This is a genomic window from Paenibacillus sp. FSL R7-269 (genome assembly GCF_000517865.1).
Classification (GTDB): Bacteria; Bacillota; Bacilli; order Paenibacillales; family Paenibacillaceae; genus Paenibacillus_AQ.
This window is the reverse complement of record NZ_ASPS01000110.1, coordinates 1-57,671: the sequence shown is the minus strand read 5'-3', so window position 1 is coordinate 57,671 and position 57,671 is coordinate 1. Positions and strand designations below refer to the sequence as shown.

Sequence of the window (57,671 nt, the reverse complement as noted above, 5' to 3'; positions counted from 1 at the left end):
AGGGATCGGATATTTCAGCTCCGTTGAGGAAAGCGTAGAGGAAGAAACGCGTAAGATGTTCGAGGTTAACTTCTGGGGACTTATGCATGTTACCAATGCTGTTCTTCCTCATATGAGATCGCAAAAGAGCGGTCACATTATAAACTTCTCATCCATTGGCGGTCTGACTTCATTCCCGACCCTTGGCTATTACCATGCTACAAAATACGCTGTGGAGGGCATATCCGAGAGTCTTGCCCAAGAATTGCAGCCTTTTAACATTCATGTGACTTTGATAGAGCCAAGCAGCTTCCGCACCGATTGGGGCGGCCGCTCTTCTGTCAAAACAGAGACAAGCATCCCTGAGCTGAAGGAATCTGCCGTCGGACAAATGCTGCAAGGGATCGCGCTCGGTGCCGGTCAAGAAGCTGGAGATCCTGCAAAGGCTGCTGAAGCAGTGATTAAAGTTGTGGAATCAGCGGAACCCCCTCTTCGTTTGTTGCTTGGACAACAAGCCTATCAAGCAGCAACCTATAAATTTAACAATATGCTTGCCAGCATAGAACAATGGAAAGAAATAACGATAAACGCAGATTATAAACAATAAATGTATAGGTTGGCAGCTACTTTATTATTTAATAAAGTAGCTGCGAAGACCCTTGATCCAGTGTCCGTTGGCCACATCCACCAGCAGCTGAATTCGCTTGAACGTTAAGAACCCGGGACTGAGCAGCGCCATGGTCCGGATCGGATTATCGCTGGCCGATGCCATCAGCATTTTGAAATGCACGTTGGTATAGTCCGGTTTCCCGTCTGCCGTAGTTGATTTGGCAATGACCCGTTCAATCGTCTTATAGAATTGCTTGAAGATAAAACTATGGTCCTTCATCTCAAAGACAGAGCATTCCACCGTAAACTTGCCTTTACCCGGCATGATAAACGGCTTGAAATCCCCATACACAGATTTGAAATCATTCACGGAAGGAATTCCTTCCAGCGTATAGTACCATTCATTCACTGCGCTTTTCTTCGGGGTAATCCCTTCAAGATGCACGGACGATTCCAGTCTGATATCGGCTGAGGAACTGCCGAGCAGTATTTTGTACTCTCCTTGTTCAATTTGCCAATCCCGGGAGTCGGGGTCATAAAAGGCAAAGCTGCGCTTATCCAATCGGAGAGTCACGCTCTGCCGTTCGCCGCTGGCGAGAAATACCTTGGCAAATCCTTTTAATTCTTTGAGTGGCCCGTAAGCTCCTTGTGTTTGCCTGGATACATACAACTGAACAACTTCCGCGCCGTCTGCTTGGCCATTATTCGTTACCTCAAGCCGAACCACAAATTCATTGTCCTTCAGACGTTCTACCTGGAGCTGGTCATAAACAAATGTGGTATAGCTTAGGCCAAAGCCGAAGGGAAAAGCCACATTCTTGTTAGCCTTGTTAAAATAGCGGTAACCGGCAAACATGCTTTCCCGGTACGGAACCTGTTTAGGATCTACACCATAATAGGAAGCATTCACCACATCGCTTAGCCGGAGCGGAAAGGTCTCTGTCAATTTCCCCGAAGGGTTGACCGTCCCATACAGAAGGTCTGCCGCAGCAAGCCCACCCGCCTGTCCGGACAACTGCATATGGAGGCAGGCTTTTACCTTTTCCATCCATGGTGTTTCTACTGCCGAGCCTCCAACCATGATGGCAATCAGATTAGGGGTTGTCTCCGCCAATCTGCCCAGCAGCCTGATCTGATTATTAGGAATGGACAGCGTGGTGCGGTCGAAGCCTTCGCTCTCATAAATCTCAGTCAGGCCAATGACCACGATGACCGCCGTATCCTGCTCCACTCCCGCAACAGCCGCCTTTAGCAGTTCCTCATTCTCGACATCTTCCAGCTCATACCCTGCATAGTAGCGTAAGTCTGCATCATATTGCTCCAAGCCGTCCAGAAGGCTATGGATCTGAGTGGGATTAACCAATGAGGAGCCTGTACCCTGATACCGCGGCTGTTCGGCCAGTTTCCCGATGACAGTCAGTCGCTGCCCCTTGCTTAGCGGCAGGAAGTTATTCTCATTCTTCAGCAGGACACCGCCGCCTTGTGCGGCTTTACGGGCAAGCTCATGATGCTGATCGTACATTTGCTGTGCATCTCTCTGCTTCTCCGCGCGCTTAGTAGTACGCTCTATTAGCTGCAAGAGACGCAACACGGACTGATCAATTTCGGCTTCGCTCAATTCGCCGGAGAGCACGGCCTGATGGACAAGCTCATCGAAGGCTCCCTTGCTTCCCGGCATTTCCAAATCCAGGCCTGCTTTGAAACCTTCAATTCTGTTATTCATCGCACCCCAGTCGGTGATTACCGCACCTGTGAAGCCCCATTCCTCCCGTAATAGATCTGTCAGCAATTCCCGGTGATCACTGGCGTAGGTGCCATTAAGTTTATTGTAGGAACACATCACTGTAGCAGGCTGTGCTTCCTTAACCGCAATCTCAAAGGCCGGCAAATAAAATTCGCGGAGGGCCCGTTCATCAATCAAGGAATCGCTGCTCATTCGTTTGGCTTCCTGGCTATTGCCCGCGAAATGCTTGACAGACACCCCGGTCCCGGTGCTCTGGACACCCTGGATCCAGCTTGCGGCAAGCTTGCCCGACAGGTAGGGATCTTCACTGAAATACTCGAAATTCCGTCCGCTCAGCGGGCTGCGCTTCATATTCACACCCGGACCCAGAATTACATGTACATCCTCCTGAATAGCCTCCTGGCCGAGCGCTTCGCCGATCTCCGCAAGCAACGCTTCATCCCAAGTTGCGCCAAGCAGACTCGCCGTGGGGAAGCAGGTCGTTTGGACACTGGCGTTAAGTCCCAGATGGTCTGCTTCTCCCTCCTGTTTGCGGATGCCATGCGGGCCGTCACTCAGGAACAGTGCTGGGATCTCATATTGCGGAAATGCCTTGGTCATCCAGAAGGAGGCTCCTGAACACAAAGCTATTTTTTCTTCCAGACTCATTAATTGGATTATCGTATGGTGATTCATATAGCTCCTGCTTTCTTGTTAATGTAATGGTTGTGATGAATGGCGATCACGAATTTGTTGCTGCTTATGACCCAGGTTCTTCTCCACACTCAGGAATGCCAGCAGACCAATTAGTATCACACTGGTTATGGTCTCCAGACCTACGAAGGAGAAGGTGATTACCTGCTGAACAGCATCGTTTTGAGTGGAAATCAGGTCTCCTGCAGCATTGTAGTAAGGTGCGGCGTAGCCGGCCTTCGACAGCAGCCCGTTAAACATTCCGGTGCAGAGGCCCACCATCGTAACGGAAATTGTCGTGTAAATCGACATCGCAGTCCCGTCGCAGCGGAAGCCGTTCTTCCACTCCATATGGTCGAGTGTGTCAGCGAAAAGCGCCATGAAGATATATGCACTGGGCAATAGCCCCATGTTCTTGATGAACTGGCCGGTCAGTACCACGGGCATGCTGGCCGGGAATAGCCAACATAGTCCGCTGCCGATAGTGACCAGCATGAAGCCGATTGCGGTGATGTTCCGCTTGCCGAATTTTTTGGCAAGCGGCCAGACAATCACAATGCCAATCCCCAGCGGGATGCCACCGATCAGGGAAATCAGGGTCTGGGTTATACCGTCGTTATAGCTCCCAAGCACATAATTGCAATAATAGATTAGACTCAGGTTTTTTAGACAGACTGCAAAGGTATAAATTAGGAAGTACAGCAGAATAACCAGCATGTAGCGGTCAGATACAACCGCTTTCAATTGGGTGCTGAACGGAAGATTACCCCCGCCTTCCTGCTCTTCCCTTTCTGCGCTCTCGGCGGTGACTCTTTCCCTAGTGAAGAAATACTCCAGTAAGGTTAGCGGCAGCACCAGGATCGAGACGATGCACATCACGAGGATCCAGCGGCTCTTGTCCACCCCGATAACTGGCAGGATGAGCATCGGGAAGATCAGGGCCACAATGATTCCGCTCATCATGATCACCGAAATCTGGCTGAACACGGACAGCTTACCCCGCTGTGCGCTATCTCTTGTCGACAGCGGGACCATCAGATTGTGGCCCACATTATAGGAGGTGAAGGCAATCGAGTAATACAGGTTATACGAGATAATAATCCAGATCACCTGAATCTTCGTATCTGCTTGAGGCACCAGGAACAGCAGCATTCCGGCAATCATCATCAGCGGAGCGGACAGAAGGAGCCATGGCCGGGCCTTGCCCTGTTTCGTTCGGGTCCGGTCAATGACATAGCCCATAACAATGTTGGCCACTGCGTCCAGAATCTTCGACAGCATCGGGAACAAGACCAGGAAGGCGCCGCCGGCAACGGAGGTTAAGCCTAGAACATCGGTATAATACACATTAAGATAAGAGGCCAGTACCGCATTTAGCAGGAGTGCTCCGGTAGGACCGATTAAATAACCGAACCAACGCTCCTTGGCTGTGGTTTCAGACTGGGTAATCCGTGAGTTCAGCCACCGGGACTGGAAGAACGCTTTCATATGATTCATTATGCTACTCCATTCTTTCTGTGATTTATCCTCAGTTTAGAGTAGTCGTATACCAATGTATTGTAGAAACGTGACCTTAATTTCGTTTTTCTGAACATGCTTAAAAAAGTCCCGCATTCCATTATGAACGCAGGACTTTGTGCTTGGACTTTGGGGGAACTGACTTTATCTAGCTGTTCGAGCTCATTCTTGATGATGCATAGCATTCCGATACTTGAGAGGAGTCAGCCCGGTTTCACTTTTGAACAAATTCTGAAAATAGCTCTGAGAAGAGAAGCAAAGATAGCTGCTGATCTCACTGAGCGGCTTGCCCGAAAAGGCCAGCAGACACTTGGATTCCTCGATTTTCTCACGGTTGATATAGTCGTTCAGGCTGACCCCCAGGTCGCGCTTAAAGATCCGGGAGAGATAGGAGACGCTGACACCTAGCTCGCGTGCCAGCTCCCGAACCAGAATGGCTGTGTTCATTCTTTTGCGAATCAGACGGATACAGCTCTCTGTTAATGAAGAGACATCTGCCGGATACTTATTCTCCTCCACTCTTTTGGCACAATCCAGCACCATCTGCTGCCTAAGAAGAGACAGCAGATCTAAGCGCGTCAGGCTTTCTGCCTGCTGAATGTACAGATCGCTGAGATGGTAGGCCATCTCCACATCCAGTCCGCCCTCGATAGCCGCCCGGGTTACAAGTGTTGCCGTGGAAATGAAAATATTCTTCTCCTGACGCAGCGCATCCTTCGACATTGTTCCTGCCCTAGCACGTACAGTATTTTCGAATAAGTCATTCAGCTTATCTGTAGAACCGCTTCGGACATAATATATGATCTGGCGCTCCAGATTGTAGGTGTCATGGACCGGAGGCTCTCCGTCAGCCTCATACAGCATCTCTGATAAATTAGAGTGAATGTCCGGTTCGAAGCGCTGGAACTTGTTGCCGGAGAGCAGCAGCGATTCGGCAGCGAGCCTTTTCTGGTTCAGTGCGAAATGAAGGAAGCAGAGCGCGCTCAAGAAATTCTCAAAGGTAATCACCGGGATACAGTTGATAAATGCAGTAAATTCTTCTGAATACTGCCGTGCAATCGCAGAGTTGATCATCGTTCGGGATAAGTGGCCCGCCGAGGGCTTCATGTGGAATCCGGGGCCAACGACGAACACCCCTCCTCCGTTCTCCTCCGATATTACACCGTAGAACATAATTTCGTCCGTCACACGGTAGTAAACTGCTTGCTGATTTGGCAGGAGCTGCTGCTGCATCGGTACGGCAGGATCAATGAACGAAGGAACATCAGGCAGCATCCGTATAAGCGAATTACCAGTGTAGTAGCGAATCGGCAGACCGGTAAGATTATAGAAGGAATCCATTACAAAATGCACATTCTTCGAGAGCATGCCTTCCCCTCGTGTATGGTCACAGTTCCAGACTTTTAAGACAGTCATTCACCACTTTCTGGGAATAATAATATTGAAGCTTGCCGTATATGAATCCATATCTGTACGTCTCCACCGACATAATCAGAAAAATATACAATTTGTATAATTCAATTCGTCTTAAATCTTCGGAATCAAGCACTTTATTATCGTTTAGTCTGCCGGTATAGCTCTTCCAGAACCCCTGTTCCTCTCTAACATCTTTGAACAAAAGAAATGCGGGCGGAAAATCAGCGTACGGGTCCCCCCAAAAGGAGCGCTCAAAATCAATTATGGCTTCGATCTCATAGTCATTGCCGTTCGGAACCAGCATAATATTCCCCGGCCAAAGATCGAAGCTGATAAGACTAGGCGAAGTAACAGCTTCGAGCAAATGCTCCTGCTTACTAACTACCCTCTCAATGCGTTCATAAGGCAGTTTTACCTTCAGCCTCTCTCCGTCCGCAAGGATAGATTTCAGCATGTGACGATAGGCTTCCTTCCAGGAGGAGAACTGACATTCCGGTTTGTCCGTGAAATAGCCGAAGTAATTCCCTCTAATCTGGTGCAGCTGCGCAAAATAATCGCCTAACCTGCTTTTTATGTTCTCCTTCTGAGTCTGGCTGAGCCTTTTTCTAAGACTGTGCATACTTTGACCCTTTAGCGCACTCATAAAGAAGTAATCGCTGGGGATTAAGCTTCTGCTGAAATCAGAGCAAATTACACGTGGAGCCGGTATGGACGTTTCAGCGGATATTTTATGATATACTTCAACTTCCGTCTGCATGAGATGGTGTTCATAAGAGAGCAGCTCGGATTCAGGCGGCGACGATACCTTTAGAACAAGCGGTTCCAGTCCACCTGTTCTTTCGATAAGATAAGCTGCGTTAAACATCCCGCCTTTTAACTCCTGAATAGAACGCAGCTGACCTCCATCTTTGAAATTCACTTCAACCAGTTTAGCGATTTGCGTTTCAGACAATCTGAATTTTGTTGTACTCTTCATAGTCCCTCCACTTTCCCGCTGGTTGGCGTCTGTTCGACTCCCCGGTGAAGTTAGATAGCTTCACAGTTGAACGTATAATATCCGCTTTCAAGCTTGTAGTGCTCTCCATTCGGCATACTAAGGGTACATAGAGCCGATACCGGAACTTCAATATGGATAGTAAACTTGTTATCCTGTATGCTCCATTCAGAAGATACCCGTCCATAAGGGGTCTTAATACTGCCTTTGGCTGATGTAATTCCGCCTCCGAGGACGGGGGCAACCTTGAAGGTCCTATACCCTCCGCTGGTTGGCTCCATTCCAACCATTCGTCTGTATAACCAATCTCCCACTGCTCCATTAGCATAATGATTGAAGGAGACCATCCCTCCGCCGGATTCTTCATCCTTTTTGTTTCCGCTCAGATCACCTATATTTACTGTTCCATCCGGGCGTAGTGCATCCCAGCGTTCCCAGATGGTTGTTCCTCCAGCTTTCACTTCATACAGCCAGGACGGGCAGCCTTCCTGAAGCAGCAGCTCATATGCTTTATCGGGGTACCCATTATCCGATAGAGCGAATAATAGATAAGGGGTTCCTGTAAAACCAGTGGTTAGCTTATTGCCTGCCTCCCGCACAAGCCGGACAAGATTGTCCGCCATAACAGCCGTCTCTGTGCCTTCTGTCATATTGAAATGAAGCGGAAGCACGTAGGCGGTCTGAAACTCTTTCTTTAGGTTGCCCCGGCTATCCGTAAAGACTTGGCGGTAAGCTTCATTAATCCTGGATCTTAGCTTCCGGTAATATGCTGCATCCTCTTCATAGCCAAGCAAGTCGGCGATCTGTGCGGCTAATCCGCAGGAGTTGGAGAAATAAGCTGTCCCCACCCACTTGCCCTTCTTAAGCCACTGCCTGGCCGTCTCGTCTGGTGCACACCAGTCTCCAAAGTGGAACGGAAAACGCCAGACGTGACGGCTGCTAGGTGTGAAGGAAAGAAATTCGGACCACCACTTCGCTGCTTTTAAAAATTTCTTAATCGTTGGATATTGCCGCTCCAAAAGCCGTTTGTCGCCACGGGCAAGGTATTCTGCCCAAGGTACAAGAATGCAGCTGTCGCCCCAAGCAGATGTAGCCATCCTTGGCCAATGGTCCCCTGCGCGGGGAATAACCATAGGAAGACCTCCACCTGGTGCTTGCTCCGCCCGCATATCTGCCAGCCATTTGTCCAGGAACCGGCTTAGATCAAAATTGTAGCAGGCAGTCCTGGCAAAAACGGCAAGATCACCGGTCCATCCCTGACGCTCATCACGCTGCGGGCAGTCTGTAGGAATATCAACAAAGTTAGATTTGCCGCCCCAGCGAATATTGCTGTGTAATTGATTAATTAGTTCATTGGAGCATTCAAATTCACCTATCTCTTCAAAATCGGAATGAAGCACCAGCGCAGATAATTGCAAGTCTTCCGCACTGATTCCCCGGACACCAACATAACGGAATCCCATATAGGTTAGACGTGGAGAGTAGGTTTGCGGACCCTCTTTACAGATATAGGTCGCTGTCGCTTTTGCAGTACGCAGCGATTTAACGAACAGCTCCCCCTCAACAAGTACCTCTGCATGACGAAAGATTATCTCCTGATTCTTTTTGCCAGACAGCTTGGCAGAGATGACTCCGGCAAAATTCTGACCGAAATCATAGATCACTTCACCGCCGGGTGAATGAGTACATGAAATCGGTTTCATCTCTTCCTGAGCACGGACCGGATCTCCGTACTGTGCCAATAATAGCGGACTATTACGTGGAGCTGTCAAGGTTGCCTGTTTCCAAGCGATTTGTCCCAAATCCACAGTAGCATCATAAGTCTCCCCGTCATACCATTCGGCCATCCGGTAATTACCCTCTTCGGAGACTTGCCAGGATTCATCAGTTACCACGATCTCATACGATCCGTCCGTATATTCGAGATGCAATTCGCACAGAAAGGCTTGCCGGTCTGCACTGATCTTGTTCTTACGGACGTAATTGAAGGAGCCGGCTGCCCAGCCCCCGGCTACGACAGCGATTAACATATTCTCAGATCCGAGTAAGCCGCTAACGTCATACGTCTGATATTGTATTTGATGATCATAAGAGGTGAAGCCTGGAGCAAAATAGTCCGTCCCCACCTTGTCGCCATTCAACATCAGTTCGTAGACGCCGAGTGCCGTAGCATTAATCCAGGCACGGCGAACGGATTGCTTCGTTGTGAACGCACGCTTGAATGTCATTGGAACAGGTGACACTTTTTTGGGGAAATCATAACCTCCATCTGTAATCCACTTTCCCTGCCAAAGCATTCCCAAGCGTCCAGTTTCAAAAGAGGTTTCGGCAACAGCAATTTGTCTGCTTGAACCTGTTGCAGTGACATGGACATTATAGGTTGAGAAGGGTTCTAGTTCTCCGCTGTATAAATTATTGATTTGATCTGTGGTTTCATATTCCCAGTCCCCAATAGTTATCACTGCACTTAATAAGCTTTCGCTTTTCACATCGGAATCGAGCGCAAATGAAATATTAGGACTTCTGTCGGTAATACAGCCTTGTTCCATATTTTCTATCTTTAAATTTGTTATTCTAAGCACAATTGTGTTCCTCCCTGCGGTTTTCCTCCTTATTGTAATTCAGAAACAATTTTTGTATATTCCCGTCCATCCTCTTTGCCTTGAATAGGGTTCCACACTTGGGCGAAGAACGGTTCGCGTTTGGCACGTTCTTTGTAATTCCAGGTTTCGCGCTCACATTGCGGGCAGAAATGTCCTCCCTCCAAAATCAGCTTGGGGCTGGCATTAAAGGTATGGCCGAATGCACATTTGAAATCAAGCTTATCCGTCCAGTTCCCCGTCTCCATCTCTGCAGACAGGCATTCGCCACCGCGGAAGGCTGCCGCCCCTTTCATATCCTCAATATTTAACTCTGAGGCTGGCTTATTCTCATCGTAACCGTGGTCAAGCTTGATTACTTTATTCCAATCGGAGAATTTCTTCATTTCGGACAGCTTCTCCGGAATCGCCTCCCAGTTTGCCTTGCTTCCCCAATAAGCATCGATTTTCTCAAGATCATTATCCTCTATAAAACGTAGCGTTCCGCGTTCTTTCACAGCCTGCTTTTTCATTGTACGTTTAATCATAGCCCCCATGAATTTCTGCCCTCCCGGGAGCTTCGTGATGACCTTCGCTACGGGGACGAGTGCGCCAAGATTATCGAGGTAGCTCTGATAGAAGTATTCCATCGTATCCCGGCGGAAGTGGAAATAATCCTCCAGCTTGTCGGAATCCAAATAGTATTGTCCATGGAAATTCCGGGTGGCATACCATTTCGGATTGATGACATGATCCAGATTGGTAATGCCAAGCTTGCCGTACAGCACCTGGTACATCTCGAGTGTGCTCACTCTGCAGCTTTCGCCACCGCCAATGTTGTAAATATGCTGCCAGAATGCCTGATCAAGCTCACCGTCAATATCCTGGATGCACAGGTTACGCATTAATCGTCCTGAATCCCGGTCCGACACATACTCAAGCACATTCTCCAGACAGTTATGGAACATAATCGGGTCCTGAATCTTGCTCATCGCAGGTCCCATAATACCGGTCTGGCGGAGACTCACCCAATAGCTGAGCCCGGATTCAATCACCATACGCTCGGCAGCAATTTTAGAAACAGCATAATAATCGTACACACTTGGCTTCAGAGGATCGCCCACACGGCCCCAATGGATCGGCGGCATACGGTCACCTGTCTCAGCAATTGTACCAATGTTTACAAAGCGTGTTATCCCTGCCCGGCCGCTTTTCTTAATGGCGTCAACAATGTTTTGGGCTGAACCATAGTTAATCTGCATGGCCCGTTCGGGAAACTCATCAGCCGCAGGAGAAACAAAAGCAGCGATATGAAGAATAATGTCGGCATCCTTCACACATTCTTCCACCAGGCTGCGATCCAACAAATTACCATAGACTATTTTCACACTGTTCAGCCCTTCATATTGCTGAAGCTTCTCACGGCTGTTCGGATTGTCTAAATCGAAGAGCAGCAGCTCGCATTTCGCCAGATCGTTCATAAGCAGCTTTAAGGTCTCTCCACCCATATTGCCTGCTGCGCCTGTAATCATGATCCGTTTTTTCTTCATTATTGTTCACCTGCATCATTAGTTTATTGACAAGTCATTCGTCTACCTTCATACTACAGACACGGTGTCTATTTAACAACCATCAGTTGTTTTATGCTTTGATGTAATTTAGACATTTGAGATCACAGTGTCTATTTTTATAGAAATTTTATGGCTTGGAGATGATTTGACCATGAATCAACGGGAACGGTTAACCAAACTATTGTTGAAGCAGAGCTTGATCCGCTTGCTCAAAGAGAAGAATATAAGCCAAATCAGCGTTAAGGAATTGTGCACCTCAGCAGGCATCAACCGCTCCACGTTCTACTTACATTATGCCAATGCTTACGACCTGCTTGAACAAGTTGAACAGGAGATTATTAATAACACAAGTGCCTATCTGGATAAAATTGAAGCTGGAGACAGCGGTACTACCTATATCCTGGCATTTCTGGAGTACATTAAAAAGGATGAGGAGCTATTCACTGTCATGCTCCTCACCTCCAATGAAAACGTGTTATTTCCCAAACGCCTGCTGAATGAAATTCTCAAGAATATTGATAGCCAGCTTCAACTCAACGTACCTGAACGGTTGAAACGGTATACTTATTCCTACCTGGTCAATGGAAGCCTGGCGATCATTCAAGAATGGATACAAGAAGGATTTATCCTCTCCAGTCATGAACTGGCTGAGCTCATCTTCACTTTGGCTGACCAATCCTTAATGGCGATTATACCGGCAGAAGAGAACTGAGTTTCTTATTGATTGCTCTAAGCAGCATTACGCTCCAGCTCTTTCATTACTGATTCACCTTCAATGTCAAGGTTGGGCAAGATCCGGTCCAGCCATTTCGGCAGATACCATGCGGATTTACCCATTAGGGTCATAACAGCCGGAACGATGAGCAGTCTTACTACAAAGGCATCGAAGAGAATACCAAAGGCAAGTGCGAAGCCCATAGACTTGATAATCGGATCTTCGGCCAGCATGAAGCCGGTAAATACGGAGATCATAATCAGACCCGCTGCTGTTACTACACCGCCACTGTGCCCCATTCCCGCCAGCACGGCTTGTTTGGCATCCCCTGTATGTTTGAATTCTTCACGCATCCGGCTAACGAGGAAAACCTCATAATCCATCGCAAGGCCGAAAAGAATGCCTACAACGATGATGGGAAGAAAGTTTAGAACCGGACCTGCACCATAGAAGCCAAAGACGCTGCCCAGATGACCATCCTGAACGACAAAGACTACAAATCCAAAGGTTGCTGCAAGAGATAGAATAAAACCCAGCACCGCCTTCACTGGCACCAGCAGCGAACGGAATACGACCATCAGCAGTAGAAACGCCAGTCCGACGATGATGAGACAGAATTTAGGCAGCGCATCACTCAGATTCTGCGAAATCTCAAGATTAACGGCTGTGCCGCCTGTGACCATAAATTCCACATGGTTCTTCTCTAGAATATCAGGAGCCTGATCTCTGATTGCATCTATAAGCTTAGTCGTTTCCATATCATGCGGCCCCGTCGCCGGGATAATATTGATCAGTGCAACTTCTCCGGACGGTCCGGGAATAGCCGGTGATACCGTGCCTATATTGGAAATAGTCTCCAGTTCCTTTACCCCGCTTGATACATTGGTCATGAAATCTCCTTCACCTTCGGCAACGGCCAGAACAATGAGCGGACTGTGATAGCCTTCGCCGTACCCTTCCGAGAGCAGGTCATAAGCCCGGCGCTCCGTTTTTTCCGTTGATTTCAGCCCGTCGTCGGAACTCCCCAACTGCAGATGTGAGAACGGTAAGGCAATTACACCCAGCAAGATCATTCCTAGAATAACTATCGTCCAAGGCTTACTTGTTACAAAATGCCCCAGACGGTTACTTTTTGCGTTCATCCGTTTACGAGGCTTCAGCCACTTGTTTCCGCTTGAAGCAGTGACCTTGCTCCCCACCGCGCTGAGCACAGCAGGAACCAGGATGATCGAGGTCAGCATGGCTAACAATACACAGAATGCACCAGCCAGCCCCATAGCTGTCAGAAACGGAATGTTCACGACGGCCAGACCGGCCAGTCCGATGATCACCGTTATAGCTGCGAAGACTACGGAGCTGCCTGCTGTAGCATTTGCGATCGCTATTGATTCCCGGTTGCTATAGCCCGCGGCCAATTGTTGACGGAACCTGGAGACAATAAAGAGCGCGTAGTCTATGCCCACCGCCAGCCCAAGCATAGCGGCGAGCGCCATGGAGGTTGAGGGAATATCCAGCATATTAGAGCCGATTATTACACCGAGCAAGCCAATCCCGAGGCCTACCACTGCAGTTGCAATTGGCAATACTCCGAGCAGGAAGGAACTGAAGGTGATAGACAGAACCAGAAAAGCGATGAGTACACCGATGACTTCTGACGGACCCATGATTTTCATCTGGACGTAAGCAGACCCCGTCAGTTCAGCTTGCCAGTCTAAGAAGTGCATGTTTTCAGCTACAGCTGTGATATGTTCTCTGGAAGCTTCTGTGACTTCACCAGCAGGTGTTTTGTAGGTGATGTCCATGTAGGCTATCGTCTTGTCCGCATTTAGCGACCGGTTATCATAAGGTCCGGCTACGGACTTCACTTGCGGATCTTCCATAATCTCTTTTTGTGTTTTCTGAATGACGGTCTGAGAGGCTTCTGAGGACAAGCTTTGACCTTGTGGTGCTTTCATGACGAGCCGGGTTTGTCCCCCATCTTCCTGTGGTCCGGCGAATTCTTTGTTTAACAGATCAATCGCTGCTTGGGATTTCAGCCCTGGAATAGATGTGTTGTTACTGAACGCTGGCCCCAAGCTTAGCGCAAGTATTGCAAATGCCACTAAAACTGCAAATCCTCCATACATAACAGCTTTCGCATTGCTTGCTGACCAATGACCTAAACGGTATAAATATTTTGCCATTTCGTGTCCTCCCGACATCCTATTGTTGTGTATTCTCTATGTATTTAGTGTATAGGAAAAGCTTAAAGGGCGAATCGTACCAAGGGGAAGGTGTGGACATGTACTTTTGGGAAGTAACAAACAGCAAAAAAAGACACTATCCCGGCATATCCCAGGGTGGGAATAGCTAGATAATGTCGAGTGACTAGATATGAAGAATGCCCTGTTCTATGGCAGTAGCTACGGCCTGGGCACGTGATTCTACTCCAAGCTTACTGTAGATATTGGTCAAATGCGACTTAATTGTCCGCTCCGTAACGCCCATATCAAAGGCAATTTCTTTACTCTTAAACCCCCGGGCCACAAGCTGCAAAATGAGCAGCTCCTTATCCGTAAGGTTAACGGGTTCTGTATCCCTTGCCCCGGCAATTTTTGACCGTTCCTTTGCCGCGAATACTTTAGTTAGGATATCAGCCTGTAACAGGGTACTTCCCCGGATTGCCGATTCAATGGTCCGGAATAATTCGTCCCGGCTTGTATCTTTGAGCAAATACCCTTTGGCCCCCAGGGCCAGCGCATTGATCATTAATCCATCCTCATTGTAGGTTGTCAAGATAATGACAGGAATCTCAGAATGTCTCGCTTTTAAGGCTTGTAGCGTCTCCTCCCCGCTCATTACCGGCATATTCAGGTCGAGAAGAACTACATCGGGTGACAGTTCATCGATTAAACGGAGAGCGGCCTGTCCATTTTCTGCCTCTCCTGCAATCTCAAAACGGTCATCTGTCTCCAAAATCATTTTTAATCCTTCTCGGACCACCATGTGATCATCTACAATAAGTATTTTATATGAGTTCATTTCCCTTCCCCTTCATGGATTGGAACTTCAATTTGGATGTGTGTCCCGGTTGGACGACTCTTAATGTCCAAGTTCCCTCCGATTAACCGTACGCGTTCTTGCATGCCCAATATGCCATAGTGTCCCGTTTTTTGTCCGATTAGGTTGGTGTCAAACCCAGCACCATTATCTCTGACCTCCAGGTGGAGGATACCTGGCCTTTCACTTACATTTACCCATACGCTATCCGCTTTAGCGTGCTTGGTTATATTCATCAAGCATTCACTGATGATCTGTAAGCTATGCTCTTTTATCGTTCCCGGCAAAAGAGAGACAATCTCAATTTGACTGTGAATATGGATGCCTGTCGCCAGGGTAAATCTGCGTATTTCATTGCCGACCGACTCCTCAAATTCAATGTTAGCCGCCGACTTCACTCTGAGGTTGTCTATCGCCAGCCGGGCTTCCGCCAATATTCTCCTGGCCTGTCCCATGGATATCTGAAGGAATTCCTGGGATCTGGAGGTATTTCCATTAGTAAGGTGAGCATTAACCGCTTCAAGCTGCATAATAATTCCCGCTACCCCCTGTGCCAGGGTATCATGCAGATCACGCGCAAGACGTTGACGTTCATTGGCGAGTGTCAATTCTTCCACTTTTTTATGAGCCTTTTCAAGATCTCTCAGAAACGTTTGTGTGCGGATTCGGGCATGGACCTGTTGGAAAAATAATGAAGCATAGGCAACTACTAGAATCAGCATTAATGAAAATAACGGCATCATAAGATAAAGGTCATATTGATTGCCCAAATATAACATGGTGTAAAAGAAGATAACCAAACAGTATAGTGCAACAAGTGTAATTTTTCGTTTTTGATAGTAGATCCCAATGCTTTGACCAATAAGAACAGGAAGCAGGCCAATAAGAACAGCCGGAGAACTATATGGCATTAATAAAGCGCATGTTAAAATCAGCAGTCCTTGAACTAAAAAGAAGATCCATACTTTAGTTTTGGGGATTTTGTACAAATTCCAATGAAGATAAAGATGGACTATATAGCATAAGGTGAAAATAAGAGTATTTACCCAGTTCAACCCGTATACCACTTGAAGTATCACTGAAGCTGCGTAGACTAATGAAACCCAGAGTAAAACAGGAAACCGGGCAACGATGATTTCATCATTTATTTCGTTTTGAAGGTTTTTATCATTCTTAAACATATTCAGGATATTCATACCCTTCCGCTTTCAATTATTGAAGTCATTGTATTCATCCTCCCCTGCTACATACGATTGTACTACAGTCATACAGTTGTTGAATCGTACAAAAGGGAGGTTTACCCTGTACGAAAGGGAACTTTGAGAATGTATACAAACAAAAAACCGCGTTACCACGGTTTTTTGAGATAGGTTCAGTTATTACAATTAGAATGTTACAGGGAATGCCTTGACTCCTCTTATAATCATGCCAGGTCTCCATTCCAGCTGCTCTTCTTCAACTTCCAGCCGGATATCCGGCATTCTTCGGAGCAGTGCACTAACGGCAATTTCTCCTTCGAGCCGGGCGAGAGGAGCACCGAGACAATAGTGAACCCCTTTACCAAAAGCGATATGGTCATTGACTTTCCTGGTAATATCAAAGGTATCCGGCTCTTGAAATTTAAGGCTATCACGATTCGCTGAGAGTAAGGACACGAACAGCATATCTCCTTGGCGAATTTGTTTGCCATCTAGCTCTAAATCTTCGGTTGCCCAGCGGATATTACTTACCTCAGCCGGCCCGTTGAAGCGTAACATTTCCTCAATAGCGGATTGAATGAACTCGGGCTGAGCAAGAAGCATTTGTTTCTGTTCAGGATGCTCCAACAGTGCCAGCACGCCATTTCCAATCAAGTTAACGGTTGTCTCATGACCAGCAATAATCAGCACAAATACAAGCGCGTACAATTCTTGCTCTGTTAGGGCTTCCCCTTCTTCCTCAACGCTGATTAAAGAACTGATAAGATCATTTTGTAAATGCTTGCGCCGCTCGGCAAAAAGTTCCTGTAAATAATCCACGAAGGCCTTCATGACCTCATCGCTAGCCTGGTCAAGCTCCGGATTATTGAATCCTTCCATAATAACATCGGACCATCCTCTGAATCTATCCTGGTCCTCCAGAGGCACACCCAGCATTTCACAGATGACTATAATGGGGAGCGGGAAGGCATACTCTTCGATTAGATCCATTTTCCGGGTGCCTTTTCCAGCAATAGTATCCAACAACTTCTCGCTAATCTCCTCGATCCGCCCGCGAAGTCCTTCAATCATCCGGGGTGTAAAAGCTTTTTGAATTAAACGCCGCAATCTGCGATGATCCTCAGGGCCAACGCTAATCAAATTTCTAGAAATAACTTCCTGGTGCGAAGGCAAAGAAGCTTCTTCATTACCGGCATTCGGGGGATTCGTCACAAAACGTGAGTCCTGCAAAACCTTAACCGCATCCTCATACCTGGAGACTAACCAGGCAAATTGCCCGCCCGGCAGCAGAAAACGATGTACCGGCTCCTCTTCGCGCAGCCGTTCATAAGCTGCAAAGGGCTGCTGGATAAAAGCCTTGTCCATAAAATCAACTTCGGGTCTGGTTGGGTTGGCATTCTCATTCATGGTCAATCGAGGCACCTCCAAAATGATAGTATTGGTATCATTACAATAATAAGAAAATCGTTCGCGGCGAAGGAAACTGCTATGACAAGTTGAGCCGTATCTTTGACGCATTCATTTTTTTCGGTATTACCGGACACCAGCAGAGTTCAAAACTGATAGAAGCTTTTGAATGTTACGTGGCCTTATCAAAAGAGCCGTTGGAGGATATCGCTCTTTATCAAGCTCAATATAACCGGTTAGTCGCCTTGTTTAGCGAATTGGCTGACCTTGGAGTTAAGGAAGCGGAGCAGCTTAATATTCTGAAAAAGATATTTTTAAGTCAGATTAAAGCATAAGAAGGACAACGTCCTCTTTGGTTAACAGAACCAATTCAGTTTATTGTTGACTACGGCGTTCTTCCAGTTCCTTTACAATCTGAGGATACTTCGCATCCAGGTCATACTTGCGCAGGCAGAGATACGTAAGCACGAGTATTGCCACAGGAAGATATACAGTAAGAACAAGAATACTGGTTATTGCGGAATCCGGCTGTGTGGTTAATGTTCCATCATAATCCCCCATGGCCAGAATCCACCCAATCATCGCTGCGGCTAGGCCCATACCAATTTTAACTCCAAAGCTGTTTGCACTATTGACCATCCCCACCAGACGCTTACCTGTCTTCCATTCACCGTACTCTACAGTATTATTGACGAGCACCCCGCCCACAGCCATCATGGGGATGGTTGCCAGAGTTGTTATTCCACCGAGCACTAATGCAGCGACAAAGCTATATGGCATGAAACAGCGGATACCCAAGGCAGCGATTCCGACGATCAGCCCGATACGTGCAGTGCTGGAAAGGCCAAACTTTTTAATCATTGGTCCCACAAGAGCGAAGCCGAGAAATACCGGAATCAAACCAACAGCACCCATGATTCCGATCAGATCCTCATTACCTAAAATATATTTGGTATAATAGATCCCCGTTGAGCCGTTAAGCGTATACATCATATTAATAAATAATTGAGCAAACAACATGATGATCCAATATTTGTTCTTAAACAGGAGCTTTATACTTTCCCAGAAGGGTACGTTATCGCTTTCATTCAAATTGACGTTAGCATTGTTCTCTTTGGAGGAAAGGAAGGTCAGGACCAGTGCAATAGCTGATAATAATCCAAGCACGACGGCAACGATGATCCAAGCCTTCTGATCTCCACCCAGCATATTGGTAACCGGAATTAATACAACAGAGACAACGATTCCAATCATGTATCCGAAGATGGTACGGGTAAGGCCCATCTTACCGCGTTCTTCTACGCTTTTCGTACGAATGGCCATTAAGCTTCCGTACGGAATAGCAATTCCCGTGTAGACAATGGCAGAAGCGAATATTACTGTAGCCAATGCATAGATCGTTTTCACCGTGTTAGATGCATCGGCAGGAACTGTAAATAGCAAAATGATAGCGGCCAGTGCCGGGAGAGCCATCCACAGCATCCAAGGCCGTGCTTTCCCGTACTTCGATTTAGTACCATCAACGATACGGCCCATTAGCAGGTCCGTGAATGCATTAACTAACTTGGTGATCAGCATAATTGTGCCTACTGTTGCAGCTGCAATACCCACCTTATCTGTATAAAAGTAAGTAACCATCCCAATAAGTCCGCTTATGGAGTTCAGTGCAATTTGTGCTACACCGTCACCTAAGTAATGATGAGGCCGCATCGTTTTCTGGATACCCTGGGCATCAGTACCTAATGGTTTCGATTTTTTGGTTGGTGTTACAACCTCTGTACTATAAAGATCCGTTGTTTCATTCATTATTTTACCCCCGTTTGCCTTATAATGATAACGCTTTCTATTCCTTATTTTAATCCTCTGTTATAAATAGATATGGTATCGTAATTGTTTTTTTGGAAATATGATTGCTATCTCAACATTTATTTCAAGCGCTTTCATCCCTGCAGTTTCTAGGTTACATTAAAATAAAAAGGGCATTGCAGTTATCCTGCAACGCCCTCTTGTTTCAACGCATAGCCCCCTGCTTTTTCGGTTCATTTAATGTTTTCAAAACCAGTTTAAACAACATTGCTGTTTCCTCAGGGGTATTGGTCAACAATTCGCTTATAGAGAAATCATATGCATATTTAATCATCGGATGATCCAGCATACCGGGTGCGTGTTCTTCAATCATCAGAAGAGCTATCGGCTCTTCGATGACTTCCTTAAGCGTGGAGTCCAAAGTAAACCGCACTATGTCCAGATTGGTCTGTGTAGGATATCTAAAACAGTAATCTCCAGAACCGACTTCAATCGGATCTTCCTGCTCAGGCAATATAATGACCGCAGCAGTATTGGCAGGGATCGTCACATTGACGATAATTTCCCCATTCCGGCAAGACCATGAGCTCTTGATTTCTCCATATACTGAATGATAAATACCTTCTACTGCACTTATTCCTTTTATGAACTGAGGGTGTATCAGGATCTTTTTAAACCCGGGTTCGATCTGATTAATACCAGCCAGCTTCCTGTACATCCATTCCCCAATAGAACCATACGCATAATGATTTAAGGAGTTCATGCCTGATGTATCGAAATCTCCATTCGGGAGAATGGAGTTCCACCGTTCCCAGATAGTTGTAGCTCCCTTCTTAACTGCGTAGAGCCAGGACGGAAAATCTTCTTTCAGGAACAAGGTGCCCGCAAGCTCATGCATTTGATTCTCAGATAATACATGACACAGATATGGAGTGCCCACAAAACCGGTCGTAAGGTGATTCTTATGCTGGGCTATGCTAGACTCCAGGGTCTTGCGGACTCTCTCCCGGTGCTTGTCCTCCACCAGATTGAAATGAAGAGCTAATACGCAAGCCGTTTGAGTCTCACTGACTAATCTGCCGGTTGCGGAAATATACTCTTCCTGGAACGCTGATTTGATTTGGCTATGAAGCGTTTCGTATTTGGTGGCATCCTCAGATCTGTTTAACACGCTGGCAGTCTTGGCCAGCAGCTCTGTGGAATAGGCATAATAAGCGTTAGCCACCAGATACACATCCGTAGCCCCGGTCCGCTCATTACTGATCTCTTCCTTATCAAGTCCGAGCCAGTCTCCGTATTGAAATCCTGTCTGCCACAGCCCATTAATCCCGCAGCGTCCAGAGATGTAATCAACCCAGCCCTTCATGCTGTCGTACTGTTGCTCCAGCAGCCTAAGGTCGCCATACATCTGATACACGGTCCAAGGAACAATAACCGCAGCATCGCCCCATGCAGCAGCTCCTTCCTGATTCCCCAGGATATTTGGGATTACATGCGGAACGCCATATTCTTCAGTCTGCTCAGAAGCAAGATCACGCAGCCATTTCGTGAAGAAGGAGGCTACATTCATATTAAAGGCAGCCGTTCCGGCAAACACCTGAGCATCGCCTGTCCAGCCAAGACGTTCATCTCTTTGCGGGCAGTCCGTAGGAATGTCAAGGAAATTACCGCGCTGGCTCCATTGAATATTACTGAATAATTGGTTAACCATTTCACTCGAGGTGGTCAGACTGCCTGTTTCCTCCAGATGTGAATGCAGTACGCAGGCGGTGAACAGCTCCGGTTGAATGACCTCTAAGCCTTCGACCGCAATGTAACGGAACCCATGAAAAGTAAAATGCGGCCGGAAGACTTGCTCTTTCCCATTACAAATAAAACGGTCAATAGAGATTGCTTGCCGCAAGGTCTCAGGGTACAGGTTCCCTTCTTTATCAAGTACCTCGGCATGCCGGATAGTAATGACCTGGCCCTCACGCCCGGTAATCTGCAGCTCTACGAATCCGGTCAGAATCTGTCCGAAATCAATAACCTGCTCTCCTTTGGGTGTCGTAAAGAGCTTCACTGCGGGCAGCCTTTTGGTAATCCTGACCGGTTCACTTTCCTGGGCGACAAGACGCTCGTTATTATAGGAGAATGGGACCACTTCATATTGAGTATCGTCTACATAACAGGAGTCATAGGTCTCTCCCATGTAGATTTCGCTGGAGCGGATCGGTCCCTTCGTCACCTTCCAGCTCTCATCTGTCACAATTACTTCTTTCGATCCGTCTGTATAGACGATGTGCAGTTCGGCGATAGCGGCCACTCTGTCCCCGTAATGATTCGGAGTACAGGTGAAGCCAAAGATCCCTTTATACCAGCCATTTCCAACTGTGATCTCTATTTTATTTTGCTGCTCCAAGAGTCCGTCTAAGCTATAGGTCTGATATTGCAGCCGCTCCTTGTAATTCGTCCAGCCAGGAGCAAAATAATGATCCCCTACCCGATTTCCATTAATAGAAATTTCATAAACTCCTAATGAGGATGCATAGAGACGGGCTGACTGTATATCCTTTTCTGCAGTGAAGATCTTTTGGAAAACGGGAGGTGCAGTTTCATCATCCGGGAAGGTATGCGTAATCCAATCTGCTGTAAAGTTACTTCCCTTCAGAAGACCTGTTTCGAAATGTCCTGCAATACTGGCTTGATTGCCTTGATTGTCCCATGCAGTGACATGAATCTGATAAAAACTAGAGGCCTGAAGCGGGAGGCCAGCATACTCTACCAGAATTGAAGTGTCCGCCTCCACCTTACCTGAATTCCAAACCTCCTCAGTATCCTTGGTTACAGTGATCTGATAGGCAGTCTGCATGACTCCTTGCGCTGAAGAAACCAAATGCCATGAGAAGCGCGGGCTTGGTGTATCCAAGCCAAGGGGATTGTCCATGTATTCAATGCGAAGATTGTTTAACTCCATCTGTATCCGCCTTTCGATAATTCCAGAAATTTTATGATACCTACTACTCTTATTGTAATGAAATAGCAGTGAATATTATGGTATTATGATTGTAATTTTAGAAGCTTAATACTATGAGGCAGTCATAGGAGGTTTTTATGGAACAAAGCGTTGCAAGCCATTGCAAGCTCATATCCGGGCTATTTGAGCTGTCCGTGTTTTTTATTGGTCCTGCCGGTGACGTTCTTGTTGAATGCTTGGATGATCGGATGTTAAATCCTCTATATGGAAACGATAAACAATTATTCTTTAATGTTTTGGAATTAGAGCCTGCGATTTGTAAAGAGATCCCTGTCATTAGAAAAACGCTCTTTTTTGAAAATTACATATCCATGAGTGTGGTCAGTAACCAGAGCTTTGAAGGAACCATTATTGTCGGCCCCTCTCTGCCCTTCACGCTATTCGACCACAAAATAAACGGGCTAATCAACGATACGAATCTCTTCGCCAACCGGGAGCAGGTGTTTCATTATTATCAGTCTCTTCCTGTCATCACCTACGGGAAGCTGGTGAACATTGCCGTTCTGATCTATCAGATGTTCAGCGGCAAGTTCATTGCAGCCGATCAGATACAAGATCAACTGGAGCTGCAGGTTGAAGAAACCAAGATGCCGGGTGCCATCCGCTTTGCACCAAACGACGAGCTGGCCCCTCATCATAATCCCCTTTATGAAAAGAAATTGTTAACGATCATAAGAGAAGGCCAAACGGAAGCGCTTAAGCGATTCTCGCAGCTTGGCAAGGAGAATACGGGGATACTGTCCAAATCAAGCCACATCCGCTCCAAAAAAAATCTAGGCATTATAGGCATTGCTCTAGCTGCCAGAGCGGCGATAGAGGGAGGGCTTCATTCAGAAATTTCCTTTTCGGTAAGCGATCTGTACATTCAACGCCTGGAGGAATTGCGGACGGAAAAAGAAATTGATCAGTTATGTTTAGTTGCATTTTTTGAGTTGACCGAAAAAGTAGCTCAGGTTAAGGAAGCCCGGTATTCTAAAACCGTTACCACATGCAAAAATTATATTTATGACCAGCGATTCTCCAGGATCACCCATGAATCCATTGCCGGTCACGCCGGCATCAGCCCGAATTATTTGTCGGTTATATTTAAAAAGGAGACGGGTGTACCGGTTAATGAGTATATCCAGCAGATTAAAATTGAAGAAGCCAAAAATATGATTCTGTTCTCGAATACACCTCTGTCCGAAATCGGGTCACTCCTGAGCTTTTCTGATCAGAGCTACTTTACTAAGGTTTTCAAAAAGCATACAGGGCTAACCCCGAAACAGTATCAGCAAACACAATATTTAAGCCAATAAGCCTGGTTCTACCGGGCTTATTGGACTTATACTCGAATTAGCTATTCACAGCGGCAAGAATGCTCTGAAGTGTCTCTTCAGTGAACAGCCCATTACTCATCATGGCCGCGTTATGCAACGAAGTGTTCAGAATTAATTCGTCCATTCCTTCTCCCAAACCACTATCCTTAACATCATGTTGTCCCATTGCTTCCATAATAGCAGCGCCACGGGGATGCTGAAGCAGGTCCGCAAAGGTAGAATGCCTTGTGATGGTTTGGAGCAGAACAGTACTTGATTCCACCACTACCGTGTCTTTTAGTTCGATATTTCTGGAAGAGCTGCCGATGAGAATTTCGAATTCCCCCGTCTCAACAATCCAATCTTGACGCTTGGCATCGTAATACGCAAAGGATCGTTTATCCAGCTCAAATTGAACGGTTGTCTCTTCTCCTGGTTGAAGCGCAACCTTGGCATAGCCTTTTAACTCCTTGCTTGGGCGGGGGAGTGTTGATTCAATATCACTTACATATAACTGAACGACCTCTTTTCCAGCCATACGTCCTATGTTCCTGATTTTAGCTGTAACGGACAAACGGTCTGTGTCCTGAATCGTATGATGACTGAGCTTAAGATCTGTATACTCATATTGCGTATAGCTTAAGCCGAAACCGAAGGGAAATAGCGGTTCAACTTCTCTAGTGTCGTAGTGGCGGTAGCCCACGAATATGCCTTCTCTGTATTCCGCTGTCTCCCCATCCCCCGGGAAGTTTAAGTAGGACGGGTTGTGAATTAGCTTTTTAGGGAAGGTCTCAGCGAGTTTGCCGCTCGGATTGACAAGCCCATAGAGCAGATCAGCTACGGCTCCCCCGGAAGCCTGTCCGCCTAAATACGCCTCCAGCACAGCTTTAACGTTATCCAGCCAAGGCATTTCAAGCGGTCCTCCGTTGCTGAGTACAACTACAACATTGGCTTGTTCCGCAGCGACGGCTTCAATCATCCTCCGATGGTTATCCGGCAACTGAAGATGCTTTCGGTCAAACCCTTCCGATTCATAACGTTCAGGCAGACCGGCAACAATAACGGCAACTTGCGACTGTCTTGCAGCTTCAACCGCCTCCTGAATCAGTTCTTCGTCGATCGTATCGGTATCCAGCGGATAGCCGGCCGCATACCTTATACGGTCATCCGCTCCGGCAATCTTAACCATTTCTTCATATATCGTATCGAGCTTAGTAGGAAGAATGTGGGAGCTGCCCCCGCCCTGATAACGCGCCTTCCGGGCAAAAGCACCGATTACCGCAACTGAATCCTTAATTCCGATAGGAAGGATAGCCTCTTCGTTCTTGAGCAGAACCATACATTCTCCGGCAATTTCACGGGCTTTAAGATGTTGAACCTCAGGATCAACGGTAATATTCTCTTTCCGGCTTTCGACAGCTTTGAAGACAAGTGTTAAAATTCTGTCTACAGTCTGATCAAGCACAGCTTCACTCAGTCTGCCGGATTGGACAGCTTCAATAATCTTCTTGCTGCCGACTCCGTTACTGGATGGCATTTCAAGATCCATACCGGCAGCAACGCCCAGGTCCCGCTCGTTGACGGCTCCCCAGTCCGAGATCACTGCACCCTCAAAGCCCCATTCTTCGCGGAGGATGTCTGTTAATAGACGGGTGTTCTCTGAACAATACTCCCCGTTCACTTTGTTGTACGCAGCCATGACCGTCCAGGGCTGTCCTTGTTTAATGGCATATTCAAAGCTGGCAAGATAGATTTCCCGCAAGGTTCGCTCGTCCACCTGGGCGTCGACTGACATTCTTTTATATTCCTGATTGTTTACGGCAAAATGCTTAATGGAGGTGCCGACGCCCTGGCTCTGTACACCTTGTATATAACTCGCTGCCAGTGTTCCTGATAAATACGGGTCCTCTGATAAATATTCAAAGTTCCGGCCGCATAATGGGGAGCGCTTGATGTTCACTCCTGGTCCAAGAACAATCGATACATCCGCAGCTGACGCTTCCAGTCCAATCATGGAGCCCATTTGCTCTGCGAGCCCGGTATTCCAAGAGGAGGCAAGACCGCTTCCGGTGGGATAGCAGGTGGCAGGAACACTTTGGTTCACGCCAAGGTGATCTGCCTCCCCTTCTTGCTTCCGAAGTCCATGGGGGCCGTCTGTCATCATAATTGAAGGTATTCCAAGACGCTCGATGGGTATGGTATTCCAGAAATCTTGTCCAGAGCAGATTGCTGCTTTTTCTTCCAAGGTCATTTGGCTAATAATTTCTTTGATATTACGCTCCACGTGCTCTCCTCCAATGATAATCAAATATAATGAGATCGCTTACTTTATTAGAATAAGGCAATTTCACCAAACAATATGGTAATTTGGTATCTTTTTTGGGAGCATAGTGTGGTGTTATTGCTTAGATCATTCTCGCCACTTCATGCGCTTCACTGACGGCGTTTAAGGCTCTGCGGGCACGCAAGGCATCACCGATCACATGGACAGGGATATCATGCTCGTTGCAAAAATGCTGGAGCCCCTCATAATTCCGTGACTTCGCCCCGATGGCAACAACAACAGAATCACATGGATACGATGAAACTTCACCGTTGCTCTCAATGACGACTCCATCCTCATTAATTTCAAGGCACTTGGTGTTGGTCATAATCTGGACCCCGGATTCATACAGGCTTTCCATGACACAGATCGAGCGTAGTTCGCCCAAGTCTTTTGCCACTTTATCCAGCATCTCAACTACAGTGATCTTAGAAGCCTTACCATGCAGGTATTCGGCAACCTCAAGACCAACGAGTCCCCCGCCGACAATAACGACTTCCCCGGACACCTCTGCTTCTCCTGACAATACATCATGCGAGTTCGTAACCTTGGTCAACTGGCTTCCGGGAATTCTCAGCTCCATGGGAGCTGCGCCTATAGCCACAATCACTTCGTCCGGCTCAAGTTCTTCCAGGAGCGATGCCGTAACCGGGCTATCGAGTCTGACCTCAATGCCCTCCCTGATTACCTGTTCTCCCCGGGATAGAGCGGCTGCTTTCATCTCTTCTTTTCTTGGCGCTTCCCCAGCCAGGGCAAACTGGCCGCCCAGCGCTCCTGCCGCCTCGCATACAATCGGCTGATGTCCTCTGCGCTTCAGCACCATGGCCGCTTCCAAACCGGCGATTCCGCCACCGGCAACTACAACCTTCTTGGGATGATCTGTCATCATCAGCTTGTATTCCGCTTCTCTGCCCAAAGCCGGGTTCCTTAAGCATGTGATGAACGGCACTTCACTTGAAACAAATCCGTCATAACAGCCCTGATTGCAAGCGACACACTCTACAATATCGTTGCTGTTGCCGGACTCTGCCTTCAGGCAGAATTCAGGGTCAGCAAGCTGGGCACGTCCGATCACCACCATATCTGCTTTGCCGTCCGCGAGGATGTCCTCTGCCTGGTCAGGGGCATTAATACGTCCTACCGCAACAGTCAGCATCCCTGTTTCCCGGCGGATTCTGGCTGCATTATCGACATTGAACCCTCTTGGCAGGTCGATAGGAGGAACCTCATATTTGATTGCCGCAGAAGAGAAATTACCTCTGGAGACGTCAAGCGCATCCACGCCGGCAGCTTGTGCCATTTTACAGAATGCGATAACATCCTCTATACTCAGTCCGCCCTCCAGATAATCATCGTGAGCATCAATACGCATAAACAACGGCATATCTGCCGGAATGTTACCGCGAATCGAAGTAATACATTCAATCAGGAATCTGGCTCTGTTCTCCAGGCTTCCCCCGTATTCATCGGTTCTCCGGTTAAAGAAGGGGCTCAGGAAAGAATGCGGAGTATAGTTATGGCCTGCATGAAATTCAATGGCGTCGAAGCCGGCTTCGACTGCCCGCCGTGCCCCTTCTCCGAAGGACTTAGCCGCAGCCTGTAAAGTCTCAATATCTGCTCCCGGTATGGTGTATTCTGTACCAGGCACAGGCACGGGACTTGGAATAATGATTATTTGCTCACTATCACTAGCAACGGCCAATCCACCCAGCCATAACTGAATTCCTGCCTTGCCGCCTGCATCATGGATGGCCTCTGTAAGCTGCTGTAGACCAGGGATATATTTATCATCAGAGATGGCCAGGAACTTCTTAGGCGCAGCTGGCCCATATACCGAACATACCTCAGTGAAATTTAAACCGCAGCCTCCTTCTGCTCTGGCTACATGGTAATCGATAAGCTGCTGAGTAACAAAGCGTTCCTCACTAGGCATTTTGGTGCCCATGGCCGGAAAGATAATACGGTTCTTCAACTCTAACCCTCTGATTTGAATAGGACTGAACAAAGCAGGATAAGCCATAATACATTCTCCTTCACATTATTTTTCAAGGCGCGAAACTTTGTTATATATTTCACATAATCAGTTCGACCTGATTACTGACACCTCAAATATACCTGAGCGAATGAGTTATGACAATATGTTTAAAACAAAATGTTTGAATTTTCTGCGGCGTTGTTCATACGATCTGCTAATCGGAAAATAACGAATCAATCAACAGGTTAAGGTATTCTATACGCGCTTCTTTGTCAGTCAGGAATAATCCATCTGTTTCCGTAATCCCTTCGTATTCCGTAGGATAATTAATAGATGAAGTGAAAATCAAATACTTGAACCTGAAGTTATCATCATCTTCTGGTATTAGCTTACGTAAACACGCTTTGAGCAGGCTGCCAATCTCCTCTGACAGATCAATAACGCGTCTTGATGTTTTATCATCATCTGAACACTCTAAGGAATGGGTGTAGATTACCCGGTTACCGGGAAAACGCAGCGAATATTCCATAATCTCGTTTGCTGCCAGCAGCAGCTTCTCTTTTGGACTGCAGGCTTCATCTCGTAAGATTGACAATACCGTAAGGATATTTTGAATATAGAATTCCTTAACCAGGTTGAGCATTTCGTCTTTACTTCGGAAATAATAATTGATGGCACTCACATTAACATCCGCTTCTTTGGCAATGGTGCGGATCGCGATATTACAGCTTTTGTTCTTCCCCATCAGATACAGCGCGCGGTCCAGGATACGTTCTTCAATATTTTTCAGCTCTCTCATATGATCCCCTCCATTACTTCTCTCTTAGCCATTATACTTTCACGGCTATCTGGCAGCAATTACGGCTTGTCGTTGAAATACAAAAGAAACCCAGAGTCTTTAAAAGACCTGGGTTTCTCCACGCTGCAGAAATTCATCAATCATCGTCTTGTATTTATCAAGACTGTACACGTTATACATCCGGGAAGTAAGCGCGCGGGTGTTTCCGAAGAAAAAGCGCTCAAACTGTCTTTGCCTGCCGCCGAAGGGGCCGATAGCCAGTTCCCAGCTTAGCCGGAAGAGCGAAATCCGGTCACAGGCTGATGAATCCTGTCCTTTAAGATAGAGACGGATAAAGCCGCCGGCATCAGATCCCAGGTCTGTCTCGGAAGGAAGCATCACCAGATTACTGGAGCTGATGTCCTGGAGCATACCCAGCATCTCCTGATAAAAAGAGGAATACTGCATCGTAGCCGCAATCAGCGGCTTGTGGGCCGGCACATAATAACCCTTGGCATCCGGTTCTGCCATCATTTCGGAAGCCAGGCGAAGAGCTTTTAAATTCTCAAGCATGGTCAAAATCCGGGATATCCGCTCCATCGTTACCGCTTCGAGAGCGATATTCTGTTCATCTGACAATTTAGAGATCAGGCCGAGCAGAAATTCCGTCTTGGCAATGTAGCGTGTAAGCACCTGATGGCCGGCATGGCTGTGAAAATTCCCTTCGCTGAACAGCCGCTCTCCAATCTCTTGATTCCCTAAGTAAAAGATACGGTTGCGTGGGATGAAGACGTGATCGAAGATCACCATGGCGTCCATTTCTTCAAATCTGCTGCTCAGCGGATGATCATATTGAGATGAGCCTGAGTAACTCTCACGGCAAATGAAGGTCATCCCTTCCAGATCATTGGGAACGGCAAAAGCAAAGGCATATGGATTATCCTGTTCCATCATGGAAGGGAGAGGTGAAGGGATCACCAGTATTTCATCACAGGTTGCTGCCTGCGTAGCCATCATAAAAGCACCGTTTACCACAATTCCGTTCTCCTTGCGCTCGACAACTTTAGCTGTAATGGAATCCTCCACCTCGTCCACCACTTCGGACAACCGGCTGGCAAACGGCTGAATGAATGCGTGGGATAAGGTAATGTCCTGGCTGCGGCAGTACTCATAGTACTTTTTAAGATTATCTTCATATTCCGGATTGTATTCTTGTAACAGATGCGCAGCGGTATATAAAGACATCAGCGTCGTGTTCATATAATCGGGTGATCTCCCTAAAAACCCGTGGTGCTTCCCAGCCCACAATTCCATCATGATCCTCCGGCGGACCAGGTCTTCCTTGCTTCTCGGGGCCAGGAAGGAAAGTCCGTAGCGCTCCCCATCCGTCCCGCTTTGAAAGGTCATTTGTTCGATGGTTTTCTGCTGATGCTGCATATCATACATTTCAGCTTGGGTCTTCATTAATCCGTTGAAGGCGGGATGGCTGGATAAAGGCCTTTGGATGGTTTTACCCTGGTACCATATTTTGATCTGCTGGCGGTCGATACGCTCGATATATTCCTTGCCGCTCTTAACTGCCATGGCCCACCACCCCAATCATGAACATTCAACGGTTTAGCCAAATTGACTAATACAGTTTCTGTAAAATATGTGGTGGTGTTAAAAGCAGTACATTGTCCTTGTTCAAACATTTACTTTTCTTCATCTATTTCAACGACTTGAGTAAGTTCTTTAGCGGACAATACTCAGACAGCCGCAGGGTAGCGGAGAGTATTGGTTGTTGCACATTTTGCAGGATTTCTCTATGACTGTTGCTCGCTGCGGTACAATGTTGCATTATTTGCACAAATTCCGGTGTAGAGAGCCAGTTAGCGCTGGATTTGTTGCATTTCGTGCAGGATTTCAGCATAGGCCGCTTGTAGTGGGCGGGATTGTTGCATTTCGTGCATGATTTTTTTAAAAAAGTTAGTGGCTGTTGAGCATGGGGACCCAATTAAAAAGACTCTATCACTTGACGATAGAGTCTTTCTTTAATATTCATTTCAGACAAATCAGTGGCCCATGCCGTGGCTATTGGTTGTCACTTTTGTGGTCTGAAGTGCAGTGATTTCCTCGGCGCTTGCGGCAGTCAAAATGGTTAATGAGCTAATCAGCAATACGGTTGTCAATAACAAAAGCTTCTTTTTCATAATTTTCATCATTGAACTCCCCTTCTAGAATATTTCGCATTATTGCATGATACTCTTGTAGCTGTGAAATATTGGCCTCAGCTCTAACAAGTTCATAAAAAGCAATAGCTTTTCTAAAGCCTGCTCTATCAAATAGTCTACCACTTAATACGATATTTTCCAGAGTTAGGGTTATTGCAATAGCTGACTTCTTCCGTTTAAACCAATAAATAGATAATAGATGAATATATTCTATGTAGTACCTAACATCTACAGCAGGTGAAGTATCATCAGGTTTCTCAACGTCACTCTGCAGTTCTTCCAATGCCCAGTCCACCTGGTAGTTGTATCTTAAAGCGGAGTCCAAGATATTTAGCAACCCAGCGGTCAATTCTTCCCTCGCACCCAGCTTTAAAAATTTCACGTATTCAGGCAATACCTCCTTCTTTCCCTCAAGTAAGTCAAGAACGAAGGCGTTTGCTCTAGCGGTATTTTTATAATATTCAATTTCTTCCAATGACTCTTCGTCAAAAAGCTGAACCCAGCTCAAATCTGAATACTTTTCTATACACTGTCGAGCACTTTTGTAATCGCCAAGTTTTTGAAGAGCAATGCCCTTCGCACAAAGACTAAACCCAAAGTAATAGACTATAGAACGCTTTAACCTCTGGGCCTCAAATCCTTTGGGGGCTGTAGCATGTATTACTGCGATCATTTCAATAAGCATGTCAGATATATCTATCATTGCTGTAAAATTGTCTAAGGTGAATGAAGCTTTTAGCATAGCTATTAAAGAGTCAGCATCCATACCGTCAAGTTCCAACAACTCCTATTTCACTCCTTACAAACCATTTTATAGAAATAATAAGTCTTTTCCATCCTTTGGTCAATTAATTTGTTGGCTCTTAAATTGCCATTCCCTCTTCTCAACCGAAAAAAACCTGCAATTTGCGCAGGTTTCAGAGAGTTCTATTATACAGACTGATGCATGGCGAAGTGTAAGGCCTGTTTTAAGATTGTTTGAAAGATTAAAAAGTGCCCGTTATTGGAGTGAAACCCAGATAAGGATTTTAAATCTTCCATTTTCCATTATGCGATATTATTGCGTGGAAACCTCAAACTTCGTGCCAGCATCTCCGGCGAAAACAATCGTTCCTCCCGCAGGCAGCGTGGTCTGATCCTTGCCGCCGATGACACTGAAGTAGAGGCATGTCCCCTTGTCATCATAAACGGCGAAGGAACCATTCGAGGATACGCTCACCTTAAGCATTTTGCCCTCGTCTTTGTCGCTTATCGTATACCACCTGGCGTATCCGCTAGGCGGAATCGTAACAGTTGACTTCTTAGCATAGTTTAATGGCTTCAAGTTGTCCTCGTTCACTAAGACGAATCCACCATGATTCAAGTACTCAACGCCGTCTTGTGTAAAAAATGTAAGATTTGAGAGATCCCGTCCGTTCGATCCCGGAATTTGCAATTCGGAGACAGCCGTATTCGGGCCGGTTATTCGCTTATCCAATACGTACCCCGGCAATTGGTTAGACAGGTTCAATTGGGTGGGCGGGAACATCAAATAACCGAGCGATGTATACTTCTCATTCAGTAAATAATATTTCTTGCCGTCGCGCTGCATCCATGCGTCCCGGGTCTGCGCCGGAAGATCTCGGGGCTTGAGCTTCTCAGCGTTGTACATGGATATAGCTACCTGCCCAAGACCCGGCACCGAAGCGTATTGTCGAATCCATTCGTAAGTGCGTCCATTCTCCTCCGTCACAAAGCTGATCATCTCTTTTCCATCCGAACTATGGAACATGCCGTCCGCCGAATATTTGAGCATCCGGTTCGGATTAGCCGATGGCTGCTCCGAAGTGATGGACATGACACCGCCTGTGGATATTTTGATGTTCATTGTTGTACCAGTCGCGCCGTAGATTCCCGCATATTGCAACATGGACTCCGGCATATCAGCCTTTACCCGCACACCGTAAGATTTCTCTGGCTTGAATTCCGTAAGGGTCCCGTTCTCCTTCAGCGCCTGAAGCAAGATTTCGCTGGCCAGAAGCTGGTCGTATGTACTGCTTCCGCCGGAAGAGACGACAGCTGCCGCCATGTCCTGTTCGGGAAGCACAACGAGCGATGTGTGATAGAGAACCGTGTCCCCGCCTTTGGTCAGTGCCTTCATTCCGTATTCTCCGAAGGGATAGAGATCGACGCTGTCCCAGCCGAGACCGTATCCGATGGAGTTGTCCGCATCGTCAGGCCAGAGTGGCGTCTTGTACTCGTCTTGCGCTGCGGCCTCAGCCGATTTACCAGACAAGACCTCTTCCTTTTCCCCTGTGAAAACTTGTGAGAAACGAACCAAATCTTCCGCGGTGGAATAAATGCCTCCGGTTCCGATCACGTTGACCGTCTCGTTAGGAAGTTGTCCTGTATAGGTAGGATAATAGAGCCCCGCCATCTTCGCTTCGTCCGGAGAATCGAGCGGCGTCTTCGTATTAACCATACCTAGAGGTTCCGTAATATATCGACGGATATAAGAGGTGAAGTCCATGCCGCTGACGCGCTCGACCACAATCTGGGCAAGTGAAAAGCCGTCATTGCAGTACACTGAATAAGCACCCGGATCAGCCTTTAAGGTCTCACCGGCTAGTTGTTCCAGCAGTGTGTCGTAGGCGTGAGTATCTTTATCATTGAATAAAAAGGCGTTAGTATACGAGGAACCCTGTAAACCGGAGGAATGATTCAGCAACATACGCGGTGTAATCTGATTGTAACGTTCATCCTTCATCGTAAACTCGGGGACATACTGGACGACCGGTGTGTCGAGACCGATATTCCCTTGCTCGACCAGTTGCATAACGGCAACCGTGGTAAACATTTTACTGGTTGAGCCGATTCCGTACATCGTGTCTTTCGTGAGCGGCCTCTGTCCCTCCTCATCATTCTTGCCGGCTTGGCCGGATACGGTGATGCGGCCATGATCGATAAGGGCGTATTGCACGCTGTTCGTGTCGTACGTATTTGTGAGGAGAGTTGCTTTCTCCTGTGCAGCTTTCAGGGTGAGTTCCACAGGTGGCTTGTCGTTGCAGGCGGTTAACAGCAGAAGCAGACACAACAATAGCATAGCTACATTTATCCAACGGTTTCTTAGCATTTGAACTTTCCCTTCACGATAATTCTTCATTTATTGAATAAAGGAAAAACTAGTATAGTTTCGATTATCGGAACAGCTATAATCGCGGCGGCTATGATCTTACTGCGCGGATTGGCCATATTGATCGCCCAGCCGAAACCGTGATTGTTAGGAATCATCAACGCCGGATCTTCAGGATTCACGTAAAAGAGGCCGAGCCACTTCCAGTGTCTTTCCTCCAACGATGGAACATCTCTTAGCTGATCCATACCCTTGATCCGTATGTAAAGTATTACGCCGATTAGTGCCACGAAAAGCAATGTGCAGAGCGCCATGCCGGAGAGAAAAAGCAGATTGCCCCTCCAGCCGTACAACGCTATGGCTTGCGCTACTCCATAGAATACAACCATTAGAAGTGAGGCTCCCCAAGCTAAGAGTGAATGGATTTTCTTGAGCTTCAACTGTTTTTGCAGCGAACCTTCCCGGTCTTGGGGATCCAGCGATGTTCTGGCACGGCTGATCAGTAGATTGCAGCAGACGAACACGGTGATATTCAGCGCTTGCACACTGTTCAGCATGAACACGGTCCACACGGATTTGTTGAAGTGGAAATTTCCGAGAATCAACAATTGCGGAATCGTATCCCATCTTGCAATAGCAAAGAAGATGCATAGCGCCATAACGGCAGCATTTGCCGAATACCACCAAGTGCGTAGCACCGGACTATGCATCCGGCTGAGTTTGAGACTTGCAGTGCGCTTCGTTTCCACGTCAACCTGCCAACCTCTGGCAGTCTTCAAGCGTAGCACGGACATCCGGCTGAGCCAAACTGCGAAGGATGAAGCAAACATTAAAAGCAAGATGGATGTTGTCAAAATCAGGAGACCCCGGGCCGGTTGATGGCGCAGCCATAACAAGCAAGCCCACCCGATGACGACCGCAAAACCACTGGTAAGCAAAGCGTAATTCCGGCGAATGGCACGGATGGATGGGTCATTCAGTACCTCTTCCGGCAGAGCAATGCCGAACAGAAAGGTCCTTAATCCGCGATAGGCCTGTAAGCTGAGCATCATAGTAATCATCAAATAACTGCCGAAAATAATAACCATCGGTTCTTGTGTCAATGTTGTTCCCCTCCGCGAATCCTGATTATATCCTGGTACACCGATCTGCTCTCTTGTGCGAATACCTCTTCCGCCATGCCCCGTACCGCAGCTGCAGCAGCAAGAGACCGCAGCTGCCGCCGGAGCTTCTCCGCGAACACCTCTGTCACACCAGGCATCCCGCCCGGCTGAACAATAACGCCCGTCTTCCTGTTCACTTGAAGCAAGCCCTCCTGCTTGAGCAAATTGTAGGCTTTATTGACGGTATGGAGATTGATCCCGAGGTCCTCGGCCAGGCTCCGAATCGACGGAAGCGAATCGCCGGGCTTCAGCTCGCCAGAGGCGATCCCTTCAACGATTTGGTCAACCAGTTGTGTATAGATGGGGGTTTCCGATTGCAGATCAAGCTCTATGAACACGAATAACCCTCCTTCTTTATATGTTATATTACATATATAACAAATATAATAATACTAATCAAGTTAAAGATGAAGATAATTCCATATTTTCTAGTATGGGTCCCTTTCTGGGTAGAAGGGATTGCGTATACACGCCAAAAAACAGCATCCTCTGTAACTGCAGAATGCTGTTCTTCAAGTGTTATATAATAAACTACAGTTCCTTCGTCATAAATCTGCTATTCGGGTCCGGGATATAATCTGCAAACGGCTCACAATACGTGAAGCCGAAATCTTCATACAGCTTGCGGGCGGGGATGAATGAATCCATGGAGCCAGTCTCGAGGCTGATCCGTTTGTATCCGCGTCTTACGGCTACTTCAATAATATGAGCAAGAATAGTTCTGGCTACACCTTTGCGCAAATGCTTCCTAGCGGTCCGCATGGATTTGAGCTCAGCATGCTCTTTGTTTAGTTCCTTGATCGCCCCGCAGCCCAGAAGCTCTTCATCCTCCCAAGCGCACCAGAAGGTAATTTCCGGCTGCTTCAACCCGTCCAGATTAAGGGCATGTATACTCTCTGGCGGAGAGTCCTCTGCCATTCCTTGCAGATGTTCTGCAATTAATCCAATCACTTGTGCCCTGCTCAAATCATCTACAAGAATCTTCACTGCAACCACTCCTAAGTTAATGTTAAGTATGAATTATACCTGTTATCCTACTGTATATCATATTACACCCATGGCAGGTTTTCTGACAAATCTATTATAATAACTGCAAATGAGGATGATTTAAGTACCACTCTACGCATTCTTTTGGCATACCAATGTTGACGATCCTCATTATCGTGCAAACTAGGTGGACACCAAAAAAGCCGCTACATTTAGCGGCTTTGATTGTAGTTTGTTTTTGACAACCTCAGCTATTGTTCCGCGTTCTGGAAATGACTGTTGATTACTCCTTTAATCCTTCTGACTCCCGCAGCAGAAGATTGTTCTTTTGTAATACGGAACGTTCCTAAGTTTGTGGTATCTTCTACATGAGGTCCTCCGCATACTTCCCGGCTCCACACGTTGCCTTCGTTATCCTGGATGGTATACACCTTAACGATATCCGGGTATTTGTCCCAAAAGTTACCCTCCACATTACTTTTTTTCGCTTCAAGCTTAGGCAGCTCTGAAATAGAGGTAACTGCTTTGGAGGCAATCGCATCATTCACATACTTTTCTACCTCAGCTATTTGCTCCGGTGTAAGTTTGTCATCATGGTTGAAGTCAAACCGTAATCGTTCGGAAGTAATATTACTTCCTTGTTGGTGGACATGATCACCTAGCACTTCCCTTAAACCAGCAAGCAACAAATGAGATACCGTGTGCAGCGCGGTTGTTTCTGCGGAATGTTCAGCCAACCCACCTTTAAATTTACCTGCAGAAGCCGTTCTGCTCATTTCAGCATGTTTCTTTGCCGCCTCTGTATAAGACGCCTTGTCCTCCATGCTATATCCACTTTCAGTTAGGAACTCTTCCGTCAACTCCAAGGGAAATCCATAAGTTTCATAAAAATAAAAAGCATCTGCACCCGATACTTTCCCCTTATTCTTCAGATGTTTCTGTATTTCAAATTCTCCCTGCTGTAACGTTCTATAGAAAAGATTCTCTTCCTTATTTACTATTTCGATGACTTTCCTTTTATTGCGGATTAAATCTTCATAAGCTGTAGCTTCATCTATATAAACTTCAGACAACTGCCCCACAAAGCTTCCTTGTATCCCTATTTTTTTACCTGCACGAATTGCCCTTCTTAATAGCCTTCTTGTTATATATCCTGCATCACTATTAGCTGGCTCCGCACCGTCATTAATGAGAAAAGTAGCTGCTCTCACATGATCCAGTATGATTCTAAAGGACTTTAAGTCGTCCGTATAGGATTTACCGCTTAGCTCCATCAATTTGTTCTTGGGGTTATGGAAGAAAGCCGTATTATAAATATCCTTATCACCATTAAGAGCTGTTGCCACCCTTTCTAACCCGCCTCCATAATCCAGATTAGGCTTCTGCATTTTTACAAATCCTGTGTCTCCTTTGGTATAACACATAAATACGTTGTTCCCAATTTCCAGGAATCTGTCGCTTTCAGAAGCAGGATGGTCCAGTGAATCACCGCCCGGTTCAAGATCATAGAACATTTCACTATCAGGCCCACCCGGTTCACCAACCGGCATATGGAGCGGACTTCCGGCCCGGCTCCACCAGTTTTCTTGTTCATCGTATAAGAATATTTTCCCGCCTCTAGATGCCCCGTATTGCCAGGGATCATCTTCAATGATAGGGTCTATCCCGACGGATCTGAATTTTGCTGACCAGAGCTCAATGGCTTCCGTATCTTTAGGTATATTCAGTTCATCACTTCCTGCGAAAGCACTGATATACAGCCTGCCCGGATCCATTCCTAATTCAATGATCTGCCAATGCCAAATAGCGTCGATTTGCTTCTGTCTATAGTTATGTTCGTTGGCTTTGAACTCCCACCGGCCTATCATTTCGAAAAATGTCAGATGCGACGTATCCCCTACTTCCTCAATATCCACTGTCCTTAAGCACTTCTGAATATTAGCAATCTCATTACCTGTCGGATGCTTTTCTCCCAATAAATAGGGAACCATAGGTTGCATGCCACTTCCTGTAAACAACGTTGAGGGATCATTTTCTGGTAACAAGCTGGCAGAAGGCACTTGGCTAGCCCCAATTCCTTTCATAAAATCTACATACGATTGTCTCAACTCATCTGGTGTCATTCTAATACCTCCATCCAATATTATTTATGCTTAAAACAAAAAAGCCCTAAGCTGACATGTTTCTTGTCAACTTAGGGCGAACGATTATGTCCGTGTTACCACCTAACTTCAGATTGCTCTGCGCTCTATCAGTACGGGATTTCTCCGATACTGTTTCCTGAATAACGGTGGAACTCCGTTGAAGCCTACTAAGATTCCTCTGTTCGGTCCACAGCTCCGAGACTGCTTCACTATTAGATCAATGAAGATTCGCACCAACCATCTTCTCTCTGTGAGATCCTTAATAGTTACTATTTCTCATCATAGCCTTTTCGTTTTAAGTTAAAGCAATGCTAGCACAATCCGCTTGCTTCGTCAATTAATGAGTTACCTGGAGCCGGCGTTTACCATCTGCTTAGCCTGCATACGACTGGCCTGTAACAAAGCATCACTGAGCTTCGCATCACTAACTGCCCGTGCCAGTGCAACGGTACCCACCATACTGCTTACCAATGCATAACCATTAGAGGGATCGATCTCAGCCATATTTATAATAAACGCGATGAAACGTTGCAGCTCTTGTGTGTATGCTTGCCTGATATCTGCCGATAGCTGGGAGATCTCCCCCGATAAAGCAGGTAAGATACAACCGGCTTCCGTCTGATCCCGATGCAGGGGGCTTAAGTAAAAATCAATGACGGCCTCAATCGGCGTCTGATTTTCGTTTTTGTTATGGTCTGCAATTCTCTGCAGCATTTCAATGGTGTCACTAATGGCGAAATGACAGGTCTCCATCACAAGCTGATCTTTATTTTCAAAATGGGAGTAAAATCCTCCGTGCGTCAGTCCAGCACCTTTCATAATATGTGGAAGACTGATATTCCGCACGCCGTGGGTGCGAAATGCTTTGGCTGCGCTGGCAATGATATGGTTCCGAACTTTGAGCTTGTGCCCTTTTGGATAAGGCATCCTGCTCCCTCCCCTTTGTATAAGTCTGTATCTATTGAATGTCTTTTGAAATATTATAGTTATCATATTATTTAATGTCAATTGGTAATGGAGTGTTGACTCTTCTAAAATATGATGACTATAATATATTATGATTAACATATTATAACTTGGAGGTACCCATCATGAACTCATTAGAAGCTGTAGATACCCTGGTTATTGGATCGGGGCCTGGCGGTTATGTGGCTGCATTACGTTCGTCACAACTGGGCATGACAACAGTCCTTGTGGAACGCCACCAGATCGGAGGGGTATGTACGCATGTAGGCTGTATTCCGTCCAAAGCGCTGATTGCTGAAGCGGAGCGTATTCATTTGCGTAGACACTGGTATGCTGTTGACGAAGCTTCTTCTTTTCAGGAGGCTCAGTTGTTTAAGCAAGCTGTGGTGGATAAGCAGTCTGGAGGGGTTCGGTTTTTGCTTAAATCGGCAGGTGTGACTCTTATTGAAGGAGAAGCCAGCTTGATAGATGCGAATACCGTTGAAATTCATCACAATGAACAGATTGAGCGCCGAATGGGCTTTAAGCATCTCATCCTGGCAACCGGTTCCCGTCCGATTGAAATCAGCGCGCTTCCTTTCGGCGGACGGATTCTTTCATCCACGGAGGCGCTATCGCTGGCCGACATTCCTAAGAGCCTCGTTGTAGTTGGCGGCGGTTATATTGGTGTGGAACTGGGGCAGATGTTTGCGAGATTTGGAACCACAGTTACGATACTCGAGGGGGGTGAACAGATTTTACCCGGATTTGAAGCAGAGCTTATTGCACCTGTCGTTCGTCAACTGAAGAAGGACGGGATAACAATCCTAACGGAAGCTAAGGTTACAGGAGCAGCCCCATATACGAGTCACATTGATCTACAATATATGCGTCAGGATCAACACCATGTTGTTCAAGCTGAATATGCATTAATTACGGTTGGCAGGAAACCGAATACAGATGGAACCTTGGGTCTTGAAAAGATTGGTTTGTCCCCTACTCCGCAAGGCTTGATCGAGATTGACAAGCAGTGCAGAACATCCATTCCGAATATCTATTCCATTGGAGATATTGTTCAAGGCCCTGCCTTGGCCCATAAAGCTTCATATGAAGCAAAAATTGCAGCAGAAGCGATTGCGGGTAAACCCTCTGTCATCGACTACAAAGCTCTTCCGCTGGTTGTGTTTTCTCACCCGGAGATTACGAGCGTTGGTCTTAGCGAAACGGATTGTAAACACAAATCCATTCCTGTTATCGTTGGAAAATCTATTTTCTCTATTAACGGCCGTGCGCTGGCTCTGAAGGAAACCGAAGGATTTGTCAAAATTGTTGCTCATGCTGCGTCTGGACTTGTATTAGGTGCACAGATTGTAGGCGCTGAAGCATCTACGCTTATATCGGAGCTTTCCCTTGCGATTGAGATGGGAGCAACCGTAGAAGATATAGCCATGACCATCCACCCGCATCCAACGTTAGGTGAAATTGTCATGGAGGCCGCTGAACAGGCCCAACGGAGGCTATAACAAACGAAACTGATTTCAAAAGAAACTAAACGTTCATTCTCCGGTATGTTGGCGAACAAAACGCAGCCGGACCTTTAGCCGGCTGCGTACAGCATCTTCAGCTTCGTGCCACGCACCATCAATAGAGCTCGCTGCTGGACTGGTCATCGAGCTGACTTCAAACTGGCTTCCTCTCGCGTGATATCATCTTCCCAAGAACGGTAGTAGTCAATTTTACCCCGCAGAATATCCAAAGTCTGCTGAATCGTTTGAACCTGCTCGATTAATTTCCGCTCATGCTCTTCTAGAAGTTTCCTGCGCTTGGGAATGCCATCATTGCCAAGCCGCATCATATCAGCGAACTGTTGCATAAGAGCGATCGGCATTCCTGTAGTCTTAAGTTTTGCGAGTAATATAATCCATTCTGAATCATGCTCCCGATATATCCGATGACCATTCCCGGCACGGGGGATGGGGTCCATCAGACCGATCCTTTCGTAATAACGGAGGGTATGTACGCTTAACCCCGTCATTTCAGCTGCCTGCTGAATGGTCAGTTCTCTACCGGTCATAACGAATACGCTCCTTTCAACATCAGTTCAATTGATCAAGCTGTTCTGAGCTAATATGGAGCTTAAGTGCCCCTAAATTCTCTTCCAATTGCGTTAGACCGCTTGCAGCAACAATTGGAAGAGCTCGCGGGTGATTGTGCAGCATCCAAGCAAGGATAAGCTGATTCGGAGTCGCTCCCAGCTCTCCAGCAACCTTCCTTAGAGTATGCAATCGGATCGTCTGATCCTCTCTCTGATATGCATCGGGTAAGACAGCTTCCTTTTTGTTGTATACGCCTCCAAGGAGGGGGGAATAAGCCAAGAGCGTAAAATCATCGTGTTGACTGCAGTAAGCAAGTAAATCCTCATCCGCACTGACCTGCACTCCGAAATCCGCTTCCGCTCTAGGCTGCAAATACGTATATCGCTGCTGGATGCAGCAATAGGACGCCCATCCTTTTGACTTACTGATTGCCTTGGCTTCAAGGAGCCTGGACAGCCGGTAATTACTGCAGCCTATAGCTCTTACTTTGCCGGCTTTGACCAAGGAATCAAAGGTCTCCAAGGTTTCCTCGAGTTCAGTTTCGTTATCGTCAACATGAGCATAGTACAAATCTACATAATCTGTTCCTAGCCTCAGCAAACTTTCGTCGATTTCCTTTTCAATCGCTTGGCGGCCTAAGCCTTCCATTTTTTCGCTTTTCGGCACTACCGGTTTCGCTCCCACTTTGGTGGCCAAAATGATCTGATGTCTGTTTTTTCTTTCTTTCATCCATTCGCCAAGCAAAGACTCGCTTTCTCCGCCAACACAGCCTTCGTTCCATATCGCATAATTATTGGCTGTATCCAGAAAGTTTCCACCTGCCTCAAAAAAATGATCCAGCAACTGGAATGAGTTTTTTTTGTCGGTTCGCGATCCAAAATTCAGACAGCCTAAAGAATAAGCACTTACCAGCAATCCGGTATTCCCCAACGGAAAATGCTTCACACGATTTCCTCCCTTTAACAAACTGAATGAACTTTCGCTTGCTTGCATCGTACGTGACCAGTATAAGAGTTTAAGTGCACTCTAAGTCAATACTCCAAAACTCCATAACTCCATAATTGTGATTCTGATCATAGTTGATATCCAAAAACCTGAATATACTGAAAACATTATAATTACATTCATAACAAAAATATCCAATTTGAGGATCTGTGAACAAGGATGTAGTTGTAAATTTCACGAAAGGGGTCTTGCCGTCTCCACACTCTCCCTCCGTACATTAAGGTTGTTAGCCGCCCTAGTCTTTGCACCCCAGATCGCAGCTTGAGAAAGTGCACAGGCACAACTTTAAACCAACCAATTTGATCGGAGGAGTACTAATTATGAAAAAGACTGTAGCTTCACTTCTTGCAGGTGTTGTAGCACTTGGGTCCTTTGCCTCGGTGGGCAGTGCCGCTGAAAACAATGAGCGTAATAATCCTGTAGAGCTCTTCTCAGGCTCTTCCCCTATTTCGATTACGGACCAAGTCTGGAAAACCCCTGCAGACTCCGCTTCTGAGGACAAAGTATGGGGATATCTTGAAAGTGTTAAAGGGAACCTGCATCTTTCGGCTAAGGAGGATATTCGGGGGAAATTTAAAATTACAGAGCAAGAAGCAAACAGCAAGACCGGCAGCCAGCATTACCGGTTAAGCCAGTATATCTCAGGGATACCGGTATATGGAGCCGATCAGACCCTGCATATCGACAAAGCCGGCAATGTTACCTCTCTGCTGGGAAGTGTAGTTGAGGATGTATACCAGACCATTCCGCAGCCGCTGATTCAACTCCAAACCATATCCGGAGCAGATGCCATTCTGGCAGCCGGTCAGGATGCCACGCTGGAACATGGACCACTTGGTGAGCCCCAAGTTACTCCTACAGCGGATTTGTACTATTTTATCGTTGATGGAGAACCTCAATTAGTCTATAAAACAGAAGTGAACGTTCTGGAACCCGAGCCTTTGCGGATACGGTACTTCATTTCTGCGGAGAATGGCAGCGTACTGTTCAAATATAACATCTTAGAGAACCTGACGGGTACGGGCACTGGAGTTTTTGGAGATACCAAAACGTTCGAGACACGCCTCTCGGGTTCAACCTACCAGCTCTATGACAGCACCCGCGGCAAGGGCATTGTGACCTATACCGCCAAGAACAAGACCTCTCTTCCGGGGACGCTCTTAACCAGCACTAACAATGTCTGGACAGACAAAGCCGCGGTTGATGCCCACACTTATGCTGAGAGAACCTATGATTATTATCTCCAGCATTTCGGCCGCAACAGCCTGGACAATAAAGGACTGCAGATTCGTTCGACCGTTCATTACTATACTTCTTATAACAACGCATTTTGGAATGGTGCACAGATTGTTTTTGGTGATGGAGATGGGTCTACCTTTACACTGCTGTCCGGTGATTTGGACGTGATAGGCCACGAGTTAACGCATGGTGTGACGGAGAAAACATCCAATCTTGAATACTACGGAGAACCTGGGGCACTCAATGAGTCCTTCTCCGACATCATCGGAAATTCAATTGAAGGTGCGAACTGGCTGATCGGTGATAAAATATATACACCGGGCGTTGCGGGTGACGCGCTCCGCTCACTGGCTAATCCGCCATTGTACGGCCAGCCTGACAAATACAGCGACCGTTATACCGGTACCAGTGACGAAGGCGGTGTGCATACGAATAGCGGCATTAATAACAAAGCTTTCTATCTCGCTGCTCAAGGCGGTACGTTTAACGGTGTAACGGTCACCGGTATTGGCCGTGAGGATGCCGTTCAAATCTATTACAATGCACTTGTATATTACCTTACCACCTCATCCAACTTCTCTGCAGCACGTACAGCAATCATTCAATCGGCTACTGAATTGTTTGGTGCAGGATCGGCTCAAGTAACAGCTGTAACCAAAGCTTACAATGCGGTAGGCGTCTACTAAGAAAAGACTAACAGGCCAATGATCCTCAAGATCATTGGCCTGTGTAATGTAAATCAGCATTATAATGAAGTATTGATTGTTGCATTTACTATTTTCAGGAGACTTTCCTTGATTCCATGTGTAACTTCGTTACCATGGTACGTAATCACCTTTTTAATATCCAGCTCTAGCAGTTTGGCAATCGACTTCAACGCAGTAGGATGATCCAACGTGTAATAATCGTTAAAGGACAGGAGCTTACCATCTTTTGCATTTAATGCATCGCCGGCAATTAGCGTTTGAGTTGGAATATGATATAGCGACATATGATCTGGCGTGTGTCCAGGTGTAAAGACGACTTGAATACCGCCGGCCAGCGGCAGAATGTCTCTATCCTTAAGTGCCGTATGAACGTGCACAGACGGTGCAAAAGTTGTACCTCTGATAAGCGGAATGGCTCCCGTCAAATAGGGTACAGCCTCTTCGTGTGCGAGCACCTTCACCTCTTCCACACTTGCCTGAATGAGTTCCGGCAGACTGCCAATGTGATCGCTGTCTTGATGCGTAATGATGATATGCGTCAGCTGATCTATTCCAAAACCTTCTGCTTCAAGTAACCTACGGATCTTATCCAATTGCCCGGGAATGCCAGTATCCACAAGTACAAGATTCTGTTCATCCCACAACAATGTTGGATACACGATAAAAGATCCCATTTGCATCTCTATCGCTTTAATTCCGGTATTCGGCCGAGACATGGACATTCCTTCATCATCCTTTCCTATAAGTAGGTATATTATATTACTTATAGAAAGCCGCAAGTCAACACTTTTTCCACTCTCTATTCGGGCAGTCCCTGAAAAGAATTCCCGCGAGTCAGGCTCTGACTCTGATCGGCCCAGCGGATCTGAACCGAACGGGAAGTGAAGATGTCGGGCCCGTCCGATACTTGAAAATGCAAATTGAGCTTTTATAATTCAGAATGGAGAGCCTTGCGCAGATACGTTCCCGTTATAGAATGCTTAGCCGCAGCAAGCTGGGCAGGTGTGCCCTCGAATACGATTTGGCCGCCCCGGTGTCCGCCCTCGGGACCCATGTCAATAATCCAGTCTGCACTCTTGATCACATCCAGATTATGTTCGATGACTACCACGGAGTTGCCCCCGTCGACCAGGCGGTTCATGATGTCCAGCAGACCAGAGATATCGGACATATGCAGTCCGGTTGTCGGCTCATCCATAACATATAGGCTGCCCTCCTTGTGAAGCTCTTCAGCCAGTTTGATGCGTTGGCACTCACCGCCCGACAAAGTGCTCAAAGGCTGGCCCAGCGTTACGTACCCAAGTCCCACATCCTCCAGTGTCTGCAGCTTTCGGAGCAGCTCCTTCTTGCTGAAGAAGTCCGAAGCCTCCCGTACCGTCATAGCAAGGATGTCGCTGATGGATTGTCCATTCAGCTTGTATGCCAGGACTTCATCGCTGAAGCGTCTGCCCGCACACACTTCACAAGTCGTCCGTATCGGCTCGAGAAACGCCAGATCTGTGTAAATCATGCCTAGACCCTGACAGTTGGCACAGGCTCCCTTGGAATTGAAGCTGAACAGAGAAGCGCTTACCTTGTTGGCGGCTGCGAACAGCCGGCGGATGTCGTCCATTATTCCCGTGTAGGTAGCCGGATTAGAGCGGATGGATGTGCCCGCAGCCGACTGATCAATGACGATGGCTTCCGGATGTGAGGACAGGAAGGCTCCGTTAATCAGCGTACTTTTACCTGAGCCGGCAACTCCCGTTACCACAGTCAGTACTCCAACAGGGATATCAACGGTCACCTCCTTCAGATTGTGCAGACTGGTGCAGGCTACGCTCATTTGTCCCCTTGGCACTCTGACAGATGTCTTCAGAGGCAGACTTTGCTTCAAGTACCGTCCTGTTAACGTATCCGCACGAAGTAAGCCTGCAAAGTCGCCATTATAGACGATGGTACCGCCACGGGTACCTGCATGAGGTCCTACATCAATAATATAATCGGCGATTTCCATCACTTCGCGGTCATGTTCAACCACAAGTACCGTATTCCCTTTGTCCCTGAGCTGGCGCAGCATACCGTTCAGACGATGAACATCCCGCGGATGCAGCCCGACACTTGGTTCGTCAAAAATATAGATCATATCGGTAAGACTGCTGCTTAGATGACGGACCATCTTAATGCGTTGCGACTCCCCTCCCGATAAGGTTGAGGTCTGCCGGTCCAGACTGAGATACTCCAGGCCAATCGAGACCAGATGATTCAACCGGGTCAGAATTCCCTCTTTCATAGGCCCGGCAACGGGGTCCTGAATGGCTTCGATGATACGAATAAGCCCGCCAATCTCCATAGCCGCACACTCTGCGATGTTGTATCCGTTAATCCGGCAGCCTAAGGCTTCTTGATTAAGCCGGCTTCCCTTACACAGGCTGCATTCACTGTAAGACAAGAACCGGTCAATGGATTCGCGTTTGGCTTCGGACAGCTCGCTGCTGTCACGCTTCAGATACAGGCGTGTGAGCTTGGGCAGCAGGCCTTCGTAATCCGATTCGATCGCTCCGCCCTTGGTGTTGTACATGATATTGCTCTCTTTGCCATGCAGCAGGACATCCTTCTCTTCCTGAGTGTAGTCAACGAGTTGCTTATCATTGTTGAACAGTCCGGAATGGGCATATGAATTCCATAACCAGCCCCCCACTTTGAAAGCGGGGAACAGGATCGCGCCATCATTCAGCGACCTGGACCTGTCAAGCAGCTTCTCTACATCGAACTGCACTACTTGTCCCACTCCAGAGCACTCAGGGCACATACCGGCCGGGTCGTTAAAGGAGAATACATGCGAATTACCAATGAACGGTTGGCCAATTCTGGAGAACAGCAGCCGGAGCATCGCATTGATATCCGTGATCGTTCCAACTGTTGAACGGGAGTTGCCGCCGAGTCTTTTCTGATCGATGACAACGGCCGTAGACAAGTTCTCGATGAGATCGGCGTCTGGCTGACTATACCGGGGCAGCCGGTTGCGGATGTACGTGGAGAACGTCTCATTAAGCTGCCGCTGAGCTTCGACACTGATGGTGTCGAAGACCAGCGAAGATTTGCCCGAACCCGAGACGCCGGTGAAGATCGTGATTTTCCGTTTCGGAATGCGAACATTTACGTTTTTCAGGTTATTCTCTCTTGCGCCTTTAATGACGATATCATTAGCGTGCACCAAGCTCACCGTCCCAATGGTATATAAGCTGAACAAGTCCGGAGGAGCAGCTTCGGGTATGAGCCAATTTCAAATTCAACCGTTCTTTGATATCCGCAAACAGCGGTTTTCCTTCTCCGAGAACCACAGGGTGAACGGATAATCTGAATTCATCCACAAGTCCCAATTGAATAAACGTTGTAATCAGGCTTGCTCCACCATATAACCAGATGTCTTTACCGGATCTCTGCTTTATTTTGTTTACTTCGTCAAGAATATGGTCGTTTATAAAAATAGCTTCATGACCCGTCCCCTGCTGCGACCTGGAAAACACATATTTCTCTTTGCTATGGACTAGTGCCCAAATTTCTTTGTCATCATCCGAATCTTCATCCTTCGGAATGTATTGTCCCCATTGGTCATAGCTTTTTCTTCCATAGAATATGGTATCCACTTGATTCATAAATTGTGTGAACTCCAGCTCAGGGTCCATAGTGCACCAGTCCACTTCCCCATTTTTCCCTTCAATGAAACCATCCAAAGTAACTGCCAAATCTAAAATGATTCTTCTGCTCATGATTTATTGCTCCTTTCGTTGATTTACTATCATTATAAAGCGTTAATATGTCACCTTACGTCATATTTAAAACGCCTGATCTCCTTCTTTTAGATGAACTTTGATGTGATATAATCAGGACAAACATTTGAAAATTTATGACAAAGAGGTGTATTGCTAATGGCATTAACGTCCGCATTCACGAGCCTCAACCTGCCTGTTAAAAATGTAGCCCAGTCGAAAGCGTTCTTCACCGGACTTGGATTTGAGCTCAACCCGCAATATCCGGATAACGAGACTTCGGTAGCCCTCTTGATCGGTGACAACCTGCAGGTCATGCTGATCGATCAAGCCTTCTTTCTTACACTCACGGAGAAGGAAGCCGTCGATACGGGCAAGTATGCACAGTTGACGATTGCTTTGGAATTCGAGAGCCGGGACAAGGTTGATGAAATCGTGAACACCGCACTCTCCTTAGGCGGGAAATTGCACGCGGAACCTGAAGATCATGGATTCATGTATCATTGGGGCTTCGTGGATTTGGACGGCCATCTGTGGGCGATTAACTATATGAACATGGATGCGGAACAGGGCTGAGACTAACGAAGAGTACACTCGTACTATGGCTGCAAAAAAAGACGCCGGGCATCTTCCCCAGCGTCTTTTTTGAAAATATAAGAATGTATATGTTTCACGCTACACATTATCCTTCTATTTCTCGCCGAAACGGTACCGTCCTTTACAAGGACGGCAATGCCGTTTCCACTTGTGATTAGTTTTTTTCAGTATAGGCTTTAAAGTTGTCCATGATCGCCTGCCAGCCTGCTTGCTGGAGCTCAACGGGATTAGCATTTTCCGCATCGAATGTTTGAATAATCTTCGTCTCATTCCCTTGATCCACGAACGTAATCTCCACTCTTCTTCCGTCTTCTACGGAATAGCTGATCATCTCATGCTGATTCACGACATCGTATACGCCGCCAAAATCAAAGCCCATGCTGCCATCCTTCGCTTCCATCCGTGTCAGAAAGGTACCGCCAGGCCGCAGATTGTTCTCGGCTCTCGGTGCATGCCAGTCCTCGGACGCCTGATTCCACTTCGTGATGTGCTCCGGCTCGGTCCAGTAGCGCCATACCTTCTCGATAGGGGCTTGTACCACGGTTTGTACGGTTACTTTCGTTGGTTGATTCTCTTCCATTTAATAGACACCTCTTTCATGATCTTCGTCGCTTGGTTACTTAACATTGTCTCCCATCTGTTTGTGCATTATCCCCTGGAGTATCACTTCAATGGCCCAGAAGAACCTCTCCTTGGAGGCGGTATCCCCCGAGAATAAATCGGTCTTCAGACTGTTGATCAACGGAAAACGCACCGGATCTGCTTCGTTATAATAACTCTGGGCAGTTGCCATCAGCTCGCTTGCTCTCTTAGCCTTCTCCAAAGCAATGGAAGAAACGTACAGGAGCAATAGGTCCGTCCCCCAAGCAGCGGCCGTAGAGGTGATTCCGCCCTTTTGCAGGACGGTAAGTAAATACTCATTCAGACGAAAAGCATTATTCCCGATAGGAATCGTCTGTAGAGACAGCTCCGCTAATCCGGGTTGCTCGATAAGCAGCTCGCCATAAGCATGCAGCGCTTGAAATAACTGCTCCTTCCAATTATCGTCCGTATGCTCCGGCAGGTTCAACTCACCGAGACCAAGGTCAAGCACATAAGAGCTCAATTCCTGCAGATTTTTAACGTAAACATACAGGGAGGAAGGTCCAGTATCCAGTTGCTTGGCTACCTTCCTCATGCTCATGCCGGAGGTCCCTTCCTGCTTCAGCAGCTCATATGCGGTCTTGACAATGATTTCATGACTAAGGGGGTCTTTGGCTGGCCGGTTACGGCGGCTCACAATTTCACGTTTAGGTTTCATCATACTTTTCTTATAACATGCCGGAAGCCAATAGTAAATACACCCGCGGAAGATAACATCAGCCTTGCTGCTCATGCAGGTCTTGATAAGATTGCATGAGTGCTGCAAACTTTGGAGCCGCATTCTCCGAGAAGCTCAGGATGAGATTTTCGTTAGACACATGTGCTTTCTCTGAGGCATACTGGAACATTTTCTCCTCATATTCTTCAATGGCTTCAGGTATCTGCTTGTTCCTTACTATGGCAAGGGCCAGCTCCAGCGCATCCAGCATGGCAAGATTCACGCCTTCTCCGGCGAAAGGAGACATGACATGTGCAGCATCTCCAATCAACGTGACACCAGCGCTGCGTTCCCAGCGAAACCCGACGGGCAGCATGTAGATCCGTCTGGGCACAACTGCATCTTCCGCATACCGGATATAATTCTTGAGCGGTTCACTCCAATCGTGGAACAGCTCAAGCAGCTTTGCCTTTATCTCCTGCGGGTTATCGTTCCGGATTTCGTCTAACCAGTCCCACTCTACCTTGAAGCTCGCATATACTTTGATCCGTCCATTGCCATTCAACTGGCCCAGAATCCCTTTGTGATCATCCAGCGCGAACATTTTGCCACGTGCATTGAATGCTGCCAGATCAGGGTGATCGGCGGCAATCACGTTGAGCTCCAGCATAGTCAGACCTGAATATTCCACATCGGTATCCGTAAGCAGAGGACGAACCCGGGAAAAGGCACCGTCCGCACCAATTACAAGATCAGCCACAGCGGTATGTCCATTCTCAAAATGAAGCTCCGTCTTCCCCTCGCCTAGAGACACAGCCTTCTCCAGTTTATAGCCATACTGTATGGTAGACGGATCTAACTTATTTAAAAGCAAGTCACAAAGCACACCACGGTCAATCTCCGGGCGTCTCTGCCCTTCCGAGCTCTCTTCGTCGGCCACTTCATCCAGGTATATAGTCCCCGTTTTATCCATAAGCCGGAAGTCTTCGCCCTCAAACCGTGCTGCCTGCAGAAAAGCGTCATATAATCCCGCCTCCTTCAAAGCGAGCTGCCCGGATTCTTCATGGATATCTAAGGAGCCTCCGCGTTCGTGGCTTAGATCCTCATGCTCACGTTCGTAAATCGTCGAGGAAATACCATGCTGCTGCAGAATCAGGGCAAGCGTTAGCCCCCCTGGTCCCCCTCCAATAATTGCGATCCGGCGTTGTCCGGTAGAATTAACAGTTGTCATGTGTAGACATCTCCTTTGGGTTGAATGTTTTTTTCTCAAGAACCATGCTTCTTGCCTGCAAAAAACAAAGATAAAACCAATGCACTAACTGCAAAACTTAAAGTAATCCAGAATGTGGAGCCAAAGGCATGACCTAATTGATCGACTGAATGCTGTGCGGGAAGTCCTCTGATTTGGTTGGCCAGAAAAGCCATCGTGATGGTAACGCCGAAGGAGGACATGATCTGCTGGGCTGAAGTGGTTATGGGCGTAACACGGCTTATTAATTCCTTGGGAGCTGATCTGAGGACATGGGTATTGATCTGCATCATTGTTAATCCTTGCCCTAGCCCTGCAAAAGCAAAGCTACAAATGATGTATAACGTATTGGTATGGGCATCTATCTGTGTCAGAGCAAGTAAGGACCCGCAAAGTGACAGAATACCCATGATGGCCACCGGGCGAACACCGAAACGGTCAAACAACCTGCCGCCTAAGTTAATCCCGACCGTAGATAACAGGGCTTGCGGGATCACATATAATCCAGCCTCAAGAGGAGTTAGCCCTCTCACTTGCTGTAGATACAGCGGGAATAACAGAATACTTCCAAATAAAGCGATCTGATTCAGCCAGGCGACAGAGATGCCATGCACAAAGGTAGGCGAACGGAATACTCTTAGCTCCAGCAGCGGGTGCTTTTGCCGCAGCTCATTCCAGATAAAGACGGCCAGTATGACCAGGCCCCAGACCAGAGGAGCTAACGTCCATAAATTGGACCACCCCTTCTCTCCTGCCTGATGAACGGCAAACACAATGGAAGTAAAGGCAACCGGAGCCAAAAGCGCACCGAGCACATCCAGCTTGTTGTTAGCTTTTGCATCCGATGCAGGTAAGTACCTCCAGGCCATGAATAAAGCCAAGATGCCAACCGGCACGTTGATGAAAAAGATCCAGTGCCAATTGATGTACTCGATCAGCCAGCCCGACAATAAGGGGCCTAGAATGGGGGCCAGCAGCATCGGGATACCGAGGATGCCCATGACAGATCCTCTTTTGTCAGGTGGAGCGACCATGAATACAGTGGCAATTCCGATGGGAGCCACCATACCTCCGCCCAAACCTTGAATGATGCGGAAAACGATAAGCTGACTAGGGGTGGTTGCCATTGCACACAGCACAGAAGCGAGAACAAATAACACAATGCTAATCATAAACATCCGTTTGGGCGAGAAACGGTCAGAGAACCAGCCGGCTAACGGAATGACTGCTGATAAAGACAAAGTATACGCCGTGATGACCCACTGAATCGTGCTGAGATTGGTATCGAAGGCATTCACTAATTTCGGTACCGCCACATTCATGATGGTGCTGTCTAAGATCACTAAGAACATCCCTGAAGCGACCGCGAGAAGTATGGGCAATATCTGCTTTAAGGAAAAGGCTGCTTGCACATTGTGGCTACTATTTGTATCTGACATACACGCTCTCCTCCTTTCCTACATAAGCGTATGAATTAGTTAAGCTGATACATTTATAACATAACGAACACCGTTCGTCAAGAACGATGTTCGTTATTGGTTATGCGTTTTTCTTAAAATAAAAGGAGTATCCCATAAGCCATGAAATGGCTGGGACACCCCTTCTATTCATTAATTATTTGATGTATTTTCTTATATAATTGTCTAAAAGAAGCTCCGCTTTATCCAATTGCTTGACTCCTTCTCCAACCTTATTGTAACCTGCTTCGAATTTGGGATAATTAATTTTGGTTGTCTTCAGACTGTCTCGCATTATAGTCATCCCCTCTAACTGGAGTTTTGCCCCTGCTAGATAATGGTTATGTATTTCTTTTAACTCTGCATTATTCACTTTTACGTACTTCAATCCGGATACAAACTTAGTATAGTTGGGCACTACAGTATTGCTTAAAGACAGGAAAAATGTTTTTCTTGTTGAGTCTTTTATTCGTAAGTCAATTAGTTGATTATATGTAGTTATAGCTTTTTCTTCATAGTTTTCTAGCAGTTCTAATTGCTTGCTATACTCTTCTACATCCTTAATCATGATTTCTTCATGAGTAGGTTCCTTTATGACTACTGGATTTGTTGGTTCAGGGGTTGGTGTAGGAGTTGGTTCAGGTATAACTGTATAATCATCGACCACTTGAACATTGAACACATAAGGCTCGAACTTTTCTCCAATATTGACAGTTAAGGTGGCTGTCCCTTTATTTAAGGCATGAAGTTCAGAAACCCATTGCGTTTTCCGTACAACCTTTACAATATTCTCATCTGAGGAAATTGGAGTAAAATCATAGTCCGCCACGTCTCCATCCGTCCAGTCCGTGATGGCAATTTGGAATGACTTCAACTCCCCAATTTTAATTTCAGTAGGTTTGGTCACTTTGACGATATCGGTGATGTTTCGTGCTGCCGCACTTATATTTCCAGCCCCAGATACGACCGATAATATAAGTGCTAACATTAGCGCATAAATCAAATTCTTTTGCTTCATAGATACTTTCTCCCCGCTTGTTTACACATAGTAAAGGCCTCTACCAATCTTGCTAGCATATTTCCATAAATAGGTTGCATGTAGCAAAAACAGAAAAGTTCTTTCCAAGCTTTATTATACAGCTTTCCTCTGCTTTGGAAATCCCATCCTTATGACTTTTTTGTTTTACCCTCCGCCCCGCAGTAGTCATTCAGTTACTGTAGGCGCTGGAACGATAGCAACTGCATTTTATACAATGAAATGCTGTAAAAAAAACTTCGAAATAGATTCTATTGTATTCGATACAATTGAATGTTTAAAAAAGGCCGTACGGAGATTCGGCGGCACATCCGACGATTTAGTTGTACAAATTGCAATTAAGCAAAATTCCTATAACAACCTGAACAATAACAAACAGCCCCCTTCATATTTCTATTCTCAGAATAGTATAAAGAAGGGGGTTCTGCTCCCGAAATCATTTGTAATTATAACAAAATCGTATATTATTCCACGCTATGCTTAATTGAAATGGTCTCGTCTTAAAGGTCTTCCGGCTTTATAAATTTCACCTCTGGATAGCTGGCGTTTGGACCCTTAAGCAATTGTACGTCTTCTCCTTTTAATTCCTTATTAAAGAAATCGAGGACATATTGATTTACGAGGTCTGATCCTCTTTTACCATTGATATCTCCGGTGATTCCAGTCAGTTTGATCAGCTCAGAATAGAACTGAAGATCCGTGAAATTGAAGTGTTGGGTACCCTCAATATAAATCGCAGGCACTCCCTGATTGATCGCATTTTTAATAATGTGCAGCTCTTCTTCAAGCTGTTTCGTGACTTCGTTATCCGGATTGGGACCCTTCTTGAAATCGGTCAACCAGTCTTTAAAAGCTCCGGATCTTATGAACATAAACGGCTTGTTTAGATCCGCTCTATTGTCCACTTCGATCAGTGACCCGTCCATATTGACCCCGGCTTTAATTCTAGGATCTAAATAAGTTGTGTCAAACGCTGTTGCCCCCCCGAAGGAATGCCCCATTACGCCCAGATGATCTAGATCCATTTTTCCTTTAAATTGACTTTCGATTGCACCTGAATTCAGCCTTTCCATTACGTCGATTACAAACTCCACATCTTTAGTCCATATCTTACCGATTCTTTTGCGATCTTCTACGGTAGTCATCTTAGTGGTATAGTCCGTTACACGGCCATCCGGAAAAATAGTAGCAAAGGTGCTATACGTATGGTCGATGGTAACCACGATATATCCGTGACTGGCGAGATTCTCGGCCTGTGATGCATGGAGAACCCGGCTGGTTCCCATACCGTGAGATAGCAGTACCACCGGATAAGGACTTGTAGAAGGCAATAGTTCTACATTTTCATAAGAGTTGGTTTTGCTATACTTCCAGTAATCGAATACAAAGTCCGGAAGGCTTAATGAATTGGAATAGGTCTGGATATACTTTTTGAACATTTCTTTATCTTTTGGAAACAGAGCTTCCCTCTTCTTGTTGCTGCTATTTTCAGTAGGGTACCACATTTGAACCATCAGTTCCCGCTTATCGCTTGGATCTGCAGTTAAGACTTCATCTCTGTTCTGATCCGTAAAATGAAAGGCTTGAGTACCCACCTTCTCCGGTCCATTAAGCTTCGGCAAATGAAAGACTGGCAAGTATACTGACAAGGCGGTAGATATAACAAGCAGAATGACGATGATGGAAGATGAACTATATTTCAACAGCTTCCCTGCTTTTATATTCCCTATATTTCCTATCTTACCTAAATGCCTGAGTATAACGATGAGGATGAGCAGCGCTGTCATGATATATACCACAAGCAACTGCCATCTGTATCCTTCGAACAATAATTGAACTGCCAATATAACGCTGCTTCCGATCCCCAAAACCAGTCCTGTTGTCTTTGCACCTCTTCTGATAAACAATAGATCTGCGAGTAGCGCGAAACAGGCTAGAACTAAAAGCACCTCAAATAATCTCATTTTACTCCCTCTCTTTCTACTACTACTTCTTCTGGTAGAATGTAAGCTTAAGCAATGAAAGTGTACTCTCCGTGACGACAACATGAACTGAATATGAACGGACAAAAGAAATGAAATCCAAAGCTAAAAACCCTCAGGACGCTAGAATCGCGGTCCTGAGGGTTCAACCATTGTAGATTATTTCAGGCTAAATAAGCTGCTTGAGTACCGTGAAACAAGCGGAATTGCAATAATGAAATACACTACAGCTAATAAGGTGACGGCAACAGCTAAGCTCCAGGGTTCCGGGCGCAGCAAGAATGCAGCAAGGAAACCAATCGAACCCAAGCTGTTCAGCAAAGTAAACAAGGGGTTACCCGTAGTCATATCCGGGGTATAAGGCTGGAGGAGGTAATACAGCAGTAAATGATGTACCGAGAAAATCACCGCCTACGCCAGTGTTAACAGCCATACCGGAAGAAGGAATGGATGAAACCTCCCGTCAGCGGTAATCAGTACAAACACTGTCAGAACAGCCGCCAGGTTTGCGCCGATCAGCATATTTCGCCCCAACAGCCACCGCAGGCGCAGGCGGAAATGCTGTGCCGCATCCCTCCGGTAGAAGGAATAGCGCAACAGCGGCAGATCACAGTGACGAAAAAGCACCCGGCATAGCTGATTGCCCATCGTCAATTGAAACTTAGCCAGAATGATAAAAGATACATACCGTTCAAGCTGTGTGACATTCAGATGATCTGCAAAGATCAGCGCGGAGACTGTTAACAGGACACCGATTACGCTAATGATCACTAATCTTTTTTGGAAGGGCGCATTTACAAGTTTGCTATGCCGCTTAACAAAAACAGAGTGCAAGTAGGCGTAACCCCTCTTGTCCGCAACAGGAAGAGGCCCGCTACTATCGCTGGTGTAATCAGCCTGAACCTGTAGACTTTTTTGCTGAATATCCATCAGCATCCGTTCCATGTTTAACAGCGGATCATCGAAGCTTGTCACCGCTCTTACCGCATCCGTATAATTCGTTCTTTGCAGCAGTACATACCCGGCGGTCATGCCGCTGAGCAGCAGCACTGCCAGAAGCAGTGGTTGATCGAGGACAGCGGCACCAAACAGCGGAACATCCATCAATCCTGTGAATGGCAGATAGGCGGCAGCAAGCGTGATCAGCATCACCACGGAGACGATCCCTGTCTTTTTCACCATTATGATCTGAGATTTTCGGAAAAGCCGCAAATGCAGCAGCTCGCATCCAATCCTCCACATCGTCACAGCCCCAACCAGTAAGAGCGCCTGTATCGCCGAAATGCCTAAGCTGCCGGCAGTGATCATCATGGCAATCCATTGGTACACCATAAAAGTCGCATACCGGTTAATCAGAACGGCCCGCATATATCTTGTAGGTGCTATCCGCATCAGCCGGACCGCAGTATATTTCATTTTACTGGCTTCCAGCACCCTCGCACTTGATACTCCTGCCAGTAAGACGCTGATGCAAAAATACATGTGCACGAACAAAGCAAGCCGTTCATCGGCCGCCCAATCGTCTGTCCACAACGCAATCGGCAGTGCCAGCAGTACTCCGAAATAGAGTAAGCTCTCGGCTATACCGCCCAGAAGGATCAGAACAACCGCAATCCGGCCAACCCGCCGCTTGGCGTGCACAGCCCCATACGCCCGCTCCGTGATGAATCTCCCAATCAGCGGCAGCCGCCGGGAATAAAAGATCAGCTTGTTAACCAAGGTTGCCATCTGAAGCTGCCACATAGTAACCATAGTATTAAGCATCTCCGGCATAGGCATCCTCCTTCCCTATCCCGGGTTCGCTGGCGTCCTCTTCACTCAATAACTCGATCACCTGCTGCTCAACATCCGGCTGCTTCAGTAGCTCTACTGATACACGCGTCAGCTTGCCCCTCTGGAGCACAACCAGCTCATCGCATAAATCGGTTGCCAGCTGCAAGATATGGGTTGAGAAAATTAACACCTGAATCCGTGAAATAACCAAAGCCGGAGCACCCCCTCCTCTTGAATTGTAGCGATTCGTGTGACAAGCAAAGAGGAGAGTGGATT

Annotated in this window: 43 protein-coding genes and 1 other annotated feature (1 of these 44 running past the window's edge); of the genes, 7 read left to right on the top strand and 36 right to left on the bottom strand. The window is 46.8% G+C overall.

The features are described 5' to 3' along the window. Positions 1-586, top strand: the 3' portion of a protein-coding gene (locus tag C162_RS31030) for an oxidoreductase (protein ID WP_036701455.1). The gene continues 257 nt to the left of window position 1, outside the view; the window shows 586 of its 843 coding nt (coding positions 258-843); its start codon lies beyond the left edge, outside the window; it ends in the stop codon at positions 584-586. Positions 587-610: 24 nt separating this feature from the next. Here C162_RS31030 and C162_RS31025 read toward each other — a convergent pair whose 3' ends face one another. From C162_RS31025 to C162_RS31000, 6 genes are all read right to left on the bottom strand, one after another. Beyond that, entirely contained in the window at positions 611-2,932 is a 2,322-nt protein-coding gene (locus C162_RS31025) for a glycoside hydrolase family 3 C-terminal domain-containing protein (protein WP_200869258.1), read from the bottom strand. Between the two features lie 93 nt (positions 2,933-3,025). Further along, entirely contained in the window at positions 3,026-4,501 is a 1,476-nt protein-coding gene (locus C162_RS31020; protein WP_063829078.1) for an MFS transporter, read from the bottom strand. 183 nt (positions 4,502-4,684) lie between these two features. Next, positions 4,685-5,938, bottom strand: coding sequence for a helix-turn-helix domain-containing protein (locus tag C162_RS34820; RefSeq protein ID WP_083677625.1), 1,254 nt, complete (start codon positions 5,936-5,938; stop codon positions 4,685-4,687). Continuing rightward, positions 5,910-6,914, bottom strand: coding sequence for a phosphotransferase family protein (locus tag C162_RS31010; RefSeq protein ID WP_036701450.1), 1,005 nt, complete (start codon positions 6,912-6,914; stop codon positions 5,910-5,912). Before C162_RS31010 ends, C162_RS34820 begins: the two co-directional genes overlap by 29 nt. Before the next feature lie 50 nt (positions 6,915-6,964). After that, the gene (locus C162_RS31005) at positions 6,965-9,160 is read right to left on the bottom strand and encodes an alpha-L-rhamnosidase (RefSeq protein ID WP_200869257.1); all 2,196 of its coding nucleotides are present in this window, start codon (positions 9,158-9,160) and stop codon (positions 6,965-6,967) included. Between the two features lie 383 nt (positions 9,161-9,543). Next, positions 9,544-11,061, bottom strand: a complete 1,518-nt coding sequence (locus tag C162_RS31000; RefSeq protein WP_036701445.1) for an NAD-dependent epimerase/dehydratase family protein — start codon at positions 11,059-11,061, stop codon at positions 9,544-9,546. Between the two features lie 127 nt (positions 11,062-11,188). Between C162_RS31000 and C162_RS30995 the strand changes: the two genes are divergently transcribed. Next, positions 11,189-11,794 carry a TetR/AcrR family transcriptional regulator gene (locus C162_RS30995; RefSeq protein WP_143804166.1) on the top strand — a complete coding sequence of 202 codons (606 nt, stop codon included), beginning with the start codon at positions 11,189-11,191 and terminating at the stop codon, positions 11,792-11,794. 17 nt (positions 11,795-11,811) lie between these two features. Here the strand turns inward: C162_RS30995 and C162_RS30990 are convergent, their stop codons facing one another. The 4 genes from C162_RS30990 to C162_RS30975 all read right to left on the bottom strand — a co-directional run bounded on the left by C162_RS30990 (position 11,812) and on the right by C162_RS30975 (position 17,442). Further along, positions 11,812-13,899, bottom strand: a complete 2,088-nt coding sequence (locus C162_RS30990) for an MMPL family transporter (protein ID WP_235218583.1) — start codon at positions 13,897-13,899, stop codon at positions 11,812-11,814. 265 nt (positions 13,900-14,164) lie between these two features. After that, on the bottom strand, positions 14,165-14,818 hold the full coding sequence (locus tag C162_RS30985; RefSeq protein WP_036701441.1) for a response regulator: 654 nt from the start codon (positions 14,816-14,818) through the stop codon (positions 14,165-14,167). After that, entirely contained in the window at positions 14,815-16,032 is a 1,218-nt protein-coding gene (locus C162_RS30980; RefSeq protein ID WP_036701438.1) for a sensor histidine kinase, read from the bottom strand. The genes C162_RS30985 and C162_RS30980 overlap by 4 nt, the downstream gene beginning before the upstream one ends. 189 nt (positions 16,033-16,221) lie before the next feature. Then, positions 16,222-17,442, bottom strand: a complete 1,221-nt coding sequence (locus tag C162_RS30975) for a cytochrome P450 family protein (RefSeq protein ID WP_084649100.1) — start codon at positions 17,440-17,442, stop codon at positions 16,222-16,224. An 89-nt stretch (positions 17,443-17,531) separates the two neighbouring features. Between C162_RS30975 and C162_RS30970 the strand changes: the two genes are divergently transcribed. Next, the gene (locus C162_RS30970) at positions 17,532-17,777 is read left to right on the top strand and encodes a hypothetical protein (protein ID WP_036701435.1); all 246 of its coding nucleotides are present in this window, start codon (positions 17,532-17,534) and stop codon (positions 17,775-17,777) included. Positions 17,778-17,817: 40 nt separating this feature from the next. Here C162_RS30970 and C162_RS30965 read toward each other — a convergent pair whose 3' ends face one another. Continuing rightward, positions 17,818-19,248: an MFS transporter gene (locus C162_RS30965; RefSeq protein ID WP_051494066.1), complete on the bottom strand. Its 1,431-nt coding sequence runs from the start codon at positions 19,246-19,248 to the stop codon at positions 17,818-17,820. A 205-nt stretch (positions 19,249-19,453) separates the two neighbouring features. Further along, positions 19,454-22,204, bottom strand: a complete 2,751-nt coding sequence (locus C162_RS30960) for a glycoside hydrolase family 78 protein (protein WP_036701434.1) — start codon at positions 22,202-22,204, stop codon at positions 19,454-19,456. 137 nt (positions 22,205-22,341) lie between these two features. Between C162_RS30960 and C162_RS30955 the strand changes: the two genes are divergently transcribed. Continuing rightward, the gene (locus C162_RS30955) at positions 22,342-23,562 is read left to right on the top strand and encodes a helix-turn-helix domain-containing protein (RefSeq protein ID WP_036701432.1); all 1,221 of its coding nucleotides are present in this window, start codon (positions 22,342-22,344) and stop codon (positions 23,560-23,562) included. A 37-nt stretch (positions 23,563-23,599) separates the two neighbouring features. Here the strand turns inward: C162_RS30955 and C162_RS30950 are convergent, their stop codons facing one another. The 11 genes from C162_RS30950 to C162_RS30900 form a co-directional block, all read right to left on the bottom strand. Continuing rightward, positions 23,600-25,846, bottom strand: a complete 2,247-nt coding sequence (locus C162_RS30950) for a glycoside hydrolase family 3 C-terminal domain-containing protein (RefSeq protein WP_036701430.1) — start codon at positions 25,844-25,846, stop codon at positions 23,600-23,602. Positions 25,847-25,967: 121 nt separating this feature from the next. Beyond that, positions 25,968-27,905, bottom strand: coding sequence for a bile acid Fe-S flavoenzyme BaiCD (gene baiCD / locus C162_RS30945; RefSeq protein ID WP_036701429.1), 1,938 nt, complete (start codon positions 27,903-27,905; stop codon positions 25,968-25,970). Positions 27,906-28,074: 169 nt separating this feature from the next. After that, on the bottom strand, positions 28,075-28,659 hold the full coding sequence (locus C162_RS30940; RefSeq protein WP_036701428.1) for a TetR/AcrR family transcriptional regulator: 585 nt from the start codon (positions 28,657-28,659) through the stop codon (positions 28,075-28,077). Between the two features lie 99 nt (positions 28,660-28,758). Continuing rightward, positions 28,759-30,222 carry a 4-hydroxyphenylacetate 3-hydroxylase family protein gene (locus C162_RS30935; RefSeq protein ID WP_036701427.1) on the bottom strand — a complete coding sequence of 488 codons (1,464 nt, stop codon included), beginning with the start codon at positions 30,220-30,222 and terminating at the stop codon, positions 28,759-28,761. Positions 30,223-30,786: 564 nt separating this feature from the next. After that, positions 30,787-31,635, bottom strand: coding sequence for a hypothetical protein (locus C162_RS30930; protein ID WP_036701424.1), 849 nt, complete (start codon positions 31,633-31,635; stop codon positions 30,787-30,789). A 273-nt stretch (positions 31,636-31,908) separates the two neighbouring features. Then, positions 31,909-33,963, bottom strand: a complete 2,055-nt coding sequence (locus tag C162_RS30925; protein ID WP_036701423.1) for a serine hydrolase domain-containing protein — start codon at positions 33,961-33,963, stop codon at positions 31,909-31,911. 26 nt (positions 33,964-33,989) lie between these two features. Next, positions 33,990-35,066 (bottom strand): DUF5808 domain-containing protein, encoded by a 1,077-nt coding sequence (locus C162_RS30920; RefSeq protein WP_036701421.1) that lies wholly within the window; start codon positions 35,064-35,066, stop codon positions 33,990-33,992. After that, a complete protein-coding gene (locus C162_RS30915) occupies positions 35,063-35,464 on the bottom strand; it encodes a GntR family transcriptional regulator (protein ID WP_036701419.1) in 402 nt (133 codons plus the stop codon). Before C162_RS30915 ends, C162_RS30920 begins: the two co-directional genes overlap by 4 nt. Before the next feature lie 193 nt (positions 35,465-35,657). Then, positions 35,658-36,113, bottom strand: coding sequence for a GNAT family N-acetyltransferase (locus tag C162_RS30910; RefSeq protein WP_036701417.1), 456 nt, complete (start codon positions 36,111-36,113; stop codon positions 35,658-35,660). Positions 36,114-36,364: 251 nt separating this feature from the next. Further along, the gene (locus tag C162_RS30905) at positions 36,365-38,236 is read right to left on the bottom strand and encodes an alanine--tRNA ligase (protein WP_036701414.1); all 1,872 of its coding nucleotides are present in this window, start codon (positions 38,234-38,236) and stop codon (positions 36,365-36,367) included. 69 nt (positions 38,237-38,305) lie between these two features. Then, positions 38,306-38,549, bottom strand: a binding site (T-box leader). Between the two features lie 53 nt (positions 38,550-38,602). Beyond that, positions 38,603-39,184: a TetR/AcrR family transcriptional regulator gene (locus tag C162_RS30900; protein ID WP_036701411.1), complete on the bottom strand. Its 582-nt coding sequence runs from the start codon at positions 39,182-39,184 to the stop codon at positions 38,603-38,605. Positions 39,185-39,348: 164 nt separating this feature from the next. Between C162_RS30900 and lpdA the strand changes: the two genes are divergently transcribed. After that, positions 39,349-40,725, top strand: a complete 1,377-nt coding sequence (gene lpdA, locus C162_RS30895) for a dihydrolipoyl dehydrogenase (RefSeq protein WP_036701408.1) — start codon at positions 39,349-39,351, stop codon at positions 40,723-40,725. A gap of 143 nt (positions 40,726-40,868) precedes the next feature. Here lpdA and C162_RS30890 read toward each other — a convergent pair whose 3' ends face one another. Together C162_RS30890 and C162_RS30885 are read right to left on the bottom strand one after the other, a co-directional pair. Next, a complete protein-coding gene (locus C162_RS30890) occupies positions 40,869-41,276 on the bottom strand; it encodes a MerR family transcriptional regulator (RefSeq protein ID WP_036701406.1) in 408 nt (135 codons plus the stop codon). Between the two features lie 22 nt (positions 41,277-41,298). Further along, positions 41,299-42,243, bottom strand: a complete 945-nt coding sequence (locus tag C162_RS30885; RefSeq protein ID WP_036701404.1) for an aldo/keto reductase — start codon at positions 42,241-42,243, stop codon at positions 41,299-41,301. 380 nt (positions 42,244-42,623) lie between these two features. Between C162_RS30885 and C162_RS30880 the strand changes: the two genes are divergently transcribed. After that, positions 42,624-44,228: a M4 family metallopeptidase gene (locus tag C162_RS30880; protein ID WP_036701402.1), complete on the top strand. Its 1,605-nt coding sequence runs from the start codon at positions 42,624-42,626 to the stop codon at positions 44,226-44,228. A 59-nt stretch (positions 44,229-44,287) separates the two neighbouring features. On the opposite strand, the gene C162_RS30875 is transcribed toward C162_RS30880, so the two are convergent. The 3 genes from C162_RS30875 to C162_RS30865 form a co-directional block, all read right to left on the bottom strand. Next, positions 44,288-44,971, bottom strand: coding sequence for an MBL fold metallo-hydrolase (locus tag C162_RS30875; protein WP_036701400.1), 684 nt, complete (start codon positions 44,969-44,971; stop codon positions 44,288-44,290). Positions 44,972-45,177: 206 nt separating this feature from the next. Next, a complete protein-coding gene (locus tag C162_RS30870) occupies positions 45,178-47,454 on the bottom strand; it encodes an excinuclease ABC subunit UvrA (RefSeq protein WP_200869259.1) in 2,277 nt (758 codons plus the stop codon). Next, positions 47,435-48,001 carry a dihydrofolate reductase family protein gene (locus C162_RS30865; RefSeq protein ID WP_036701398.1) on the bottom strand — a complete coding sequence of 189 codons (567 nt, stop codon included), beginning with the start codon at positions 47,999-48,001 and terminating at the stop codon, positions 47,435-47,437. Before C162_RS30865 ends, C162_RS30870 begins: the two co-directional genes overlap by 20 nt. 159 nt (positions 48,002-48,160) lie before the next feature. Between C162_RS30865 and C162_RS30860 the strand changes: the two genes are divergently transcribed. Beyond that, positions 48,161-48,577, top strand: a complete 417-nt coding sequence (locus C162_RS30860) for a VOC family protein (protein WP_036701397.1) — start codon at positions 48,161-48,163, stop codon at positions 48,575-48,577. Between the two features lie 175 nt (positions 48,578-48,752). Here C162_RS30860 and C162_RS30855 read toward each other — a convergent pair whose 3' ends face one another. From C162_RS30855 to C162_RS30820, 8 genes are all read right to left on the bottom strand, one after another. Next, positions 48,753-49,178 (bottom strand): SRPBCC family protein, encoded by a 426-nt coding sequence (locus tag C162_RS30855; RefSeq protein ID WP_036701395.1) that lies wholly within the window; start codon positions 49,176-49,178, stop codon positions 48,753-48,755. A 36-nt stretch (positions 49,179-49,214) separates the two neighbouring features. Then, complete coding sequence (locus C162_RS30850) at positions 49,215-49,901, bottom strand: TetR/AcrR family transcriptional regulator (RefSeq protein WP_036701489.1); 687 nt, start codon at positions 49,899-49,901, stop codon at positions 49,215-49,217. 55 nt (positions 49,902-49,956) lie between these two features. After that, entirely contained in the window at positions 49,957-51,129 is a 1,173-nt protein-coding gene (locus C162_RS30845) for an FAD-dependent oxidoreductase (RefSeq protein ID WP_036701394.1), read from the bottom strand. Between the two features lie 35 nt (positions 51,130-51,164). Next, positions 51,165-52,586 carry an MDR family MFS transporter gene (locus tag C162_RS30840; protein ID WP_051494065.1) on the bottom strand — a complete coding sequence of 474 codons (1,422 nt, stop codon included), beginning with the start codon at positions 52,584-52,586 and terminating at the stop codon, positions 51,165-51,167. 175 nt (positions 52,587-52,761) lie between these two features. Then, the gene (locus C162_RS30835) at positions 52,762-53,622 is read right to left on the bottom strand and encodes a hypothetical protein (RefSeq protein ID WP_036701392.1); all 861 of its coding nucleotides are present in this window, start codon (positions 53,620-53,622) and stop codon (positions 52,762-52,764) included. 518 nt (positions 53,623-54,140) lie between these two features. Then, a complete protein-coding gene (locus tag C162_RS30830) occupies positions 54,141-55,604 on the bottom strand; it encodes an alpha/beta hydrolase family protein (RefSeq protein ID WP_036701389.1) in 1,464 nt (487 codons plus the stop codon). Between the two features lie 429 nt (positions 55,605-56,033). Next, positions 56,034-57,395: a hypothetical protein gene (locus C162_RS30825; protein WP_036701387.1), complete on the bottom strand. Its 1,362-nt coding sequence runs from the start codon at positions 57,393-57,395 to the stop codon at positions 56,034-56,036. Then, on the bottom strand, positions 57,379-57,606 hold the full coding sequence (locus C162_RS30820) for a hypothetical protein (RefSeq protein ID WP_036701384.1): 228 nt from the start codon (positions 57,604-57,606) through the stop codon (positions 57,379-57,381). Before C162_RS30820 ends, C162_RS30825 begins: the two co-directional genes overlap by 17 nt. Positions 57,607-57,671: the final 65 nt, after the last annotated feature.

Excerpts from the sequence above, each read along its gene's own strand:
- C162_RS31025 (WP_200869258.1), bottom strand. The coding sequence starts at position 2,932 with ATGACCAAGGCATTTCCGCAATATGAGATCCCAGCACTGTTCCTGAGT.
- C162_RS31020 (WP_063829078.1), bottom strand. The coding sequence starts at position 4,501 with ATGAATCATATGAAAGCGTTCTTCCAGTCCCGGTGGCTGAACTCACGG.
- C162_RS34820 (WP_083677625.1), bottom strand. The coding sequence starts at position 5,938 with ATGACTGTCTTAAAAGTCTGGAACTGTGACCATACACGAGGGGAAGGC.
- C162_RS31010 (WP_036701450.1), bottom strand. The coding sequence starts at position 6,914 with ATGAAGAGTACAACAAAATTCAGATTGTCTGAAACGCAAATCGCTAAA.
- C162_RS31005 (WP_200869257.1), bottom strand. The coding sequence starts at position 9,160 with ATGACATTCAAGCGTGCGTTCACAACGAAGCAATCCGTTCGCCGTGCC.
- C162_RS31000 (WP_036701445.1), bottom strand. The coding sequence starts at position 11,061 with ATGAAGAAAAAACGGATCATGATTACAGGCGCAGCAGGCAATATGGGT.
- C162_RS30985 (WP_036701441.1), bottom strand. The coding sequence starts at position 14,818 with ATGAACTCATATAAAATACTTATTGTAGATGATCACATGGTGGTCCGA.
- C162_RS30980 (WP_036701438.1), bottom strand. The coding sequence starts at position 16,032 with ATGAATATCCTGAATATGTTTAAGAATGATAAAAACCTTCAAAACGAA.
- C162_RS30975 (WP_084649100.1), bottom strand. The coding sequence starts at position 17,442 with ATGAATGAGAATGCCAACCCAACCAGACCCGAAGTTGATTTTATGGAC.
- C162_RS30965 (WP_051494066.1), bottom strand. The coding sequence starts at position 19,248 with ATGAATGAAACAACGGATCTTTATAGTACAGAGGTTGTAACACCAACC.
- C162_RS30960 (WP_036701434.1), bottom strand. The coding sequence starts at position 22,204 with ATGGAGTTAAACAATCTTCGCATTGAATACATGGACAATCCCCTTGGC.
- C162_RS30955 (WP_036701432.1), top strand. The coding sequence starts at position 22,342 with ATGGAACAAAGCGTTGCAAGCCATTGCAAGCTCATATCCGGGCTATTT.
- baiCD (WP_036701429.1), bottom strand. The coding sequence starts at position 27,905 with ATGGCTTATCCTGCTTTGTTCAGTCCTATTCAAATCAGAGGGTTAGAG.
- C162_RS30940 (WP_036701428.1), bottom strand. The coding sequence starts at position 28,659 with ATGAGAGAGCTGAAAAATATTGAAGAACGTATCCTGGACCGCGCGCTG.
- C162_RS30935 (WP_036701427.1), bottom strand. The coding sequence starts at position 30,222 with ATGGCAGTTAAGAGCGGCAAGGAATATATCGAGCGTATCGACCGCCAG.
- C162_RS30925 (WP_036701423.1), bottom strand. The coding sequence starts at position 33,963 with ATGCTAAGAAACCGTTGGATAAATGTAGCTATGCTATTGTTGTGTCTG.
- C162_RS30905 (WP_036701414.1), bottom strand. The coding sequence starts at position 38,236 with ATGACACCAGATGAGTTGAGACAATCGTATGTAGATTTTATGAAAGGA.
- C162_RS30900 (WP_036701411.1), bottom strand. The coding sequence starts at position 39,184 with ATGCCTTATCCAAAAGGGCACAAGCTCAAAGTTCGGAACCATATCATT.
- lpdA (WP_036701408.1), top strand. The coding sequence starts at position 39,349 with ATGAACTCATTAGAAGCTGTAGATACCCTGGTTATTGGATCGGGGCCT.
- C162_RS30890 (WP_036701406.1), bottom strand. The coding sequence starts at position 41,276 with ATGACCGGTAGAGAACTGACCATTCAGCAGGCAGCTGAAATGACGGGG.
- C162_RS30880 (WP_036701402.1), top strand. The coding sequence starts at position 42,624 with ATGAAAAAGACTGTAGCTTCACTTCTTGCAGGTGTTGTAGCACTTGGG.
- C162_RS30875 (WP_036701400.1), bottom strand. The coding sequence starts at position 44,971 with ATGTCCATGTCTCGGCCGAATACCGGAATTAAAGCGATAGAGATGCAA.
- C162_RS30865 (WP_036701398.1), bottom strand. The coding sequence starts at position 48,001 with ATGAGCAGAAGAATCATTTTAGATTTGGCAGTTACTTTGGATGGTTTC.
- C162_RS30860 (WP_036701397.1), top strand. The coding sequence starts at position 48,161 with ATGGCATTAACGTCCGCATTCACGAGCCTCAACCTGCCTGTTAAAAAT.
- C162_RS30855 (WP_036701395.1), bottom strand. The coding sequence starts at position 49,178 with ATGGAAGAGAATCAACCAACGAAAGTAACCGTACAAACCGTGGTACAA.
- C162_RS30850 (WP_036701489.1), bottom strand. The coding sequence starts at position 49,901 with ATGATGAAACCTAAACGTGAAATTGTGAGCCGCCGTAACCGGCCAGCC.
- C162_RS30845 (WP_036701394.1), bottom strand. The coding sequence starts at position 51,129 with ATGACAACTGTTAATTCTACCGGACAACGCCGGATCGCAATTATTGGA.
- C162_RS30840 (WP_051494065.1), bottom strand. The coding sequence starts at position 52,586 with ATGTCAGATACAAATAGTAGCCACAATGTGCAAGCAGCCTTTTCCTTA.
- C162_RS30835 (WP_036701392.1), bottom strand. The coding sequence starts at position 53,622 with ATGAAGCAAAAGAATTTGATTTATGCGCTAATGTTAGCACTTATATTA.
- C162_RS30830 (WP_036701389.1), bottom strand. The coding sequence starts at position 55,604 with ATGAGATTATTTGAGGTGCTTTTAGTTCTAGCCTGTTTCGCGCTACTC.
- C162_RS30825 (WP_036701387.1), bottom strand. The coding sequence starts at position 57,395 with ATGCCGGAGATGCTTAATACTATGGTTACTATGTGGCAGCTTCAGATG.